We start from the raw sequence: 57,112 nt of genomic DNA on the forward strand, positions 1-57,112 counted from the left end.
GTGGCGTTGATGCCGTGGTGGGAGACGAGGATGCGTCCGGTCAGGTTGTGTGCCTCGGCGAGCGTGTACTGCCACAGCCGTATCGCCTCCGGATCGGCGAGCGGAGTGAACACGTAGAACAGCACGATTTTCGGGACAGTCACGGGAATCGAGGATACTTAGCGCCGTACAACACTCGGTTGCGCCCAAAGCTTCGACAACTCGATCCCGGACAGGCCCTCAAGGCTGTCACGAAATACCCGGCCCGGCGCGGCCGGGACCACGATCTCGCAGGGAACCACCAGAACGATGCATCCTGCGGCTTGCGCGGACGCCACGCCGGTGGGTGAATCCTCGATCGCGAGGCACTGGGAAGGATCCAGTCCCAGCAGTTCGGCACCTCGTAGATACGGGTCGGGGTGCGGTTTACCCGCCGGAACCTCGTCGCCGCACACCGAATGGTCGAAGTGCTCACGACCGAGCGTGTCGAGTGCCCGATCGGTGAGCCGGCGCTCGGTGTTGGTCACCAGCGCGGACTTGAGACCGCCCGACCGGACCGTCCGCAGCGCCTCGCGGGCACCGGGCCGCCACGGAATTCCGTCGCTGAAGAGTTCCTCGACCCGGCCGAACATCCACTCCTTGGCCTCGGCCAGGGCGTGTGGATCCCGGTCGAGCCCGAGGGAGTCGAAAATGCTGCCGAGAGCGTTGACGCTGGACGCGCCGATCGTCGTCAGTCGCGTCTCCTCGGTCATCGGCCCGCCGAGTTGCAGCGATAGCTCCCGCACCGCCACGTCCCACATCTTCTCCGAATCGAGCAGCGTTCCATCCATATCCCACAAGACGCCCCTTGGGCCCATCACTGCATCAGACATTGAAGTAATTCGCCTCCGGGTGGTGCAGCACGAACGCGTCCGTGGACTGCTCGGGGTGCAACTGCAGTTCTTCGGACAGTTTCACCCCGATTCGTTCGGGTTCGAGCAGGGCCACCATCTTCGCGCGGTCGTCGAGATTCGGGCAGGCACCGTAACCGAACGAGAGGCGGGCACCACGGTACTCGAGATCGAAGAAGCCCGATACATCGGACGGATCCTGTTCTGCCACGTTGTGACCACCGGGCAGCACGAGTTCTTCGCGGACCCGTCGATGCCAGTACTCGGCCAGCGACTCCGTCAACTGCACTCCGATACCGTGCACCTCGAGGTAGTCGCGGTAGGAATTGGCGGCGAACAACTCGTTCGCGAAGTCGGCGATCGGCTGCCCCATGGTGACCAACTGCAACGGGAACACATCGACCCGGCCAGTCTCCTTCGCCTGGGTACGCGAGCGGACGAAGTCCGCGACACACAGGAAGCGGTCACGCCGCTGACGCGGAAAGGTGAACCGGAAGCGTTCCTTCGCCTCCGGAGTCGGGTCGGTGAGGACAACGACATCGTCACCCTCGGACACCGCCGGAAAGTACCCGTACACCACGGCGGCATGGGCGAGGATTCCCTCGGTACTCAAACGATCGAGCCAGTATCGCAGACGCGGACGGCCCTCGGTGTCCACCAGTTCCTCGTACGTCGGACCGTCGCCGGCCCGCTGGCCGCGCAGGCCCCACTGGCCGAGGAACAGGGCGCGTTCGTCGAGCAGACCGGAGTAGTCCGACAGCGAGACTCCCTTGACGATCCGGTTGCCCCAGAATGGCGGCGTCGGAACCTCGATGTCGGCGGCAACGTTGGAGCGCTCCGGCATCTCGACTGGGGCCTCGGACGACTTGCGCGTCGCCGCGATCCGCTTGGATCGTTCGTGGCGAGCTTTGCGTTCGGCCGCCTTCTCGCGCTTGGCGATCGCTTCGGGGCTGTCCGGACTTGGGCCGTCTCCGCGTTTGACGGCCATGATCTCGTCCATCCGGTTCAGGCCCTCGAAAGCGTCGCGCGCGTAGCTGACCTCACCCTCGTATACCTCGGCCAGATCGTTCTCCACATAGGACCGCGTCAGGGCCGCACCGCCGAGGAGCACGGGGAACTTCTCGGCCACACCCTTGGAGTTGAGTTCCTCCAGGTTGTCCTTCATCACTACGGTCGACTTCACGAGCAGCCCGGACATGCCGATGACGTCAGCCTTCTGCTCGATCGCTGCGTCGAGGATTTTCGCGATCGACTGCTTGATGCCCAGGTTCACCACGTCGTAGCCGTTGTTGCTCAGAATGATGTCGACGAGGTTCTTGCCAATGTCGTGGACGTCGCCCTTCACCGTCGCAATGACGATGCGGCCCTTGCCATCCTCATCCGTCGCCTCCATGTGCGGCTCCAGGTACGCCACCGCCGCCTTCATCACCTCGGCCGACTGCAGCACGAACGGCAGCTGCATCTGGCCGGACCCGAACAACTCACCGACGGTCTTCATGCCTGAAAGCAGGGTTCCGTTGACGATCTCGAGCGGAGGCTTCTGCTCCATCGCTGCCGTGAGATCCTCGTGGAGCCCGTTCCGCTCGCCATCGACAATGCGACGTTCCAGTCGCTCGAACAACGGAAGTGCGGCCAGTTCCTGGGCGCGGGATTCACGTGCAGAGGCCGCCGACACCCCCTCGAACAATTCCATCAGCTTCTGCAGCGGGTCGTACCCCTCGCGTCGGCGGTCATAGACCAGGTCGAGAGCCGTCTCCCGCTGTTCGTCCGGAATGCGTGCCATCGGAAGGATCTTCGACGCGTGCACGATGGCTGTGTCCAGGCCGGCCTCGGTGCACTCGTGTAGGAACACCGAGTTCAGGACCTGCCGGGCGGCCGGGTTGAGCCCGAACGAGATGTTGGACACGCCGAGTGTGAAGTGCACCCGCGGGTGCCGCTCGTGAAGTTGGCGGATCGCCTCGATGGTCTCGATTCCATCCCGTCGCACCTCCTCCTGACCGGTGGAAATCGGAAACGTCAACGCGTCGATGATGACGTCGGACTCGTCGAGGCCCCAGTTGGCGGTGATGTCCTCGAGGAGGCGCTCGGCAATGCGGACCTTGTGCTCGGCGGTACGGGCCTGCCCTTCCTCGTCGATGGTCAGCGCGACGACGGCCGCGCCGTGTTCCTTCACGAGTCGCATGATCTTCTGGAACCGCGAGTCCGGTCCGTCACCGTCCTCGTAGTTGACGGAGTTCACGGCACACCGGCCGCCGAGGTGCTCGAGACCTGCCTGCAGAACCGCGGGTTCGGTGGAGTCGAGCATGATCGGCAGCGTCGATGCGGTCGCGAAACGACTCGCGAGAGCGGCCATGTCGACGGCACCGTTCCGCCCGACGTAGTCGACATTGAGGTCGAGCATGTGGGCCCCGTCGCGAGTCTGGTCCTTCGCGATGTCGAGGCACTTCTGGTAATCCTCGGCGAGCATTGCTTCGCGAAACGCCTTGGAGCCGTTGGAGTTCGTACGCTCACCGATCATCAGGATGCTGGCGTCCTGTTGGAACGGCACCGCAGTGTAGAGCGAGGACGTCCCCGACTCGTGCACCGGTGTACGCCGCGCCTTCTCGACGAGGCGGACCGCCGCGGCCACCTGCCGGATGTGCTCCGGGGTGGTACCGCAGCATCCACCGACCAAACCGAGACCGAACTCGGAGACGAAGCCGCTGAGCGCTTGGGCGAGTTCCTCCGCGGTCAGCGGGTACTCGGCACCGTTCGCTCCGAGTTGCGGCAGTCCGGCGTTGGGCATGACCGATACCGGGAGCGAAGTGTACTTGGACAGGTGGCGAAGATGCTCGCTCATCTCGGCAGGACCGGTCGCGCAGTTCAGGCCGATCATGTCGATTCCGAGCGGCTCGAGCGCGGTTAGGGCGGCACCGATCTCACTGCCCAGAAGCATTGTGCCGGTGGTCTCGACCGTGACGTGAGTAATGATCGGCAGCCTCGACCCCATCGACTCCATCGCCCGCTGACTACCCAGGATGGCGGCCTTCACCTGCAGCAGGTCCTGGCAGGTCTCGACGAGGATAGCGTCGGCCCCACCGTCGATCATGCCCATGGCGGCCTCGGCGTACGCGTCGCGAAGGCTCGCGAACGGCGCGTGGCCGAGTGTCGGCAACTTTGTGCCCGGTCCCATCGAACCGAGGACGAAGCGAGCCATTCCGTCGCGGCCCGGGCCCATCTCATCGGCCACCTCACGCGCCAGCCGGGTGCCCTTCTCGGCCAACTCGCGAATACGGTCCGAGATGTCGTAGTCAGCGAGGTTGGGAAGGTTGCAGCCGAACGTGTTGGTCTCGACGGCATCGGCCCCGGCCTCGAAGTACGCACGGTGGATGTCTTTCAGCACATCAGGGCGCGTGTCGTTGAGGATCTCGTTGCAGCCTTCGAGCCCTAGGAAATCGTCGAGCGTGAGATCCGCGGCCTGCAACATGGTGCCCATGGCTCCGTCGCCGATTACAACGCGCTGATTCAACGCATCGAGCAAGCCAGAGTGAAATGGTGCAGACATGCCGTCCAGACTAGTGCGCGCGGGAACCGACCCTGGCCGTAGGCTGGGTAGGTGAGTTCCAGTGAGTTCCCTGTCACGCCCGCACCCCGCCACGACAATATCCCCGACCCCACAGAAACGGGTTCCATGGACGGTGGCCTGCCCGCACTTCGTGACCCTGTCCTCGTCGCCGCGTTCGAGGGCTGGAACGACGCCGCAGATGCCAGTAGCGGAGCCGTCGAGCATCTCGAACTGATCTGGGACGCCCAGCCGCTGGCCGAACTCGATTCCGAGGACTACTACGACTACCAGGTCAATCGCCCCTCCGTCCGGCAGGTGGACGGCGTCACCCGCGAGATCGTGTGGCCGGCTACCCGACTGTCCGTGTGCACCCCTCCTGGCAGCGACCGCGACGTCGTTCTACTCCGCGGAATCGAACCGAACATGCGCTGGCGCAGCTTCTGCGACGACCTGCTCGAGTTAGTCGATCGACTCCAGGTCAAAACGGTGGTGATTCTCGGGGCGCTGCTCGCGGACACCCCGCACACACGTCCTGTTCCGGTCACCGGCAGCGCGTACAGCAGCGAAGCCGCCGAGAGGTTCAAACTCGAGCAGACCAGATACGAGGGGCCGACCGGGATCACCGGTGTACTGCAGGACGCGTGCGTCCGGGCAGGCATTCCGGCCGTGTCGTTCTGGGCGGCCGTGCCCCACTACGTCTCCCAGCCACCGAACCCCAAGGCCACGATGGCGTTGCTGCAACGCGTCGAGGACGTCCTCGACATCGAAGTTCCGCTCGGCGAATTGTCGGCCCAGGCCGACGACTGGCAGGAATCCGTCACGGAGATGACAGCGGATGATGAGGAAATCGGCGACTACGTTCGTTCCCTCGAGGAACGCGGCGACGCCGAAACCGATATCTCCGAAGCCATCTCGAAAATCGATGGTGACGCACTGGCGGCCGAGTTCGAGCGGTACCTCCGCAGGCGTGGCGGCCCCGGCACCTTCGGGCTGTGACGGAGAGCTCATCCGGGTTACTTCGTTCCTTTCTCCAGCGCACGGCGCTCTACGCCGGCGGATTCCTGGGGCCGTTCGGGGGTGGCGTCGTCGCTGGTTTGTTTCTTGGCTACGCCGCTGCCGCTGTTTCTCGGCGCCCGCGTGCTCCAGGGCTGCTCCAACTCGTTCACGAGACCGTTACTGCTGTCCGCGCTCGGGATCTTCGGGGCGTTCCAGGCGGCGGGACAATCCGGTGTGCCGAGGTGGACTGGCGGCTGCGATTTCTCGTCATAGCGATGGTCGCAGCCCCACTCGGACTGATCGGTGTTCCCGACGTCGGAAGCGGGGAGATCGGCGGGGCATGGCCACGTCTGCGGGACGCACTCACTCCGACTGTGCTGCGGATCAGTCTGGTGGCGCTCCTGGGCTGGTGTGCGCTGGCTGGGCTTCCTCGTCGCACGCCTGATCGGCGGCGCCGTCGACAGGATCAGGGCTCGATCTGCGGTCCTGATCGGCGCTCTCGGCGGAGCGGCACTCGTCGCCGCGACCGGAACCGTGTCGCTGCTCGCCGTCGCGGCTGTGTAAGCCCAGTCTCTACTTCACCGCCGTCATATATGTCCATCGCGCCGACAGGTCGGCGAGCTCCTCGGGAAGCTCCGGAATCGGCCTGCCGTATCTCGCCGCCAGCTCGAAGGGTTGCGCACCCTGCACAGACCATCCATGCTCGGTCATCCACAACGACGGATCGGCCCGATCATCCTCGTACAACAACTCGGACACATCCAGGTCACCGAACGGGTTCTTGTCGAAGTACTTCTCCCGGATGGCTGCGGAGCGCTCTATGTCACCGCCCTCCGAGATATTTTCTACGGCGAGTTGACTACCCGGAGCGGAGAGCTCGTCGATCCGGGCGAACAACGCATCGTGTGCCGCGCCGGGGAGGTAGGGCAGGAGCCCTTCCGCCGACCATGCGACTGGCTTGTTGCGGTCGAAACCCGCAGCCTCGAGGGCGGCTGGCCAGTCCTCGCGTAGATCGACGGCCACCGAGCGGCGATCCGCCTTCGGCCGCGCACCGTGCTCGGCGAGGACCTCCGCTTTGAATTCGAGCACCTTCGGTTGGTCCACCTCGAATACCGTCGTGCTCGGCGGCCAATCGAGGCGATACGCACGTGCATCCAACCCTGCCGCGAGAATGACCGTCTGCGCCACCCCCGACGCGGCTGCAGACAGGAAGAACTCGTCGAAGAACTTCGTCCGCAGACCCATGAAACCGGCGAACGGAATGTCCCCCACCGACGCAGGGTCGGCCAGCAACGCGACGAAGTGCGGTTCACCCGCCGCTTCGACGAACCACGGCGCGAAGTCGTCCCGGATCAGCGCATCCGGTCCGATCGACTCCAACGCCCGGAACGCGGCGACCCCCAACGCGGTCAACCCCACGCTGTCAACAATGCCCCATGTATCTCCGTCAGACCGCATCCCTGACCAACCTTTCAACCTTGTCGCAGACTTGGACGCAACGACAGACCGGTCAGAACAAACACCGCAGCCTGACCAGGCGGGACTACACAGCAATCCAGGGGGGTTCGGAAAGGCCATCACCGGACTGCTCGGCCAGCCAGTCGAGACGATCCACTGCTTGGAAGTCTACGCTCGCCTGTCCTTGTCCCCTGGTCGCCGCGTGTGTCCTCGGCCAAACCGACGAGCCGGTGCCCCCGGCCGATCACCACCGTCTCGCAGGTCAAACGGACGCCCTGAGCGGTTGCTCTCGACGCTCCCCCGACGCTCTTTCCGTCTACGCAGATCCGGGTCGACATGCCTAGAGCAGCTGGGGGACCGGCGACGTCGAAAGTGGTGTGATGCTGGGAGTGATCGACCGAGGGCAGCGCTTGAAGCACCGAGCTAATTCGGCTATTACCTGTGTTCCGTCGGTGCCCGAGTTCGTGGTGAAGTAGCGTGCCGAATCAGTGGAGGCCAGAGTCTGCTGGTCACGAGGCAAAGGTGCCGTTTCCCAAGCCGGAACGCGACATCGACCTGTACCGCCGGGCGATTTCTACGCTTCAGGCCGCACTCCCCCACGGCTGGACGTTGACATCCGGCAAATCCCGCTCCCTCGCCGATGCGCCGGAACGGCTACTGGTCGGCGCCCCCGGCGGCGAGCCGGATTGGAAGCGACCCCAGCTCCCACCAGGGTCTGCGCACTCAGTCGATGTCGTAGGACAGAACAAGCTCGTAGCCGCTGTCGCTGTGTCCGGCGATGGACACGTCCGCGTTCCCGCGCAAGTCGACCAGACCGCCGGTGCCCATGCCCGGCACTACCTCCATCCGTAGAGACACGGACCCCTGGTCTTGACTACCGATGTGCTGGAACACGCACATCCCTTCGCGTCCGCCGATCGAGCCCTCGAAGTGTTCGAGGCCGAACACCGGCGCAGCATCGGCCTTGTATGCGATCAGGTAGACAAGCGTGCTGGTTCCCTGGACATCCCCGGCGTATGAGTAGTTCACTGTCGCTCGCGTGGCACCACGTGTTGGGTAATAGGCGTCCCCGACGGTCGTACCTTCGCGGTCTATGTCCACGACCAACGATTCCGACCACGATGCGATGGAGAACTTGCAGATTGCAGTTTGTGAATGGCTCATGCTGACAGACTCTAGATACGTGACAGCTTGGTGTTCTTGAATAAACGCGACAGTAGGATCAGGCAATGCCGAGTGCACCCGGACATCCCGAGGCGGTTGTCTACCCGACGGCCGGCGCGAAGGTATTCGAGGTCGAACGGATCGCTCCACGAGAAGCATTGGCTGAATTCGTCGACTACCACTGGCTGGTCAGATGGTCAGTAGAGAAGCCGTATCAACAGCAAGTCGTGCCCCAGCCACGCATTCACATAGCAGCCGAGGGCGGACAGCTGTTGGTACACGGGATCTCCCGGAAGCCGTTCTACCGCACGCTGACAGCAAGCGGCCATGTGCTGGGAGCCGCATTCCACGCAGGAGGATTCCGGCCCCTACTGGGAGGCAGTGTCGGTGCGATTTCGGGAACTGTTCAACCCGCACGGCATCTGCTAGCCGACGACGATCGCCTGATCGCGAGCCAGATCCTTGCCGGCACCGACAGCGCAGGGATGCTCGAAGCGTTCGAGCACTACCTCCTGCGCACCCATCCCGTCCCGGATCCCACAGGACGGGAAGTCACGGCCTTGGTCGACCAGTCCCGGCGTCGCCGGGATATCGTCCGGGCCGATCAGCTTGCCGCACATGCCGGCTGCAGTTCGCGCACCCTGCAACGGCTTTTCGCCGAGTACGTCGGCGTCGGCCCGAAGTGGGTGATCCAGAGGTTCCGCATCCTCGACGCGGCCGCCGCCGCCCACTCGGGCGACCCGATCGATTGGTCGGCGCTTGCCTACGAACTGGGATTCAGCGACCAAGCCCACCTGACGCGTGTCTTCACTCAGGTGGTCGGGACGCCACCGGCCACCTATCAGCGTACGAACGACATACTGTGACCTCAGTCCAGCCGAACCCGCGAAGCCGAACCCACTCCACAGGCTCCTTCTCGCAGATTCAGACCGACTTCGCTCCGCAGCCCGAGCCATAGGTCGTTGCTGCGTGGAACCGGTGACTGACAAGGATGAGTCGAGTTGGAACTGGTCCACTCGGCGGCCGCGGATACGAATGTGATCAATTCTCGTTATTATGCGATTCCGTCGCGGCCCGATTATGTAGACTACCGGCGTGCCGAATCAGGAGAATGCCGAGTTTTCCGGTCACGAGGCAAAGGTGCCGTTTCCCAAGCCGGAACGCGACATCGACCTGTACCGCCGGGCGATTTCTACGCTTCAGGCCGCACTCCCCCACGGCTGGACGTTGACATCCGGCAAATCCCGCTCCCTCGCCGATGCGCCGGAACGGCTACTGGTCGGCGCCCCCGGCGGCGAGGTGGCGTCTTTCGCCGTAATCCCCGCACGTGGTGTGCTCGCGGGGGACGCCGCCCGGTTCGCGGACGGGCTCTCGGCCTCCGATCACGGATTCGTCTGTGCCCGATACCTTTCCGAACCCGTTCGCCGTCAACTCGACGCCAGAGGCGTCTCCTACGCCGATGCGACGGGGAACACTTCGCTGTCCGCTGACCGGCCGGCGATCTGGGTGCGTGACCGTGGTGCGGATGCAGACCCTTGGCGGGGCCCCGGCCGGCCGGCCGCCCAGTTGACCGGCGATCCGGCCGCGCGCGTCGTGCGTGCGCTCGCTGATCATTCCGGTCAACTGACGGTCCCCGAACTCATCCGACTGTCCGGGGCGTCCACCGGCGCGACATATCGGGTCGTCGAAACCCTGGAAGAACGCGATCTCATCGAACGACTCCCCCGCGGCCCCATCATCAGCGTGCGGTGGCAACAGATGTTGCGCGCCTGGAGCAGCGACGCAAACTTCAGGGCCAGCCCCACGGTCGGCTACTTTGCGCCAGAGGGAGTGCAGTCGTTCCTGACAAGACTGGGGAAGCACTCCGACCACCTCTATGCCGTGACGAGCTCACTCGCAGCCGCCGCTTTCGTCGAGTATGCGCCTGTGCATCAGGTACAGATCTACGCCGATCACGGTGAGGCCCTCGCCGGTGCGCTCGAACTACGCCCCGTCGACGAAGGCGCCAACGTCCTCGTCGCCACTCCCCGATCAGCGTCGGTGTTCGAGCGCACCCTCTTTCGCGACAATGTCCGGTTGGTCGCCCCAACTCAGGCCTTCGCTGATCTTCTCGCCGGAACCGGTCGTCACTCTCAGGAAGCGGAGCACCTCCTCGAATGGCTGACCGAGAACGTGAGCGAGTGGAGGACCCCGCTCAGTGCCCCGACATCTCCGTGACCGCTCACGCCCACACACTTTCCGCCCGAATTCGTGCGTCGACACCCACACCACGCCGTGAGAGGGTCGCGCACGAGCACACTCGCGCCGCAGGATGTACATTTCGTAGCCTCACCGAGTGAGTCGGATAGAGCCCGACAGGCGTGGGAGTCCGTTCGCACACGAATAGGAGTATTTGGTTGTCCATCGGAGTTGGGCTCAGGGTCGGCGCTGTCGTATCCAACGCGGTCGTGGCGTCGAACGATCCGGGATCACCGGATCCGATTGTCATCGTCAGAGACACTGTCTTGCATATGTGCCCGGACGGCACTGCGATTCTCGGCGGATCCGCGCCGCGCACGATCGGTGAGACCCACAGCGTTTCAGCATTCCTTCCCAGCGTGGGTGAACCCGCGGGTGTCGAGGTGGGTGACGGGTCGCGTTTCCGTGCCGAGGACCTGGTTGCCGGCGCGATGCGCTGCCTACTCAGGGAATGCGAACCAATTCCCGACCACGGCGGGCGCACCGGCGGCGCTCCCGACATCATTGCTGCATACCCCACCCGGTGGGACTCGACAGCGGTCTCGGCACTGCGCGACGCGCTGGACTACGCCGATATGTCCTATCTGTCCCTCGTCTCGGATGCTGAGGCGGCCGCGGCTTGGTTCGAATCGGAGATCGCCGAGCGTCCCGGTCAGCTTGTCGGCATTTACCACGTCGACGACACCGGTGCCACTGTCGCACTGATCCGCTCGGGCGTCGAGGCGGGCAAAGCGTTCCGATTCTCCTCGGGCGGCTCCCCCACGGCCCAACTCGCTACCGCACTCGGAGCGTTCGGATGGCTACCGAGCAACCTCGATGCCGTAGTCGTCACCGGCGACGGGCTGATAGCGAGAGACCCCGCAGCTGTGCAGGCATTCGCGGACACGGTCAGCGAGAAATTTGACGTACGCTGCGTCGTCGGCCCTGGGCCAGAGCAGACCGCCGCCCTCGGGGCCGCGATCCGCGCCGCCGGATTCAACCCGACCACACACAAGATCACTCCCATCGGACTTCCGCCCTCCTACGACGTCACCGAGGTGATCGAAGCCGTTGTCGATGCCGTTGTCGACGTCGACAACGCGCCCGAGGTCAAACTCGGAGAGGTACCTCACGCACCAGCAACCCCAGTCGGGGCAGCCACACCCGCACGGACTTCCGCCCTCCCGCAGTCCCCCGTATCCACCGTCACGCAGGTCGAGGACGAACCCGTCCTCGACTCGAGCACGCGGGATTCCTGGCTCATCGCCGCCGCGGTCGGGGTGGCACTCGTGCTGGTCGCGATCGTCTTCGTCTGGCTCCTCCTCTGAGCCTCGATCATCGGTGCTGCGCCATCGGTGTTTCAGTGCCCTTGGAAGTTCGAGTCGGGACGGTTCGAAGTGGAGGCGACTCCCGTTGATGGGGTTGTGAGTAGATGCACCGAACTTCGGCTAATTACCCTTTTCCGTCGCGTACTGATGTAGGCGCGAACTGATAGCAGAGGTCTATGCGACCTGCGTCCAGGGGGTAGGGTGCGACACCGCCTAGTCTTTGACTTCCTCCTGGTCGTGGAGGACCGGGATTCCTGCGCGGGAACACATGATGTGTTCCCGCGTTCGGTAGGTTCCTGCTTCATCGCTGACTGCCCCGGCAAGCCGGGGTCTGACATCTGCTCCACATGCATTTAGCGACTGTGCCAGCCCGGCAGCGTCGATGATATTCACCGCGGCGTTGTAATCGCGGTCCAGGAGCGATCAATCTTCACCACCGTCCGCCCATGCATGGCGGCCTTCTCCTGAAGTAGCCGCACCAGGGTGGACCACCCGGCCTCATGCACCGACTTCGCCAACCCGGTGCGGACCAGACCGGCCACCGCAAGATCCTCGACGGCCACCACTTGGTTCTCGTGGATCAGCCGCCTCGCGAGCTTGTGGTGATGATCGAGCCGGGTCTCGCGCACCTTCCGATGCACTACCGCGACCCGGATGCGCGCCTTGGCACGGTTGTGTGAGCCTTTCTCCTTCCGGGCCAGCGCCTTCTGTGCCCGTGCCACACGTTTCTCCGCAGCCCGCAGGTGCCGGGGTGCGGGCACCTTCTCCCTGGTGCCGTCCGAGCGGGCGATGACCGCCAGATCCGTCAACCCCAAATCGATTCCGGCCACGGTCGGTGCCTGCGGTAGCGGCTGTTCGTCTCGTTCCACCACGAACGAGACGAAATAGCGGCCGTCCGCCTCCCGAATCACCGACACCGACGAGGGCTCCGACGGCAATTGTCGGGACCACACCAGTTCGACGTCGCCGATCTTCGCCAACCGCACACACCGAGAGGTGACCGTGAACCCGTTACGGGTCAACCGGAGTGCCTGCCGGTTGCCCTTGCGGGACCGACACCGGGGTGCCCCCACCTTGCGGCCCTTCCGTTTCCCGGGCACCGAGTCGAAAAAGTTGCGGTACGCCCGCCTCGCATCCTGACGCGCCTGCACCAGTGCCACCGAGCCACCTCGGCCAACCATTCCCGCTGCGGGGTGTCTTTGGCGAGGGTCGCGACCCGGCGCTGCACGTCGGTGTCGGAGATCTTCTCCCCCGCGACGCGGGCATCCTGTCGAACCCGGAGTGCATCGTTGAATACCACCCGCACACACCCGAACGAGCGGGCCAGCATTCTTTGCTGGTCCCCCGTCGGATATGCGCGGTACCGGTAGCCGGCGATCACCCACCCAACATGCCCATGACCTACGACACACAATGATGAGTTACCAAGGCGCAGTACAACATGTGTTTTCGGTGTACACGCACACTCACCGGAACCATCTGTGGTCGCCGTCGTACTTCGCCACGTCCTGCGGTGGGGCACCTCTGTCGGTCATTCGGCAGTACGTTGAGCAACAAAGTTGACCCGATTGAGAGATCGGATATCGGTGATCCTGAAGGGCGGAGGCCCTAAATGGCTGGGCTTGCGCCGAAGGCCCTCGGGTCAGCGCAGAGATACGCCGAGGAGCGCATCCACCGCGGCGGCGAACTCGCTAGGCGCGTTCGTGTCGGAACCACCATGGTCGAGAGCACGACGGGCCCAGCCGTCGAGGGCGTCGAGCGCCTTCGGGGTATCGAGGTCGTCCGCCAGGTGCTGGCGCAATCGCGCGATCGTGTCGGTGGCGGACTGCGCCGACCCCAGTGCGGCAGCGTTCCTCCACAGCACCAGTCGGGTTTGCGCATCAGCGAGCACCTGATCGGTCCAGGGGCGGTCCTGGCGGTAGTGCCCCGACAACAGCCCCAACCGGATAGCGACCGGGTCGACACCCTCGCCGCGCAACTTGGACACGAACACGAGGTTGCCACGACTCTTCGACATCTTCTCGCCGCCGAGTCCGATCATTCCGGTGTGCACGTAGTGGCGTGCGAAGCGGCGGGCGCCCGTCGCCGACTCTGCGTGCGCCGCGGAGAACTCGTGGTGCGGGAAGATCAGATCGCTGCCGCCGCCCTGTACGTCGAAACCCGAGCCGATACGGTTGAGCGCGATCGCCGAACACTCGATGTGCCAGCCGGGACGACCCGGTCCGAACGGAGACGGCCAGGACGGCTCCCCCTCGCGGGCTGCCCGCCACACCAGGGCGTCGAGAGGGTTCTGCTTGCCCGCGCGGTCGGGATCGCCGCCGCGCTCGGCGAAGAACTTCTCCATCGTCTCGCGGTCGTAACCGGACTCGTAGCCGAACTGCTCGGTCGCGTTCGCCCGGAAGTACACGTCGGGGAACTCTGGGTCGTCGACGATGTACGCGGCACCGGACGCGACGAACTTCTCGACCATCTCGATCACTTCGCCGATCGACTCGACGGCGCCGATGTAGTCACGCGGTGGCAGGACCCGGAGCGCTTCCATGTCTTCGCGGAACAGCGCCGTCTCACGCATTCCGAGAACGACCCAGTCCTCGCCGTCGCGGTTGGCACGCTCGAAGAGCGGATCGTCGACGTCGGTGACGTTTTGCACATAGTGCACGTCATGCCCGGCGTCACGCCAGATCCGATTGACCAGATCGAACGTGAGGTACGTCGCCGCGTGACCGAGGTGGGTGGCGTCGTAGGGGGTGATACCGCACACGTACATGCTGGCCGTGCGCCCCGGCGTGACCGGACGAACCTGCCGGTCAGCGGTGTCGAACAACCGCAGCGGAGGCCCCTGGCCTACGACGAACGGGACAGGGGTTTCGGACCAAGACTGCATGACAGTGAGCCTAGTGGAACCACGTTCCCGGCCCGACGGGTGTCGCCCCGCTCAGAATGCAGGCCACGGTATGGGCCGGCGGCCGTTCGGGCGGGGCATGACGGGGGCGTCGAGCAGGTCGACGGCGCGCTCGTATAGTGCGACCACTTCGTCCGACGTGATGTACTCACCCAGCTGGGCACCGAAGTCGCCCTCGAGCGACGAGATCAGTCCTGCGATATCGCCGATGAGAACTCCCGGCACCTCCGTCCCGGCCCACCCCCACAGCACGGTCCGCAGCTTGTTCTCGGTGTGCAGGCAGATGCCGTGGTCGACGCCGTAAACGGAGCCGTCCAGACCCTCGAGTGCGTGGCCACCCTTGCGGTCGGCATTGTTGATCAGTATGTCGAGAACTGCCATCCGTTGCAGTCGAGGGTCGTCGGCGTGGATGAGCACGATGGGTTCGCCATCCATATCGATTGCTTGCAGGATCTCGAACCACCCCTCCGGCACAGCGTCGGGCGCGCAGATGTCGACCAGATCGGGGCCGACGGTGCCATCACCACGCCGATCTGCCGTGTCGACCCATCGCTGCACCATTCCCCGACCGAACGGACCCTCACGCAGAACGGTGTGAGGAATCACACTCCAGCCGAGTTGCTCGGACACCAGGTACGACGCGTACTCGCGTCCGGCGAGTGTGCCGTCCGGGAAATCCCACAACGCACGCTCCCCACGGATCGGTTTGTAGACGCAGCGAACGATGCTCTCACCCCAGACCGCGTCGCAGACCAGGGTGGCATTGCTGGCGTCGGTGATCCGGCCGACGAGAGTCAACTCGCCGGACAAGAGGGGATCGGGCTCCTCGGCAGACAACTCTCAATCCTCCACTTCCTCTTCCGGGGTGAGTCCGAAGCTCTGGCCTCGGCGATACCCGTTGGTTCGAATGCAGATGTGCCCCTCCGGCGCGAGCGGTTCGGTGCACAGCGGGCACGGCGCCCGCCCGGCGGCAATGACCCGTTCAGACCGCAGCGAGAAGTCCCGGGCCTGGAGGGGGGAGAGGAAAACGCGAACAGCGTCCGGTCCGTCCTCGGAGTCGTCGAGGACGACTGATTCGTCGAACTCGGTTTCGCTGACGGCGAGCAGTTCGACCACTACGGACTCGGCATCCGCATCCCAGCCCAACCCCATCGTGCCAACCCGGAACTCGACGTCTATCGGGGTCACGAGCGGGCTGACATCGTCGAGTTGGGCTCCCTCCGGCGGTACCTCCGTGCCGAACCGGCGGTGTACTTCCTCGAGGAGGAGCCCCATCCGATCGGCCAGCACCTGAACCTGCTGCTTCTCCATCAAGACGCTGATCACGCGCGCCTCGTGCACAGCCTGGAGATAGAAGGACCTGTCGCCCGGCTCGCCCACCGTCCCTGCAATGAATCGGTCAGGAGTGCGGAATACGTGAATTGCGCGTGACATTGCACCTCCTTCAACTGGAGCCGGGCACTGTTGCGGCACCGCCCACTAATTGTTCCGTCTCAGACTGTTCCTCACAGCGTGCTGCATCCATTATCCGTCAATCGTCATAGCCGGACCTCCCCGCCGGGCACCGATCCGGATACTTCGGCGCCCCCCGACACCCGGGGAGTGTTCACTCCCGCCAGATCCGTGCCCGTGTCGTTCATCTTCAACACATACGGTCGGGTAGAGGTGTATCGGACAACGCAGATCGAGGCCGGCTCGGCAACAATCCTCTGGAATCCGTCGAGATGCGCACCGAGCGCGTCGACGACAATCGACTTGATGACGTCGCCATGCGAGCATGCCACCCACACCACGTCCCGGCCGTGCAGTTCCGCGAGCCTCGCGTCGTGCTCCCGAACCGCGGCCACTGCCCGGGCCTGGACTTGTGCCAGTCCTTCTCCACCAGGAAATACCGCCGCGGACGCATGCTGCTGCACGACCTTCCACAAAGGCTCCTCGAGTAGACCCTTCAGCTCACGCCCGGTCCACTCGCCGTAGTCGACCTCGACGAGCCGTTGTTCCACGACGGGAGTCAACCCACGCGCCTGGGCGAGGGGTTCGACCGTCTGCTCACACCGGACGAGCGGTGAATGCACTATCTCCTCGATTGCCACGTCCGAGAGACGGGACACGACAGCCTGCGCCTGTTCGCGGCCGTGGTCGTCGAGTTCAACTCCAGGTAACCGGCCGGCAAGCGTGTGTACGGTGTTGGACGTCGACCGCCCGTGGCGCAGAAGGACAACTGTCATTGACCCAGCCTAGTGTCGTTCACTCCCCTACCGCCTGATGTCAGGTGGCCGACACGACGCCGGTAGCGAGAAGTGACAGCACGACGACGCCGAGGACGATGCGGTATCCGACAAACCAGTACATGGAATGGTTGACGACGAATCGGAGCAGCCAAGAGATCGATGCGTAACCGATGGCGAACGCGATCACGGTGGCGACGAGCAACTGTGGGCCGCTCGCATCGAGGCCCTCACCAGTCGGCTGAAATGCGTCGGGAAGGCTGAACAGGCCGGACGCTACGACGGCGGGTATCGCGAGGAGGAAGGAATAGCGGGCCGCTGCCTCGCGGGTGAGTCCGAGGAAGAGGCCTGCGCTGATCGTGCCGCCCGACCGCGAGACGCCGGGGATCAGGGCCAGCGCCTGAGCCGAGCCCATGATGATGCCATCCCTGGCGCGCAGGTCCTCGATGGGACGCACCTTCCGCCCGTAGTACTCGGCCGCCGCGATGACCAATGCGAAGACGATCAGCATTGTCGCGATCAACCACAAATTGCGGGCACCGGTGCGGATCTGATCCTTGAACAGGAAGCCGAGTACACCAACCGGAATCGTGCCTATGATCACATACCAGCCCATCCGGTAGTCAAGGTCACCACGGCGCTCGGGGTGCAGCAGTCCCCGAAACCACGCGGCGACGATCCGTCCGATGTCGCGGGCGAAGTAGATGAGCACGGCCGCTTCGGTGCCGAGTTGGGTCACGGCAGTGAAGGACGCGCCCGCGTCGGTTCCGAAGAAGATCTCCGACACAATCCGAAGGTGGCCGGAGGAGGAGATCGGCAGGAACTCGGTCAACCCCTGCAGCGCTCCAAGGAAAATCGCCTGGAGCCAGGTCATCGCCTCCCCCGTCATTCGACGATCCCGTCGAATGTGCCGTGCTGACGCCAATCTCCCGTGTCGCGTTCGTAATTCACCGGCGCCACCGTACCGGGAAAGGAGACCTCCGGCAGAATCCGGCGTGGCAAGGCCGGTGCCACGCGATACCCCACTAGTCTGCTCCTGTGGTAGGCAGTCCCGGGAGCCAACCGTTGCCTCCCGGTCAGTACGAGACGCAGGTGGTTATGGAACAAAGATCGGTCGGAGCAAGTGGTTTACGAGTGTCACGGCTTGGTCTGGGCACGCTCAATTGGGGTCGGGACACCGACGGCGACGAAGCCGCTGCGCAGATCGCGGCTTTCGTGGACGCGGGCGGAACACTCGTCGACACCTCGCCCGCGTACGGCGACGGTGTGGCGCAGCGGATTCTGGCGGAACTCCTCGACGACGTGGTGCCACGAACGGACCTCGTCCTGAGTTCGAGTGCCGGAATCAGCCCCGCCGGCCCCTCGCGAATCGACTGCTCGCGGCGGGGCCTCATCGCTCAACTCGACGCCACCCTGCGCGAACTCGGCACCGACTACCTCGACATGTGGCAGGTAGCCACGTGGGATCGGTTCACCCCCGTCGACGAGGTCGCCGCCACACTCGACTACGCGGTATCGAGTGGCCGGGTGCGCTACGTCGGAGTCCGGGGCTACCTCGGGTGGCAATTGGCCACCGCGGCAGGTGCCTATCGGTCCGCGACACTCGTTGCCACCCAGGTCGAATACTCACTCCTCGCGCGTGGGGTCGAAGAAGAACTCGTCCCGGCTGCCACACATCACGGAATCGGTGTGTTCGCTGCGGTGCCCCTCGCACGCGGGGTCCTGACCGGCAAGTACCGGAGCGGAATTCCCGTCGACTCCCGCGGCGCCGACGACGCGCACGCGCAGGACATCCAGAGTTACCTCACCGATTCGTCGGTCCGCGTCGTGGATGCGGTCGTGACCGCGGCCGACGGTCTCGGTACTTCTCCACTGGCCGTCGCGCTCGCTTGGGCTCGCGACCGTCCCGGCGTCGCGAGCGCCGTGGTCGGGGCCAGGGACATCGCACAGTTGACCGGTGTACTGGTCGCCGAAGAACTCAGGCTGCCGCGCGCGATCGCATCGGCGCTCGACGACGTCAGCGCCTAGGGCTGATCAGGACCGTCGGACTGCAGTTCTCCAGTTTCGTTCGTCGCGTCCGCCTTTCGGGTCTCCCCCCTCTGGGTGTCCGCAGAACGTCCCTCGATCATCGTTCCGAGACGGCTGAGAACCGCACGGACCGTCGTTCCATCCTCTTGCCGGGCAACCGACGAATCGGGATCGGAAACAGCATCTCGCACGACGGCGATGACGCTGCGCTCGTCCGTCAGGTCGATCTCGCGGACCGAACGCCGCGCCGACGCCACGATGTCACCCGTCGTCGGGACTTCGGTCTCGGCGTCCACCCGGTATATCTCGACGTGCATGGTGCTCTTGCGCACGCGGAATGCGTAGGAGTTGCCATCTGCCGTAGTGCCGAAGCCGTGTGCGTACGCTCCGACCGAGATGTCTTCGACGGTGAACGCCGGTTTTTCGGGTATCTCCATGGACTTCTCCTCGATTTCCTCACCCGGCATTCGAGAAGTAGCCGGACGAGGGCGATATTGCTCACGGTATGGCCTCGGGACCCGCTCGGCGCCGACCGAATGGGTGAGCGTTTCGCGGATCAGTAATGCTAGTGGACAGTTGTGCAGGTACAGGTCGACGAGAGAACCTCAAGGAGTAGAACATGGCCGGACTGGGAGCGCGCGCCGTCGCCACCTCTATCGGATTGGCATTCCTCCTGGTAGCGGGCTGTACTTCGAATTCCGACGAGGACGCGGCGGTGACGATCGAACCCGCCAGTGCCGCGCAGTCTCCGACCCAGAACACCGCGCCCGCCGGTATCGTCCACCCTGTCGACCAGCCGATCGTTTCCATCACATTCGACCCCGACACGCGGACAGCCGTGGCCGTGACGGACGTCGGTAACCAAATTCTGCTGTTCCCGGGCGACGACCTCGCCGCGCCCCCGCGCGTGATCCCACTGGCCGAGGGCGTGACCCAGGTCTCGCTCGCACCAGGCGGGGTCGCACTTCTCGCCATGGACAAGCAGATAGGACGCCTGGACCTGCACACTGGGGATCTGACGTTCGTGCCTGCCCAAGGCGATGTGCGGTCGGTAGCCCAATTCCCCGACGGCCGAATCGCAATGGGACTCGGCAATGGTGAGATTCACATCGAAAACCTCGAGACGAACGAGTCACAAGTAATCGACGGCTTGACCTCGGTCGACGCGCTGGCCGTCGTCGGCGACACACTTACCGCACTCGACCGCGGCCAGACATCCGTCACGGCGATCGACGTTCCCGACTCCTCGCTCGGCCTCGCCTTGCGAGCCGGCGAAGGGGCGACACAGCTCACAACCGACCACTTCGGGCGGATCCTCGTCACCGACACCAGAGGCGACGAACTGCTCGCCTACACAACGGATGCCCTGATGCTCCGTCAGCGATTCCCCGCCGGACCCGCCCCGTACGCCGTCGCGTACGACGACCAATCCGACCGAGCCTGGGTCACCCTGACCGAAACCAACGAAGTGGTCGGATTCGACCTTTCGAGCGGTGCCGGGGTCGAGACTGCCCGTTATCCCACCGTCCGGCAGCCGAACTCCGTCGCGGTCGATACGGTGAACGGTGACCTCCTGATCGGTTCCGCGACGGGAGACGGCCTGCAGCAGATCCCGACGAGGAGTCCGTAGATGTCATCACATTCGCGTCACGTCCCCTCCGGATGGGAAGTCGAATCCGAAGAATTCGAGTACGTGCCGCTTCGGCTGCCACCCGACGTCACGCGTATCAGCGCGTCGATGAGATTGGCGATCCAGGCGGAGTTCGGGGGCTGGGAACTCTCGCGGGTCCGCCTGTACTCCGACGGAAGCCGCCGAGTATTGCTCAAACGAAGGAAGACCGCCCACCATGTCCCCGACCCCGCAATCTAGGAAGGCCTCCTTGTACCACCTGCTCCTGCGGCTGATGTTCCTCGTTCCCCCGGAAACGATTCATCACCTGGCCTTCGCTGCGATGCGTCTCGTCACCCGGTTCGCACCCCTGCGTCAACTGGTCCGCAAGGTTCTCGTCGTAGACGATCCGGTACTGCGGAACACGGTGTTAGGGCTCGACTTCCGGGGCCCGCTCGGACTCGCCGCCGGATTCGACAAGGATGCGACGGGCGTCGACGCGTGGGAATCCCTCGGTTTCGGCTTCGCGGAAGTGGGCACCGTCACCGCCGAAGCACAGCCCGGCAATGCGGCGCCCCGCCTGTTCCGGCTACCCGCCGACCGCGCCCTGATCAACCGGATGGGTTTCAACAACCACGGCGCGGGCAGTGCCGCCAACCATCTTCGCCGGCGCCGAGTCGGTGTTCCGATCGGCGCGAATATCGGCAAGACCAAACTCGTCGACGCCGCAGATGCACCCGCCGACTACACGGCGAGCGCGCAACTCCTCGGCCCGTTGGCAGACTTCATGGTGGTCAATGTCAGCTCACCCAACACGCCCGGCCTGCGAGACCTCCAGGCCGTTGAGTCACTACGACCTCTGCTGCGTGCGGTCCTCGACTCCGTGAAGATCCCGGTTCTAGTCAAGATCGCTCCTGACCTGTCGGACGAGGATGTCGACGCAGTCGCCGACCTCGTCGTGGACCTCGGTCTCGCCGGAATCGTGGCCACCAACACCACAATTCGCAGGGACGGACTGAAGACCCTCGAAACGGAGGTCAGGGCCATCGGTGCGGGTGGATTGTCTGGCGCTCCGGTCGCCGAGCGGTCTCTCGAGGTGCTCCGCCGCCTGCACGAGCGAGTCGGCGGGCGCATGGTGCTGATCTCCGTCGGCGGTATCGAGACCGCCGACCAGGCGTGGGAACGCATCCTGGCGGGCGCCTCCCTCGTGCAGGGATACACCGGCTTCATCTACGGGGGCCCATTCTGGGCACGTCGTATCCACAAGGGACTGGCCCGCAAGGTGCGCGCGGCCGGCTACCGAAGCATCGCCGACGCGATCGGCGCGGGCGCCGTCCGCTGACCGATTCCGACCGCAACAAGGCCCGGCAGATCCTCGCGGTTCGCCGGGCCCCGTTGGAGTCGGGCTATTGCTCGTGCGTCCCTGTGATCGTGGCCCGTGCAAGTGCATGCCCGAAGAGATTGAATCCCAGGAAAGCGGGAGTCGAATCTTCCGTCACGCCCTCGAGGGTGTCCACGTCGACCGCATGAACCGCGACGATGTATCGGTGCGGTCCGTGACCCGGTGGCGGCGCCGCGCCGAGGAAGCGGCGCAGACTGCCGTCGTTCTTCAGTGTGATCGCGCCGTGTGGGAGCCCTGTTCCGGCGTCGTCACCCGCGCCGGTCACCAGGGTGGTCGTCTCGGCCGGGATGTTGGCCACGGCCCAGTGCCAGAAGCCGGAGGCAGTCGGCGCGTCGGGATCGTACACCGTCACCACGAAACTCTTGGTCTCGGCCGGAAAACCCGACCACGACAACTGCGGTGAACTGTCCTGGCCGCCTGCACCGAAGATTCCGCTGACCTGGCCGTTATTCAGCGGCCGCCCGTCGGTGACATCGGTGGAAGTCAGCTTGAAGCCGGGCAGGTCGGGGAGTGCCTCGTACGGGTTCGACATGCGGTTCCTCTCTTCTCGCGTATGGGTGTTCGGATCAGCTGTGGAGCAGGAACCGTTCCAGCACACGGGTGCCGAACAGTAGTGCGTCGACGGGAACTCGCTCGTCGACGCCGTGGAACAGCGCGGTGAAATCGAGGTCGGGCGGCAACTGCAACGGAGAGAATCCGAAGCATCGAATACCGAGCTTCGCAAACGCCTTTGCGTCGGTTCCTCCCGACAACATGTACGGCACGGTCCGGGCTCCCGGATCGTGCGCGAGGATCGCCTCGTTCATGGCGTCCACAAGGTGTCCGTCGAACGTTGTCTCGTAGGAGTCGAGATCCGTGATCCATTCGCGCTGAACATCCGGTCCGATGAGATCGTCGACGGTCGCCTCGAACTCTGTCAGCCGGCCTGGCAGGATTCGGCAGTCGACTACTGCCTCCGCAGTCTGTGGAATGACATTGGCCTTGTATCCGGCCGACAGCATCGTCGGATTGGCGGTGTCACGCAGGGTAGCCCCGATAAGATTGGCAATCGTCCCGAGTTTCGCGAGCGTGCCATCGAGGTCCGGTGACGTCGGGTCCAAGTCCAGTCCCGTCTCCTCGCCCGCCGCGTCCAGGAATTCGGCCACCGAATCGGAGACGACCAACGGGAACGTGTGCGCCCCCAGCCGGGCGACCGCCTGCGCGAGGGTGGTGACGGCGTTGTCGGTGTGCAGGAACGAGCCGTGCCCGGCCCTGCCCTTGGCTGTCAGGCGCATCCATTTGAGACTCTTCTCGGCGGTCTGCACGAGGTAGAGCCGTCGGTCGGTGCCGTCCGGACGTGGGACGGTCAGGGAGAAACCCCCGACCTCGCCAATAGCTTCCGTGACCCCCTCGAACAGGTCGTGTCGATTCGCGACCAGCCACTGGCACCCGTATGCACCGCCGGCCTCCTCATCGGCGACGAACGCGAACACGAGATCGCGGGGCGGCACGATTCCCTCAGCCTTGAACTTGCGGGCGACCGCCAAGATCATGCCGACCATGTCCTTCATGTCGACAGCTCCGCGGCCCCACACGTAGCCGTTCTCGACGGCACCCGAGAAGGGGTGGACACGCCAGTCTGCCGGCTCTGCGGGCACCACGTCGAGGTGGCCGTGCAGCATCAGGGCGCCACGGTTGGGGTCCGAGCCCTTCAGCCGCGCGAATACGTTGCCGCGGCCCGGCGCCCCGGACTCCACGTACTCGGTCTCGTAGCCCACTTCCTTGAGCTGGGTCGCCACCCACTGCGCACACTCGCGCTCGCCCTTCGTTGTGGCGAGCTCTCCGGTATTGGACGTGTCGAAACGGATCAAGGCGCTGACAAGCTCTACGACCTCGGCTTCGGCGCGACCCTGGCCTGGGGTTTTCTGTTTGGTTGGCACCCCACTTTCCTACCACCCGAACAGCAGAAATGCTGCGGTGTGAGGAGCGATTTGGGCCGCGGCGCTTCATCAGTTAATCTTTTGCAGCACCCAGGAAATGGGAGCAGGCAGGTCCGAGTGGCGGAATGGCAGACGCGCTAGCTTGAGGTGCTAGTGTCCTATTAACGGACGTGGGGGTTCAAGTCCCCCCTCGGACACTCTGAGTTGAGACAGACGAGAAGACCCCGGTTCATCGAACCGGGGTCTTCTTCGTGAGAGGGCGAAGTTCGATGGGTGAAGCAACAACGACGATCGATCCAGCGGATCTCGAGGTCTGTCTGAGGGTTCTCGATCAGGCGGCGGAACTCGACGATTCGGATCCCGACTCCGTCACCGTCCAACGCGCCGTGGGCCACCTCTTCAAGAAGTTGAAGAAACGTCGGCGGATCACGGCCCGCAACACCGTCTCAGAGGCCGACCGCTCGGTGGTGGCCACGACCGCGACCGGATCACCCGATCGTATCGACGACGAGACCGCTGGCATCCCACTGACGTCGAATACCGATGGTGCCACCGCCGGCACGTTGATCCGGCCCCGCCCCTGCTACATCTGCAAGCAGCGCTACACCCGCGTCGACGCCTTCTACCACCAACTCTGCCCCGACTGCGCGGCCAAGGGTCGCGCCAAGAGGGACGCGCGGACGGACCTCACCGGACGCCGCGCGCTGCTGACTGGTGGTCGCGCCAAGATCGGCATGTACATCGCGCTGCGCCTACTCCGCGACGGCGCGCACACGACGATCACCACCCGTTTCCCCAACGACGCTATCCGGCGGTTCAGGGCTATGGCGGACAGCAGCGAGTGGATTCATCGGTTGCGGGTCGTGGGCATCGACCTGCGCGACCCGGCGCAGGTCGTAGCGCTTGCCGATTCCGTTGCGGCGCAGGGTCCGCTGGACATTCTGATCAACAACGCGGCGCAGACGGTGCGCCGCTCCCCCGGCGCCTACAGTGCGCTGGCGGACGCCGAGTCCGGCGCCCTTCCCGCCGGTGATCTTCCCGATGTCCTGACGTTCGGCAAGACGAGTGACGCTCACCCGGCCGCTCTGGCCGGTTCTTTGTCCGACGTGTCCGCGACGGCGGGCGCCGCGCTGTCTCCCGATGCGATCAGCTCACTCGCACTCGTCGCCAAGTCGGCGTCTCCGGATCGGATAGATCGGGGCCTCGCGATCGACGCCGGCGGACTGCTCCCCGACCTGGCACACACGAACAGTTGGGTCCAAACGGTGGAGGCGGTCGACCCGATCGAACTCCTCGAGGTGCAGCTGTGCAACTCGGTGGCCCCGTTCATCCTGGTTTCCCGGCTTCGTCCCGCTATGGCGGCGGCCGGTGCTCGCCGCAAGTACGTGGTGAACGTGTCCGCGATGGAGGGACAATTCAACCGTGCCTACAAGGGGCCCGGACATCCGCACACCAATATGGCGAAGGCTGCGCTCAACATGCTGACCCGTACCAGCGCCAAGGAGATGTTGGAAGACGGCGTCCTCATGACGGCGGTGGACACTGGCTGGATCACGGACGAGCGGCCGCACTACACCAAGATGCGCCTGGCCGAGGAGGGCTTCCACGCCCCGCTCGACCTGGTCGACGGCGCCGCCCGCGTGTACGACCCGATCGTCCAGGGCGAGCAGGGCGTCGATCTGCACGGCTGCTTCCTGAAGGATTACCAACCGTCCCCATGGTGATCGTGCACGGCCTCGAGTATCCGGCGAGTATGTCCGGCGAGAGCATCGACACAGCCGGCTCATTCGCCACACGGTGATAATGGGGGCGTACATCCTCGAAACGGAGGCACCTCATGGCGATAGCCGTTGTCCACCGAGACAGCCCCGAAGGCCGGGCGGCCATCGTCTACGCTGCCCGTGTAGCCGTTCGGCGACGCGAACAGCTACACGTCCTGCACGTGCTCGACGAGGCACTCGGCCGCGATGCCGAGTCCGACCGCTCCGCTCTACGCGCCGAGGTTCAGGCCACTCTCGAAAACGGCGAGGTCGGTGAGTCGCCTTGGGAACTGCGCATCAACGGGCACGCCGGCGATCAGTTGAGCGCGCTGCGGGCACTCGTTGACAGCAGCGGCGCCGATCTACTGGTCGTGGGCATGCGGCGCCAGTCCCCAATCGGCAAGTTCCTCCTCGAACGCTGGCTGCAACGCCTCCTCCTCGAGGTCGAAGTTCCGATCTTGGTGGTCAAAGAAGGAGCGCACGGCACCGCGTGAACTGAAGCCCCGCGAACTGCGCCTACGATGGGGGGACGCTTCGACACCAGGGGGTGCATCGATGGGCAGCGCAGCATTTTACGGGGCACTCGCCGATGCGACGGCCGTTTCGCACCTGGCCTTCGTCCTGTATGTCGCGCTCGGCGGGTTCCTCGCGTGGCACTGGCCGCGCACCATCGCACTGCACCTTACGGCCGTCGTGTGGGGATTCACTGGTCTCCTCGTCGGCATCGACTGTCCGCTGACGCACCTGGAAAGTTGGGCCCGGGTCCACGCCGGGCAGAGCCCACTCCCCTCCTCCGGTTTCATCGCCCACTACCTCACCGGGGTCGTCTACCCGGAATCTGCTGCGGGAACAGTCCAGACCCTGGTCGCCCTCGGTGTACTCGCCTCCTGGGTCGGGTACGTAACCCTCCGGGTCCGTGGGTCACTCGTCCCCTCGCGTCCGCGCGGCGCAGGCCCCTGACCTCACACCGCCGGCTACCCGTCGGAGGTGCCCAACGAAGCGTTGACGGCAGCTTCGACATGCAGACGTGTGGTGGGGAAAACCGGGACCGCGCAATCCGTCGCGGAAACGAGGAGTTCGATCTCGGTACAGCCGAGCACCACGCCCTCGGAACCAGCGTCTACGAGACGGGTGATGACGTCGCGATAAATCTGCCGAGACTCTTCGCGTACTACACCCAGACACAGCTCGTCATAGATGATCCGATGCACCTCAGCCCGGTCCTACGCGGGTGGAATGAGCACGTCCAGACCATGACCGGCGAGCGGATCGCGGTAGAAGTCCTGCTCCATGGTGAAGGCGGTGCTGAGAAGCCCAACCATGTTCAGCCCCTCGCGGGTCACGGCCTGCGCGGTGGCATCGGCTAGGTGTAGCACAGGAATGTCGATTGCAGCCTTAACTTCTTCGGCGACCTTGTGCATCGTGTTGGTGCAGATCAGAAGGAGGTCGGCGCCGGCAACCTGAAGGGCCTTGGCGCCCTCGGCGAGCATTTCGCCCGCAGCGTCCCATCGTCCGGCAACCTGTAGTTCCTCGATGTCCGCAAAGTCCAACGACGCCAGCAACACACGCGCCGAGTGCAACCCGCCGAGCCGCTCCCGTACCAACTCAGCGGCCAGCCGGTAGTACTGCGCTGGACTCCCAGCTCATTCCACCGAGCATGCCGATCACCCGCGGGACATTCGTCGTCATGCCCCCAGTGTGTCAGCACCGCGTGTGGAGTCACTACCCTCATGAACGACAACAGCTGTCGCCGACATCCACGATGACGACCTTCCTGCTTTGGGTCAGCTGCCGGTTGAACATTCGAGGTCGGCGACCATCCTGGTCGACGACGACGATGCCGATGCGCTCATCAGCTTGACCTGCGCAGCGCCGCACAGACCTTCCCTGGTTGCTGCACACCGCCCGGACGAGGCATGTCGACCTCGGGCGCGGCACCGATTTCCTGTATCAGTATGGTCGTGCCATGACAGACAGAGAACGCGAACTGGATCTCGTCGTGTACGGGGCAACCGGCTTCGTCGGCAAACTTCTCGCCGACTATCTCGCAAGACATGCCCCGGACGGCGTCCGCATCGGACTCGCCGGGCGATCGGCTGCCAAACTCGAGTCGGTACGGTCGTCACTGGGTCCAAGGGCGGCCGAGTGGCCCGTGGTGGTCGCGAATTCCGATGACGCCGAGTCGCTTTCCGCCCTTGCAGGACTCACCCGCGTCGTCGCTACGACTGTGGGCCCGTACGCGAAGTACGGGCACGGTCTTGCCGCGGCGTGCGCGGAGAAGGGCACCGACTACGTGGACTTGACCGGTGAGGTGCTGTTCGTCCGCGATAGCATCGACGCCAACCATGAACGGGCTCGCGAGACCGGCGCCCGGATCGTGCACTCCTGCGGTTTCGACTCCATACCTTCCGACCTCGGCGTGCATGTGCTGCACGAAGCCGTGCAGGCCGACGGCGCAGGCGAACTCACCGACACGACGCTCGTCGTCACGTCCATGCGCGGTGGACTGAGCGGCGGGACGATCGATTCGATGCGCACGCAGGTCGACGTGTCCAAGAAGTATCCGGCGTTGCGGCGTCTCGCGGCCTCTCCGTACTCGCTGAGCCCCGACCGCTCGCAGGAACCGGACCTCGGCAAGCAGTCCGACATGAGCCTGGTCAACGGCAAGGACATCGCACCCGAGGTGAAGGGATGGAAGGCTCCCTTCGTCATGGCGTCCTACAACACCCGGATCGTGCGGCGCAGCAACGCGCTCCGGGATTGGGCCTACGGCCGTAAGTTCAAGTACCGCGAGGTCATGAGCGTCGGAACTTCGCCCGTCACACCGGTGGTTGCGGGTGCGGTCGCGGCCGGACTCGGGGGAATGCTCCTCGGCATGGCCATTGCGCCCACCCGATATGTTCTCGATCGTGTCCTACCCTCGCCAGGTGAAGGTCCCAGCGAAGAGAGTCAACGCAAGGGCCACTTCACCATGGATCTGTACACGACCACCACGACCGGCGCCCGCTACACCTCACGGGTGAAGGCGAAGGGCGACCCCGGATACAGCGCCACCGCGGTGATGCTCGGGGAATCCGCACTGAGCCTCGTCCTCGGCGGTGACTCATTGCCAGACGCTGCCGGGGTTCTCACTCCCGCATCGGCATTGGGGGACGTACTGGTGAACCGTCTGCGCGACTCAGATTTCGAGATCTCTGCACGAAAGCTGTGAGCAGGGGGCGCGTGTCGATAGACACGCGCCCAACCCCCTCTCGTCTCCCGCTCCTCCCGCCCACTCCGAGACGAGCCGATACCGCCGACCCAGGAGCGAAAAGCACTGATTTGCGTTTCCCTCACATCATCACCTGCCCTTTACCCTGCGATGACACTGAACTGACGAATCTCGGCATCCACCGAGCACCTCACTACACTGCAAGGGTCAACGTCGAACTCGAACAGGAGCAGGAGAAAAGCAGGTGGGGCAGCATCGCGGCGAATCGGGCGCCAGAGGTATCAGCAAGGGGCCTTTGATCGCGCTCGGTCTGGTCGCCGTGATCGTCCTGGGTGTAGTTTTCTGGTTCCAACTGCGAGACCGGATTGCCGACCAGGGAATGGCTGCCGCCGGCGCATGTGTCGAAGGTGATTCCGTGCTCGCGATCGCCGCTGATCCCGACATTGCACCCCAGATCCAGACGCTTGCCGACCGCTACACCGCTACGGAGCCGGTGATCCGCGACCAATGTGTGACGGTGATGGTCACGTCCGTCGCCTCCGACACGGTCCGCGACGCCCTGTCTGCAGGCGCGGACAGCCCCTGGGACACAGAGTTGCTGGGTCCTGCCCCGGCACTGTGGATTCCGTCAAGTTCGCATTCGGTGAGTCAGATTCCGGTAGACGGGTTGGTCAACGGCGAGGCACGCCCCCTGGCGACAAGCCCGGTGGTTCTCGCGGTGGGGCCGGACTTCGAAGGTGCTCTCACGGACGCGGCCGTCGACTGGGGGGATCTGCCGTCGCTGCAGATGGGCCGCGATTCCGTCCCGCCCCTCGGCATGGCACTCCCCGAAGGACCGGGCGCGGAGAGCACGGAGATGGCGGTCGAGTCGATTGCCGCCACGGTCACGGGCAGCGCGTCCGGCCCGGTGACGGAGGAGCAGGCGCGCTCCACACCGGTCATGTCTGCACTGAGCGGACTGGTGCTCGGCTACGAGGCCGTTCCTGGCACGAAGCCGGCGACAACACGGGACGCGCTCGCCGCACTGGCCGCGCAGGGCGACCCGACCACCGCGGGAATCCACGCGGTCGCGGCCACCGAGCAGCAGGTCTACCAGACGCTGCGCGAGACGCCCGGGACCGACCTCACCGCGTACGTGCCGAAGGGTCCGACACCCGTGGCAGATCACCCGGCGGCCATCCTGGCCGGTCAAGCCGTCGACGAGACGCAGAGTCGCGCCGCGGCACAATTCGCGGAGTTCGTCCGTCAACCCGAGCAGGCGCGGGTTCTGGCCGACGCCGGATTTAGGGTCGATGGACTGGACCATCCCGGCGACACCGCGCTGACCTTCCCTGGTTTCGAATCCGCCCTGGTTCCGGCGGATGCCGCTGCCGCGACCGAATTGATGCAGGTGGTTCAGAATCCGATCACCGAACGCTCCTCGACGGTCTTGCTCGATGTGTCCAGTTCAATGGGTGACGTCGATGGATCGGCGACGCGTCTGGAGAACACCACCGCGGCTCTGGCCGCCCGGCTCGATCAATCCCCCGACACGTTGAACCTCGGGCTGTGGGAGTACAGCACGAACCTCAACGAGTCCCGGCCCTACAATATCCTCGTTGCCACCGGACCTGTTTCCGCAGGCGGATACATCGAGGGCACCCGAAGAGAAGCCCTCAACAACCGATTGGCGAGAGTGGAATCCGCCACCGGTTCCGCGACTTACGTTTCGCTCGAAGCCGTCTACAAGAGCGCGGTCGACCGGTACACGCCGGACCGCATCAATTCGGTCCTGCTCATCACCGACAGCGGCAATGACGACAATTCCGTCACCAGTGCGGATCTGCTCGCGTCGATTGCCGAGACCTTCACACCGTCTGCGCCCGTACGCGTCGACGTCGTGTCGATCGGCCAGAACCCAGACCTCGACACACTGCAGGCGGTGGCCGATCGCACCGGTGGCTCACTCGAGCAGGTCGCGTCCTCGGACGGCCCTGAGTTGCCGACCGCACTCGACAAGCTCATGTCGTGACGACACTGCTGGCTTTCGCTGTCTTCCTGGCGCTCATGACGTGGTGGCTGCATCGCCGACTCGTCCGGGCCACTCGGCTGCCCCGCCCGTGGTCGGTCATCGTCGACGTCATTCTCGTAGTTCTGTGGGCTCTCGCCGCCATCGGCGTCGGGAGCGGCGACGCCTTCGACCCGGCATGGGCGCGCGCCCCGGGCTACCTGGGTTGGGTGTGGCTCGGCGTAGGGTTCTACCTGGCACTAGGGCTTCTTCTGGTGGCACTGGTGTCGCCGGGCGCGCGGCTCGTGAGGCGCCTGCGCCACGCCGACAGTGACGAACGAGTCGATCTGTCCCGTCGTCGAACTCTGCGCCTCGCCACCGCTTTCGTAGTGGTAGGTGCCGTCGGCGCCACTGGTTACGGGGTGTCGGAGGCCGCCCGCCCACGGATCGTGCGGGTACGGGTGCCGCTGCGACGCCTCCCAGTCGAGTTCGACGGTGTGCGCGTGGCCCTTGTTTCGGACCTCCACGTCGGGCCGACGCGCGGAGTCGAGTTCACCCGCCGGGTCGTCGACCTGGTGAACTCTGAGAACCCGGATGTCGTCGCCATCGTGGGTGATCTGGTGGATGGGACAGTCGCCAAGGTCTCGCCCGACCTGGCGCCACTCGCAAACCTCGAGGCCCCGCTGGGGGTGTTCGGTGTCAGCGGCAATCACGAGTTCTACGCCGACGACGGTGGCCGGTGGCTGGATGTGTGGGACAGTCTCGGAATCCGCACCCTACGCAACGAGCACACGACCCTCACCCGTGTAGGCGCGATCATCGACATCGCGGGAGTCCACGACTACTCGACCCCGGCCCCCTACGAACCCGATCTTCCCGCCGCTCTTGCCGGACACGATCCATCGACGTTCGTCATGCTGCTCGCCCACGAACCGCGCCAGGCAGTGGAAGCCTCCGACCTCGGCGTCGACCTGCAATTGTCTGGCCACACGCACGGTGGTCAGATGTGGCCCGTGGGCTATCTGGTTCCGTTGCAGCAGCCCTCGGTGTCGGGTCTCGACCGGATCGGCGACACCGTCCTGTACACCACGCGCGGCGTCGGCGCGTGGGGTCCGCCTGTACGGGTGGGGGCCCCACCGGAGATTACGATCCTCGAATTGGTCCGCGAGGCCTGACCTTCGGCGGGGCCCATCGCTGTCAGGCTCCTTCGAACGCCGAGATCGGCGGGCAGGAGCACACCAGATTGCGGTCGCCGTGTGCGCCGTCAATACGCCGCACCGCCGGCCACACCTTCGGCCTGGACTTGCCGCGGGGGAACACCGCCGTCTCGCGGGTGTACGGGTGGTTCCACTCGGCTGCGAGGCAACCGGCTGTATGCGGGGCGCCGCGCAGCGGGTTGTCTTCCACCGGCCACTCCCCCGAGCCCACGCGGTCGATCTCTGCGCGGATCGCGATCATCGCTTCGCAGAACGCGTCGATCTCTTCGAGGTTCTCGCTTTCGGTGGGTTCCACCATCAGTGTGCCCGCCACCGGGAAGCTCATCGTCGGTGCGTGGAACCCGTAATCGGCGAGGCGTTTCGCGACATCGTCGACGGTCACACCAGTGTCCTTGGTGATCTGACGGAGGTCGAGAATGCACTCGTGCGCCACCATTCCGCCATCGCCGGTGTAGAGGACGGGAAAATACTCGTCCAGGCGCCGTGCGATGTAGTTGGCGGAGGCGATGGCAGTCAGGCTGGCCCGGCGCAGGCCCACGGCACCCATCATGCGGATATACGCCCAGGTGATGGGCAGGATCGACGCGCTTCCGTAGGGGGCTGCGGAAATGGGTCCCGCGGTGCCTAGTTCGGGGGCGAAGGGGTGGCCGGGCAGGAACGGTGTGAGGTGCGACCGAACACCGATCGGACCGACACCGGGGCCGCCACCGCCGTGCGGGATGCAGAAGGTCTTGTGCAGGTTGAGATGGCTCACGTCTCCGCCGAACCGGCCGGGACGGGCGAGTCCGACGAGAGCGTTGAGGTTGGCACCGTCGACGTAGACCTGCCCGCCTGCATCGTGGACGGCGGCGCAGATGTCCGCGATCTCGTGCTCGTACACCCCGTGCGTCGACGGGTAGGTGATCATGATCGCCGCCAGGCGCTCGGCATGGTCTGCGATCTTCGCCCGCAGATCCGCGACGTCCACATCCCCGTTGGGGCGGCACGCGACGACCTCGACGCGCATGCCGGCCATCACCGCGGATGCGGCGTTGGTGCCGTGAGCACTCGACGGGATGAGGCAGGTGTCGCGATGGTCGTCGTCGCGGCTCAGGTGGTAGTTGCGGATTGCGAGCAGGCCGGCGTATTCCCCCTGGCTCCCGGCGTTCGGTTGCAGACTGACGGCGTCGTAGCCGGTGACTGCCACAAGCCAGTGTTCGAGGTCCTTGATGATACGGAGGATTCCTGGGGTGTCCGCGGTGGGCGCAAACGGGTGCAATCCGGCGAACGCCGGCCAAGTGATCGCCTCCATTTCCGCGGTGGCGTTGAGTTTCATCGTGCACGAGCCGAGTGGAATCATGCTGCGGTCGAGCGCGATGTCCTTGTCGGACAGTGCCCGCAGATAACGCAGCATCGCGGTCTCGGTCCGATAGCGGGTGAACGCTTCGTGCTGAAGGTAGTTGGAGCCGCGGAGTTGCGCGTCGGGAACCGAGGTGCCGGACTCCGAGATACCAGACTCCGAGGTGCCAGACTGCGAGAGCACGGCACCTTCGCCACCGAACGCAGCCAGCACATTCTCGGTGTCGACCTCAGTGGTGGCCTCGTCGCACGAGATCCCAACGTGATCGGCGTCGACGTACCGCAGGTTGATGCCGGACTCCTTCGCCCGGGCCACAACGTCTGCTGCGTGGCCTTGGACAAGCACGAGAACTGTGTCGAAGAACTGCTCATGAACCACGGTGGCACCCGCGTTCCGCAGGGCGGCCGCGAGAGAATGTGCCGTGTTTGCAACGCGCACAGCGATGGCCTTCAGCCCCTCGGCACCGTGGTAACTGGCGTACATAGCCGCGAGGATCGCGAGCAGTACCTGCGCAGTGCAGATGTTGGAAGTCGCCTTCTCACGGCGAATGTGCTGCTCACGGGTCTGGAGGGCCAGGCGGTAGGCCCTGTCACCGTCCGCGTCGACCGAGACTCCCACCAACCGTCCCGGCAACTGACGGGCGTGTTTGGCATGGACCGCCAGGTAGCCGGCATGCGGGCCGCCGAAGCCCATCGGAACACCGAAGCGCTGAGTGGTGCCGAAGCAGACGTCCGCACCGATCTCGCCGGGGGGCGTGACGAGTGTCAGGGCCAGCAGGTCGGCTCCGACAGCGACGAGGGCGCCGCGCTCGTGGGCCGCAGCGATCGTGCCGGTGTAGTCGACGATGCGACCGGATGCACCCGGTAGTTGTCCGAGTACACCGAAAAAGTCACCCTCGGGCAGTCCGTCGGACAGGTCGGCCACCACGACCTCGATGCCGAGCGGCTCCGCTCGCGTCTCGATCACCGCGAGGGTCTGTGGGAAGACGTCTGCGTCCACCACGAACCGCGGGGACTTGCTCCTGCTTGCGCGTCGCAGCAACGTCATCGCCTCGGCGGCGGCGGTCGCCTCGTCGAGCATGGAGGAGTTTGCGACCTCCATGCCGGTGAGGTCGCCGACCATCGTCTGGAAGTTGAGCAGGGCCTCGAGGCGGCCCTGACTGATCTCGGGCTGGTACGGCGTATAGGCCGTGTACCAGGCCGGGTTCTCGATGATGTTCCGGATCAAGACCGGCGGGGTCAGGGTGTCGTAGTAACCGAGTCCGATCATTGACGTTGCCACCGTGTTCTGTGCGGCGAGCGCAGACAGTTCGGCCAGCGCCTCGTGTTCGGACACCGGCGTTGGCAATGCGTCGAGACCGTCGGCGATACCATCCGAGACCCCGTCCAGAATGATGGCGGGAACGGCCTTCGACGCAAGATCGTCGAGCGAATCGGCTCCGATCAGTTCGAGAATATGCCCGAGTTCCGCAGCGTTCGGGCCCACATGACGATCTGCGAATGTACGACTTCCAGCGTCGATCACGACAACTCCCAGGCTGTTCAGAGGATCAGGACACGCACCGCCTAGCGATACGTTCCTCCCCCTCTGTCGCATGCTCGGGTCGAGCGCCTGAGAGATTCGGTGCCGTCGTTCGTGGTGAAGACGGCCCTTTCCCCGTCGGCGGGTGGGTACTCCCACCGCTTTCCAGAGGCGTCGGAGCCCGCACGGTCCTGTCTGCCTGAGAGATTGACGGGGAGGTGTTGCTCCTTCGGCGCCCGGACTCCCCCACACACTGTTCGCTGTGTATGCGGTGCCCGGAACTCTCCCGCACGGCGTCGACGCAGCGTCAGTCTATGCCACGACCGCTGATGCCGGTTGCGCGCGGCTCATGCTGCTGGGGATGTGTCGTCTAGCCCGTCTTGCGACTCGCGCGGTTCTTCCGCCGCGACGCCAACTCGTCCTCGGGACTCTGCTCGTTCTCGCCGCCGTCAGCGCGCTCTGCCGGAAAATCGGCGATGGTACCGGTCAGTTCGCGCATCGCACCGCTCACTGCGATACCGAACACGCCCTGTCCTCCTTGAAGAAGGTCGACAACCTCTTCCGGGGAGGTGCACTCGTAGACGGTGGTCCCATCCGAGAAGAGCGTGATCTTGGCGAGGTCCCGCACGCCACGCTTGCGAAGATGATCGACTGCCACACGAATGTTCTGTAAGGAAATTCCGGTGTTGAGCAGTCGCTTGACGATCTTGAGGACGAGGATGTCCTTGAACGAATACAGCCGTTGGCTGCCGGAACCCGCCGCGCCACGAATGGACGGCACCACCAGCGACGTGCGAGCCCAGTAATCAAGTTGGCGATAGGTGATTCCCGCGATCTGGCAGGCGATGGGGACGCGATATCCGACGAGGTCGTCAGGTACGGAATCGTCCGGAAAGAGACCCGGCTGGATCTCTTCGGAGCTGAATTGCGGCTCGGCAACAATGTCGCCGGGCGCAAGATTCAGCGCATTCTCCTGCGGCCGATCTCCCACTGACTACTCCCTCTCGCACATTGCACTGAACCCGACGATCAGCGCATCTCTGACGCGTATCGCCAGTGTCCGTGGCGCATACGCCACAGTCACCAGGCGCGAGCGCCACCAGTGACATCGAGCAAGTCCGTACCCTGAACCTACTCAGCGTACGCCCGACACAATCTGCACGGCAGAAAATCACTACACAGAACGCTATGACTCCGGCTAGCCGGGGTCAACGCAACGCGCCGAGGGAACCTCAACCGTTACTCCTCGCCCGAGATTCTCCCTCAAGGTCGGCCTAGCCGTCCGTGGCCTTGAAGTCGTCCGGCGACACTGACTCGAGGAATTCTTTGAACTTCTCGACCTCGTCCTCGCGCTCGTCCGGCATGACCAGACCAGCCTCAGTGAGCACTGCTTCGTCGGCGAAGATCGGAACTCCGATCCGGAGTGCGATGGCGATGGAATCCGAGGGCCGAGCCGAGACACGGATGTTCTCGTCGAACACGAGGTCGGCGTAGAACGTGCCCTCGCGGAGGTCGACGATGCGGACTTCCTTGAGGGTACGTCCGAAGGCTTCGATCAGGTTCTTGATCAGGTCGTGGGTGAGCGGACGTGCCGGCTCGACTCCCTGCCGTTCGAGGGCGATCGCCGTGGCCTCGGTTTGGCCGATCCAAATGGGCAGATACCGTTCGCCATCGGATTCGCGCAACAACAGGACGGGTTGATTTTGGGGCTGCTCGACACGAACGCCGATCACGTGCATTTCGCTCATCGCGTCTGCCTCCACCCTGCAATCATCCGTACGCGGCACACCATGCCATATCAGGATTCTATTCGATTCCAGCCCACGCTTCGACCGTACAGCCGCTCGAGCACAGCACTGTTCGGAAATACCGATATGGGATGGTCTCCGAACTCACGTCAGCGGTCGAGCGCACCCCGAACTGCGGACTTCACCAGACAGGTGTGCAATGTCAGAGACAGCGCGGCCAACTCACGCACCATCTCCTCGGCCCGGTCGCGTGCTCCCTCGTCACGGCCTTTCGCCACGGGGCCAGCGATCTGCGCAACCAATCCGGCCTCGCGGTCGGCTGCGAGCTTGAACGCCCTCAGGTGCCGCACCTCCAGCCCGAACTCGGACATCGCCCTCGCCGTCCGCACGAGCGTCACGGCGTCCTCGTCGAAGAAGCCCGCAGGCCCCGGCACGACCAGGCCCCCACGCGTCAATTCGCCGAGGAACTTCTCGTCGATCCCGGCGCGCGAGATGAGGTCGGCTCGAGTGATCCGAACCTCACGGTCGGTGAGGAACTCCTCGGGCGATACCTCCCCCGGGGCCACGGCGAGGGATCGCGGACGGCGCGGCGAAGAATCGCCGGCGCCGACCGTGGCCGCACCAATGTCGATGGCTTCGAGCTGTTCCTTGATGACCTTCAGCGGCAGATATTGATCTCGCTGCGCCGTGAGCACATAGCGCAGCCGTTCGCAGTCCGCGATCGAGAAACGCCGATACCCCGAGGGGGTGCGTTGCGGACTGACGAGACCCTCGGCTTCGAGGAATCGGATCTTCGAGATCGTTACATCAGGAAACTCGGAACGCAGCCGATCCAGCACGGAGCCGATCGACATTCCCGATTGCGCCTGCTGCCGCGCCGCTGTCACTGGCTACCCGCACCAGCTGACGTCTCACCGATCTGCGAACCACCGGCGGTAGCCCGAGGCCCGGTCAGGAAGACCAGTCGGAACTTTCCGATTTGAACCTCGTCACCGTTGGCCAGCACGGCCGAATCGACCGGCTCTCGGTTGACGTACGTGCCGTTGAGGCTTCCGACGTCGACCACCTGAAACTCGTCGTCCTCCTGACGGAACTCCGCATGACGACGGCTGACCGTCACGTCGTCGAGGAAGATGTCGCTGTCTGGATGCCGTCCGGCCGACGTCGTCGGCTGGTCGAGCAAAAAACGCGACCCCGCATTCGGTCCGCGCTTGACAACGAGCAGAGCAGAGCCTGCCGGCAGTCCCTCCACACCCGACACCGGAGCCTCCGGAGCCTGGCTCGTCGAGGAGTTGTCGAGCTCATTGAGAAAGTCCGCGCGGAAGACCGACGTCGTTTCCGCCGGCGTCTCCCCAAATACCGCGTCGTTGCCGTTCTCGCTCACCGTTTCTCCTCCTAGTTCGATCATCCAGCAAGATTCGCCGGACTACGCAATGCCACTGGGTACTTCATAATTCGATTCTTGTGCACAGCCACTTCTGTGCACACTGCCACGACCACACTCAAACTAAGGACCTGCGCCCCGACCCGGCACATGCGTTCACTTCGACCGTACCCTGCACACGCCCGTGCGTGTAGCGGGACGGGCCGCCCGAACGCTACCAACCGGTATTCCGACAGCACCTTCTCCGGCAGTCGAGTTTGCGGGCTGTCGATGCCTTCCGAATCTGTCCGAAAACCGATCCGCCCATCCGCCGTAGACTATCCGGCCGCGATATCTGCGTAGCTGACGGCGTCCAGCATCTCCGCCAGGGCCGAGTCGAGGGTTGCCTCGTCTTCGACTTCGAGGTCGACCAGCCATCCTTGCGCATAGGGCGAGGAGTTCACGAATTCCGGATTGTCATCCAGATCAACATTGGCCGCAACAACTTTCGCGGTCAGTGGTGAGAAAATGTCAGACACGCTCTTGGTGGATTCCACCTCGCCCAAAGCATCGCCTGCCGTCACCTCCTCGGCGATCGCCGGAAGCTGCACGAACACGACGTCGCCGAGTTGGGACTGTGCGAAATCGGTGATGCCGACTCGCACCGTATTCGGGCCCGTCCGCTCGACCCACTCATGTTCGGGGGTGTAACGACGATCACCGGGAATTTCGAGCTCACTCACTGAGGCTTCCTTTCGATGGCAATCCGCGAGCGGATGCGCAGATCAATTTTCTGACCGAGCGTATTGGTGTGGTTTCGCCTCCCGCAAGGCGGAGATCATGACCTGCTGTGATTGTTCGATCTTCAGCTGTCCACTGCGACGCGCGACGGTGTCGACCACGCCGCCCGGAATGTTGAGGGCCGCCGCCAGAGTCGGCGGGTCGCCAATGGCGACCACTCCGTAGGGGGCGTTCACCTTCCGGCCGTCGATCGAGATGTCACCGGCCGATCCCGACACCCACGAGTCCACGCCGATGCGGATCGGTGGGCTCCCCGCGCCTTGAATCTGGATGGCCTCGACTCCTGCCGCACGCAGTTCCTGCACAAGGTCGAGGAGCACCTCGGAGCCGACCCCCTTGTGGGGGTCGGTAATACTCATCGTCACGCCGGGCCCGGTGGCCGACGCGCTGCCGACTTGAATCGACAGTGCCGTCAACCTCGCCTCCGCCTCATCGAGCGCGGCCTCCGAATCCCCACTGTGTTGCAACGTTGTCAAGGTTTGCTCGAGCGAGGCAATCTCCTGTCGCAGAACCGCCTCGCGCTGATTCAGCGTGTCCAAAACGACCAGAAGATCCGCGGGACTCGCCGTATCGAGGCTGTCTCCAGACTCGGTGCTTTTTACCTGCGTCACGATTGCGACTCCCAACGCGACGATCAGGATCGCAGCAAGCAACGCAAAGACGACGTGCGAGCGGTTCGACGATGTGTGTTGGTTTCCGTGAAGTTCGTGTCTGCCCTCATGTCCGCTCACTGTCCGATCACGCCCCGAACAGGCGACGCCGCAGCGCCGCCGCGTTGCCGAAGATACGGATGCCGAGAACCACCACGATCGCAGTCGACAGTTGGGTTCCGACGCCTAGTTGATCGCCGAGCCACACAATGAGCGCCGCCACCAGTACGTTGAACGCGAAAGAGACGACGAATACTTTCGAGTCGAAGATCTCGTCCAGATATGCTCGTAACCCACCGAACACGGCGTCAAGCGCGGCAACCACGGCGATCGGCAGGTAAGGCTGCACCGCGTCCGGCACCTGTGGGCTGAAGACCACCCCCAGCGCGATTCCCACCACTAACGCGACCGCCCCATAGATCGCGGGACCGGCCTTCACCAAAGTCTTCATTCGTGCATTCCCTCCATCCAACCGCACCGTGTCATGGTGTTTCCGCGGGCTGGGCTGCCCTCAATTCGCGCACGGGCGCGCCGGGCAGATGGAGATCGTCGGCCTCTTTCACAGAGAAACCGATACCGTACAACTGCGCCACGCCTGACATCCGCAGATACGCATCGCTGACCACGAAACCGGTCTGTAGGGGGCCCGGCGGACCTATCGCCGACACCATGTAGGGCGAAAACACCGGCTGATTGTCCACCAACATCGCACCACCCGCCTGCCTGATCGTCACCGCGGGTCCGATCCGCACGTCCCCGACCGCGATGGCCTCGGCGCCGCTCGCCCAAAGCGAATTGACCACGGCCTGGAGGTCGCGATCGAGTACTACAGCCTTCCCACCGACGCTCCGCTGAGACGAATCGGAGAGGTTGGGTCGAGCTGGAGGATCTGCAAGCGTCACGGTCAACCCCGGACCGTGGACGGCCTCGACGGCGGCATCACCCTCGAGTCCGCGAAGCCGGTCGAGCAGCGCCGCTCCTCGGGTGTCGCCTTCCAGCGCCGCGTCGCGAGAATCGTCGACCCGCAACGTCAACCCGTCGCGAGTACCCGCGAGGGCGCCGGCACTGTCCTCGACCTGGTGTACCTTCCGCAGAATCTCCGTCTGCACCTGCTCTGTCGCGGGAAGTCGTTCGACGGCCTGCCGATACGCCACCGACAGCACCAGGCCGACCAGCAACGCGCCAATTCCGATCCACAACTGTCGACCGACCCGCGACGGACGAGAATGGCCTTGCTCCCTGTCCTTTGCGGCCGCCTCGTACCCAGGGTCCAGATGATCATTCATCAGAGATTTGAGCAGGGACGGCACAGGATTTCTACGGACGCCGGAGTCCGTCGGTTTCATCAGCGGGCCTCTCGTTCATTGCCCGCTGAGCCGCGCGCCGGAACCGTTCGCACCACACTGACGGCGTTCATCGCGTAGAGCAAGCCGGTCCAGACATACAACACCGTGCCCCAGATGAGGAGTGCCGAGCCGAGCGGCCACGCCACGGTCGCGATGCTCCAGTCGCCGTGCGCGGCGAGGATCATCGGCAGGGCGAACATGAGAAGGAACGTCGCACCCTTGCCGAGGTACATCACCTCAGGGGGTGGTAGACCGCGTCGGCGGTATACGACGAGGGTGAGAGCCAGAACGGCGTCGCGGCCGATCAGGATCGCTGCCACCCACCACGGAATGAATCCACGCACGACGAAGGCCACAAGCGTCGTGACGACGTAGAGGCGATCGACGAAGGGGTCGAGCAGAGCACCCAATTTCGACGACTGGTCGAGTACCCGCGCCAACTTGCCGTCCAGCCAGTCGGTGAATCCACTGATGATCAGGATCGCGAGCGCCCAGCCATCGGAGTGGGTCACCAGCAGCAGGTAGACAAACAGCGGGACGCCGAGCAGTCGAACCACGCTCAGGAAGTTCGGAACGGTCATGATCCGACCCGACAGCGCAGTGCCCCCGTCCACCGAACTCACCAAAACCTCCCCAGCTTCGATTGCCGAATCCGTCCGCGGACGATCGTCGCACCGCTGTCGCCACTCTTCCACAGCGGATAGTGCGCCAGTCGATCACGCAGGCCCGCTCACTCCGCATCGCCGGGCGGGGTCGATGACTCTCAGCGCGGGATCGGGACGCGCGCGATGGAATCCGCGGTCAAACTTCCCAGGTAAAGCCACCCGTCGTGCTCACGGACGCCGGTGACCGGCGAATAGCTGCCCTTGCCACCCCGGAGGCTATGCACGATCTCGCCGTTCGCGTCGAGCGCAATCACCCAGCCGGCGTGTTCGGGCTCGGGTTGAACGGCGTCCGGCAGGTTCGCGGCCACGATCCGCAACGTCGGGTAGGGCGCGATCATGTCCAGCAACCTCATCCGCGGGCTGTAGAGCGCGACCCAGAACAGCCCGTCCGGTGTCTGGGACGTCATGTTGTCGGGGATACCGGGGAGATTCCCGGCCCACACCGAACGATGACCTTGGGACGGCCCGGTGAGGTCGACGCGGGAAATCTGGTATGAGCCGGTCTCCGCGACGAGGACGAAGGACTCGTCCGAGGCCAGTCCGACACCGTTGGCGAATTGGAGCCCCTCGGCAAGGAGATCGGTCTCTCCCGTGCGCGGGTCGAGGCGGAGCAGGCGGCCGGTCCCCTGGTGTTCGAGGAGGTCGTAGCGGTGGTCGGCAATCGTGAAGCGGGCCGAGGAGTCGGTGAAGTACACGACGCCGTCTCGGCCCACAGCCGAGTTGTTACACGCCACGACAGGATGTCCCGCAGCTGATTCCGCCAGCACGTCGACGCGACCGGTCTCGTCGACCCTCAGCACCCCGCGCTCGGCGTCGCAAACCAGAAACCTTCCGTCGTCGAGCACCTCCACGCCGAGGGGCCTCCCGCCGGTATCGGCGAGTTTGGTCGCCCTGCCCTGATGGTCGAACCGCCAAATCCGTCCGTCGTTGCCGCCTGTGATCACCCGGCCGTCGTGGTCAACGGCGACATCTTCGGGGCCCTCGCCGGACGGGAGCGCCCACCGATGCGCCTCGTCGAGTGCCCCGTTTGGCGCGAGTACCCCGGTGAGCGGTGGCGCCGTGGGTGCATGCCAGGCAGCGGGATCGACGCCGGTGCGGTCGAGCTTGCGGGCCAGAGACCCGAAGATGTTCATGAGCTGTGAGTTTAGTCGCACAGCTCAGCCGAATGTGACTTTGCCAGTGCCACGGCTAACGCCACGCGAAGACCGGTTGATCGAAACGGTCGATCCGCGTGTGCCTACCGTGCATCGCGACCTCCCGGAACTGATAGACAACCGCACCGGTCGGCGCATGCACGAGATGCCGACGAAAAGGCCACTGGATCACCGGTTTCGACGACTCGGGGATCTCCACGAAACGCGGCTCCACGTCGATCTCGGACACCGTCACGGCGAAGACCTCCGTGACCTCGTCACGGTTGGGCACCAACGCGGTGATCGGCGCGTCCGCCCACACGACGTAGGGCGTGATGACATAACCCGACCGGGTGACGTAGTCGTCGAGCCGGCCCAGCACCGCCGAGGGCGGCACGTCGAGTCCGAGCTCCTCATGCAACTCTCGACGGGCCGCGTCTTCTCCGGTCTCGCCCGGATCGACGGCGCCGCCCGGCAGCGCGAACTGTCCTGGATGGGCGCGCATCCGGCTCGACCGCATCGTCAGGGGCACGGCCTGCCCACCCGACCCGTCGGGCATCACCGCGATTACAACCGAGGCGGAACGCCGGTTCGATGCGTCCGCGATGTGCGGATCGAGCCGCGCGAGGGAGTCGGTGAGGTGGTCTCTGTCGAGTTCGTGCCCAGTCACCATCACCCGACAGTAACGCCCGATCGGCGCGAACCCCCACACTTCGACGCCTGGGTTTGCCGCGGACGTCGACCGGACAGACCGACCGGTCCGCTCGCACTTCCGCAGACCGAGGGCGCCGTGCTTAACTGAATGGAAGCTCACCGCGTCATCTGAAGGGCTGGACGGCCATGACGAAAGCGCAGCAGGTCAGACATCTCTTTCTCGTGTCGATTCTCGCCGCGCTGGCCGTGTGCCTAGTGAGCACGACGGCATCGGCTGCGACCCCGAACACCACCGCGAAGATCCTCGCGCCGTCCTTCCTCCCCGCCAACGGCCAGGTCGTCGGCATCGCCCATCCGGTCGTCATCCGATTTCCCGCGCCGGTCCGTGATCGCGCACTCGCCGAACGCGGGGTCGCAATCAGGCCTTCGCAACCCACGACCGGGCAATTTTCCTGGATCGACGACCGGTCGGTACATTGGGCTCCCGATCATTTCTGGCCCGCAAACACACGCGTGACCGTCGCGGCGGTGGGTGTCCGATCGCAATTCCAGGTGGGTGATGCGCGGGTCGCCGTGGCCAATAGGACGACGCACCAGTTCACGGTCAGCATCAACGACCAAGTCGTGAGGACAATGCCGGCATCGATGGGCAAACCCGGGTACGAGACATCTGTCGGCACGTTCCCAGTCATCGAGCAATTCCGCGACATGATCATGGACTCGTCAACGTATGGCGTCCCCATCGACTCGGCAGAGGGCTACCGGCTATACGTCGAGTACGCGACCCGCATCACTTGGGGCGGGATCTTCGTGCATGCCGCGCCGTGGTCGGTCGACTCGCAGGGCTTTGAGAACGTCAGCCACGGCTGTATCAACCTCAGCACCGAGAACGCGCGGTGGTTCTACGAGAATTTCAAGATCGGCGACCCAGTCATCGTCAGGGGATGATCTGGCCGCGAACACAAACCGTTGTTGCAGTACTAGACCCAGACGGGATGTCAGATGGTGAAGGCCATGTTCGACAAGACCCGTCGGCCAAGCTCATCGTCACCGCGGATGGTGATCTGATCCCGGTGATCGACGGCTCGGGTACGACCGCCGCACAACCGGGTGAAGACAGTGGAGGGTAGCCGCCGACCACGTGTCCCAACCCGCCGTCCTCGCAAATGCCAGGCCCCGAGGGCTCGAGAAGTTCCGCGAGGGCGTATTCGGCCGCCGGGCCGGTCTCATTGCCGGCGATTCCGACGGCATCCCGAATGTCTTGTTCATGGAACCAGCAGTCGAAGAGGCGCACGCGCATGAACCGACCGTAGGAGACTGGCCCGCTCAAGGTCTCGGTGGGCGTGTCGAATTCCAACTGCGTCATCGCCTTGAGAACGCTTGCTCGATGCGCCGTAATCTCCCGATACATCTCGAGGATCTGTGGCGAGGTAGACCCGCGATATGCCTCGACCCAACGCTCGACGTACAACCCAACCGGGTTACGCACGTGCTCGAGCTGTGTTAAACCGTCCACGGAGACTGGAGGGACGATCCCGCTGAGCATCTGCTCGATGCCCGCGAGATGGGAGACAATGTCATGTACTCGCCATCCCGGTAGCGGGGTCGCTGACGCCCACTGGGTGTCCGTGAGCTCTGTCAGCAAGGTACCGATAGCCTGCCATTGTTCGACTAGCGCCGCGGTCAGCGGTTCTTTCGCTATCACCTTCGATGCTCCTGCGCCGTTCACCCCAGCCAGCGTACATCTCGACCGTCCTCATGGATCTGCGAGCGGGAACCGTCCACTCAACACCGTGTTGTCGGCCGAGAAACGGGGTTCTACGCTACCTGAAGCGCCCCTAGATTCTCTGCGGCTCCTATTCGGGATGCACCCTCGGGTGTGAGGCAGCAATAGTGGGCGGTCTCGTACTCACCCGCACCACCAGTCGAGGCCCAGATCGCGACCAACGCAGGGTGTTCGGCGAGTCTGAGCGACGCCCATTGCGATTCGGTAAATGTAACCCTTTCTGCTAATCCATGTTTCGGCGTTGCCGGGTATTCGGTGGGATGGCCTGTCTTCCGAAGTTGAGGAGGTACCAGCCTCACGTACGGTATCGCTGCACGCATCCGATGTCGGTTCGGGCTTGACATCAGGCATTGGAATCTGCGAGGCGACGAACGAGCGGATGGGTCGAGCAGCGTATCGATCCACCGTCCTCGGTGTGGTTCCCAAACGGGATTGCATGCACCGTGATTCCCCGGGCTTCGAGTTCACCTCTCACCATCGAACCTTCCTCGTCGTCGTTACATCCGAGGATGTAGTGGTCAGGGTCGGAGGATGTAGTTGTCCGGGTCGATTGGCAATCCGTTGCACGCCAGCAGCTGCGACTGCCGGGTTGTCACCTCGATCAAGTCCCACCCGGTCAGCGTCGGCGGGAGACCGTCGATTCGTCGGTCAACGGTATCTCGGGTCACCGCCCCCGATCTGCGGAAACGCAGGATTCAGACAAGGGCGGTGAGCGGCCTGTCATTCCTCGTGGGCGTCCAAGTCGCGCTCGAATGCCGCACCTCGAGTGCGGAATACAGACATCACAAACCGATCGCCTCAGCGAGCGCAATGTGTGGGCTCCATAGATCGTCGAAACACAGGGGTCGTCGAAACACTGACAATGTTCGACGCACTATAGTGCAATGCCGAAACCGTTCTTGGTGGCGGCGCAGCGTCCTGGGTTCGACAGGGCAGAATCGACCGTATGAAGGTAGAGATTTTGTATTTCGACGGGTGCCCGAACTGGCAGCAGGCGGGTGACCGCGTCCGTGCAGCGTCGGTTGCAGCGGGATTGCCCGATGTCGAGATCGGGTACCGGCGGATCGGAACCGACGCCGAGGCCGCAGCCTCGCCGTTCGCTGGATCGCCCACGATTCTCCTCGACGGCACCGATGCCTTCGACGACGCGATGCCTGTGTCCGACTTCGCGTGCCGCGTATACCCGACCGAGGCCGGCCTAGCGGGGCTGCCGACCATCGAGCAACTGGCCGAGGCGCTCCGGGGCAGAAGCTAGGCGGCGCGAGAGTGGAACGCTGGCCCGGCGCTCGGCAGGGCGACCCGTCCGAGCGCCTTGCGGGACTTCGCGGAACCACGCAGTTCAGTAAGTGCCCGTCACCATCCGTCAAGAACTAGGTCAATTGATCCGTCCGGACCTTCACGCGGGCCTCGCGGGCCTCTTCCCGCTTGCTCATGAACTGAGCGACAAATCAACGAGAACGTGCCGCCCCACACAGTCGCAACAACCAAACCTGCCGTGGACCGACATGCGACCACGGAGTCTGCGCGAGGCGATGGCGGCGGACGCGAGTTAAACCGCATGTGGCCGTGAGGGTCCGGCGGATTCTGCGTCGAGATCAGAATCCGGTTGTTAACCTCCGATGGGCTGATGGTCGGATCCGACCACCGGTTGTGCAACTGCACGGTTGATCCGTTTTGTTTCTCTGAGACAGGAGAAAAATGTGAATCACCCCACTGGTTTTCACGGTCATCCCACGGTCAGGGGACGCGCCCGACGTCTAGTGCTCGGGTTGACAACCATTTTCGTGATGGTGCTGGGTGCGGCCGGTATGGGGGCGGCGACCGCGGCAGCGGATACCGTCACCGTCGGGAACGCCCCGTTCGGGGTGGCGGTCACCCCGGACGGGTCCTTCGCCTACGTCACCAACAATGTCGGCAATTCGGTGTCGGTGATCGATACCGACACGGTCGTGGGCGCGCCCATCCCGGTCGGGACCAACCCGCTCGGGGTGGCGATCACCCCGGACGGAACCCGCACCTACGTCACCAACACTGGCGACAACACGGTGTCGGTGATCGACACCGGCACCAACACCGTGATCGAGACCGTCCCGGTCGGAATCGGCCCGTCCGGGGTGGCGATCACCCCGGACGGAACCCGCACCTACGTCACCAACACTGGCGACGGTACGGTGTCGGTGATCGGCATCGACCAGTGCACCGGATCGCTGTGCATCGACTTCGGCTCGTTGACCGGCAGCGGCTCGGGCGCGGGCAGCACCGGCAGCTGACACCCGCACCGTAGAGACGAAGGATGCCGCCACCCAGACCGTGTGGGTGGCGGCATCATCCGGTTTGTCGACGGGAGTCGGCGGTAGAACAAGGCGCCATGAACGCCGAGACCGGGTGGCATCGCGAGTTCGAGCTATCGGTGCCTATGGCCGCGAATGGTATCGGCCCAAGCCGTGGTTGATGGAGCACATCGAGAAGTTCGCCCAGAGCGGTAGCCACCCCCGGTGGGATGAGCGGGGATGGCGGCGGAAAGAGACGCGGCCGAAAGCGAAACCTGAACCGCGATACTGACAGTGAGATCTGCTGGAGTCGGTTCTGCGCCACACGTGTCCCTCGGACCGTGTGGCTCAGTCGTCTCACCGGCAACCCTGTTCGGTGCCGCCGGTGAGACCCCCCATCCAGGGGCGCGCCTGGATTCCCGATGCAACCCCGCCAGCTTGCCGCCGACGCACCCTCAGGGGAGCGTCCGCCGCGAGCGCGACACATCGGTAACAACGCGCATTGACTTCCACCGCGCCCAACCCGGAGGAGACGCCGATGCCCGCACCAACTCATACCCAGGCAGGCGGCTACACCCTCACCCCCGAAGCACTCCGCGATGCCGGACTCCTCGGCGTCAGCATCGAAGACGTCAGGCACGCTCTGCTCACACCCACCAAATCTGTGTGCCAACCGCGGGCCGACGGGCGATGCCTCACACGCGGCACCGACACCCAAGGCCACGGACTAGCGGGAGGGGCCCGCGCGGGGTGACGATCACCCCGGACGGCGCCCGCGCCTACATCACCAACTATTCCGCCAACTCCGTGTCGGTGATCGACACCGCCACCAACACGGTCACCGCCACGATCCCGGCCGGCGACCTACCGGTCGGGGTGGCCATCACCCCGGACGGGTCCCGCGCCTACATCACCAACTTGGGGTACGACTCGGTGTCGGTGATCGGGATCGACACCAACACCGTCATCGAGACCGTCCCGGTTGGCGACGCACCGGTCAGGGTGGCGATCACCCCGGACGGCGCCCGCGCCTACATCACCAACTTGGCGGACGACTCGGTGTCGGTGATCGGGATCGACACGCCGCCCGCCCCTTGGGGAAGCTTCGCCGGAAGCTGACGAGATCCCGTTCACGCTGGGCGGCTGATCCAAAGCTAGTTACCACGATGCTGTGGCGCACCAAACCATGAGTCCCGCTCTGACGCACGACAACGCCCCCATTCCTCTTCCGTGGGAAATGGGGGCGTTTCGTCGTCCGGTGGTGCGTCAGCCCGCGACGGCCCGGGTGCGGAGTCGACGCACCGTCGCCTCAGATTTCCCGATGCGCTCGCCGATGACGTAGTTGGACAGGCCCTCGCCAGCCAGCTCGGTGACGCGACGTCGCAGTGCTTCACGATCCTTCGGCGCAGGCTTTGCTGGTGTCGTGGTGCGCTTCGGTGTCGCGTCACCGAGTGATGCGACGGCGTGCAGACGGGGGTGCGTCACCTCTCCTGCCTCGGGTGACGCATGCGTCGTGTCGCGCGGCGCGTCATCCCTCGCACGCGCTTCGTTGCGTTGGGTGCTTACCGGCTGGCGCGTCACGTCACCCTTCACGGGCGTTGCGTCGCGTCGGGCAGGTGTCGTGGCCGACGTGTCATCCTCGACTGCGACACCCTTCGGTGACGCGCCCGGTGCGACAGTCTTGGGTGACGCGACGGTCTTAGGTGACGCGACGGGGGCCGGCGCGACGCTCTCGACCGACGCGTCATCGTCCACGCCCTGCGAAGCCTCGGCTGCGAGTTCGCGTTGCAGCTTCACCGCGAGGTGAGGGATGGCGAGTAGAAACAGCGGCGGCACCACCGACACCGCGGCGGAAGCGAGAGGCGGCAACGCCCCCACAGGCGGCTGCTCACCCGGAAGCAAGGCAGTCGCAACAGCCGCAATGACCGAGACCCCGGTGCCGGCCAGGAGGAGACACCAGGCATACCCACGTGAGCGCATCCGCATCACACCAACCGTGGCCGCGACCGCGAGACCGTCCACGATCAGCGGCCAAAGCAACGCCATGACTGGGCTGTAGCCGCCACGGCCGCAAGCTCGGTCAACTTCGAGTAGGAGAGCACGAACGCCAAAGCGGCGAGCGCGTAGGTCAGGCCGACCATCACGACAGCATCGAAACCGAGGCGGGACACCGGGGCGCTCATGCTGCGACCCACTGCCGGGCGACGTTCGGGCGGCAGGTGGGGCAGGGGGTTTCGTCGGCGAGCCAGCCGTTATCGCACTGGTGCGCGGTCGGTGAGCCTTCCTCGGCCTCACGCTCGGCGGCCCGGGCGGCAGTGGCATCGGCCAGGGCGACCTCGGCGAGATGCTGCGAGAAGCCGGACGCGAGCCACCAGCCGAACGCTTTGTCCCAGTCGCTGCGCTTCGACCGGATGTGCTTGGCCCGGAATGCCTCGATAGCGGCCCCGAGGTCGATGCCGCGCTGATCCGCGACGACCCTGTTCTGCGGGCTAGGCTCCCACGACCGCGCCAGCGGTTCGGGGGTGGCCGTTGCCTCGACTGTGGATGAATCGACGAGAAGAGATCTTTCTCGTGGTGCAAATTTTGCACCGGGTTCAGATGACTGCTCACACCCGGATTCGACGTTATCCACAGGTTGCGCCAGATGTTCCGGGATCGTCACCGAATACACGTTCTGCTGTTGGTACGCACCGAACCGGCCGATCCACCCAGTCGCCTCGAGGGCCTTGAGAGCGTCAACGAGTGCGCGTCTGCTGACCCACGCGGCCTTGCATAGCTCGTCGTAGCTCATCGGCTCGGTCATCGAGGTCTCGGGATCGGCGAGGCCGAAGAGGGTCCAGGCGACGTGTGCGGCACCGTGGGTGAGCGTGTCTCGGTCCTGGTGCCCGTGGGCGGTGAAGACCGCACGCCACTGCGCGCTCATCGGGTCACCGCCGCGCTGCCAAAGGTGTCCCACTCGTGGGCATCGAAGAACAGGTTCGCTTCGAGTTGCTGCCGGATCAAGCCGCAGACAGCGACGATCGGATCGGCATCGAAAGTGATGGTGTCGAGGTATTCAATAGCGTCCTCGAAACGCTGGCCCATCGGGTGTGGGCGGGTGGGCATACACGTATGCTGATGCACGTTCGACTCCTTGTTAAGTCGGACCACGCCCCGGGCCTGTTAGTAGCAGGTGCCGGGGTCTCTTTGTTTAGTTGACGAATGTCACCGTACACCGTCAGTCGAGTGATGCGGCGCTCCACGCCGAAATCCTGCTGTCCCTGTACTGCCTGATAGCTGTCCCTCAGTCACGATTACCTGCGGTTATCCTCGGCTATCTGAGACGACCACAAACGCAAGAAAGCCCTGGTAGAAAGTATCTCTACCAGGGCTTTCCTTGGTCGGGCTGACAGGATTTGAACCTGCGACCACTTGACCCCCAGTCAAGTGCGCTACCAAGCTGCGCCACAGCCCGTCCACACCCTCGTTCAGGTGCTCGATGAGATTACATCAGCGGCACTCGGTAACGCTAATCGACTGGTCAGAGCAAAATCCGTCGCTTCAGCGACTTCGTCGCTCGCGCTTTTCCCTCACACGCACCGAGATGCGAACGGGGCTTCCGTCGAAGTTGAACTCCTCACGCAGGCGCCGCTCGAGGAATCGGCGGTAACCGGCCTCGAGGAACCCCGTGGTGAACAGCACGAACGTCGGCGGACGCGTGCCGGCCTGCGTGGCGAACATCACGCGGGGAAGTCGTCCACCACGCATCGGCGGCGGAGTTGCAGCTACGACTTCCTTGAGCCAGGTGTTGAGCCTGCCCGTGGGGATTCGCTTGTCCCAGGATTCCAGCGCGGTGTCGAGTGCCGGCACCAACTTCTGCACCGCACGCCCCGTCTGCGCCGAGATGTTGACGCGTTGCGCCCACGGCACCCGCACAAGATCACGGTCCACTTCACGATCGAGTTGCAGCCGACGGTCCTCGTCGACGAGATCCCACTTGTTGAACGCGATCACGAGGGACCGTCCGGTGTCAGCCACCATGCTGAGCACGCGGAGGTCCTGCTCGGAGATCGGGTCTGACGCGTCGATCAAGAGAATCGCGACCTCAGCCGCCTCGATGGCGCTCTTCGTCCGCAGTGACGCATAGAACTCGGCGCCGCTGGCGTGGCTGACTCGCTTCCGCAGACCTGCGGTGTCGACGAAACGCCACGGCCTACCACCGAGTTCCACGATGGAGTCGACGGGGTCGACCGTGGTGCCCGCGATGTCGTGCACCACCGAACGCTCATCGCCCGACAACTTGTTCAGCAGGCTTGACTTGCCGACGTTCGGCTTTCCAACCAGGGCCACTCGTCGCGGTCCCCCACCGGGAATGCCTTCGCGCGGCGTCTCTGGGAGCGCTGCGAGGACCTCATCGAGGAGATCGCCGGTGCCGCGACCGTGCGTCGCACTCACCGAGTGCGGCTGCCCCAGACCCAGCGACCACAGCGCGGCCACCTCAGATTCGGTGCGGCCGTCGTCGACCTTGTTGGCCACCAACAGAACCGGGGTCTTGGACCGGCGCAGCACCTTGGCAACAGCCTCGTCCGTGGCCGTGGCACCAACCACTGCATCGACGACCAGGAGAATCGCATCCGCAGTCTGCATCGCGAGTTCCGCCTGACGGGCCACCGACTGCTGCAAGCCCTTGGCATCTGGTTCCCAACCGCCGGTGTCCTGTACGAGGAATCGGCGCCCACTCCAGTTCGCCTCGTAGGAGACACGGTCTCGGGTGACCCCGGGAATGTCCTCGACCACGGCTTCGCGGCGGCCGATGATCCGATTGACGAGAGTGGACTTACCGACATTCGGGCGGCCGACCACGGCGAGCGTGGGAACGGCGACATGCGAATCTCCGTCACCACCGTCCTCGAGGTCCAAGACCTCCCAATCAGATTCCTCACTCCAGGTTCCGTCGCCTACGAATTCGGTTGTGAATTGTTCGGTCACTGCCCTGCTCCAGTTCTCTCACTTACCACCAGCAGCAACCTGCCGATCACGTCGTCGATTCCGAGTTCGCTGGTGTCGACCAGCGTGGAGTCGTCGGCCGGCCGCAGCGGCGACACGGCTCGCGTGGAATCCAGGTGGTCCCGACGTCGCACGTCGGCCAGTACGGCTGGATAGTCGTCGCCGCGTCCCTCCGCGCGATTCTGCATATTCCTGCGCTGAGCCCGAGCCTCCGCCGATGCGGTCAGGTAGATCTTCACGTCGGCATCCGGCAGCACGACGGTGCCGATGTCCCGACCCTCGACCACGATCCGCTCGGCCTCCCCCACGAGACGACGTTGCGCCTCGACGAGCAGTTCACGCACAGCCGAAACGGCGGAGACAGCCGAAACGGCGCCGGTCACCGCCTCACCACGGATCTCTTGCCCCACGTCCTCACCATCGAGCAACACCTGCTCACCCGCCGGATCCGTGGCGATCGACCACGGAAGACCGGCAGTCGCGTCGGCGATCGCGGCAGGATCGGCGAGATCCACGCCCTTGCGGAGCACGTGCAATGTCGCGACCCGGTACATCGCTCCGGTGTCCAGATAGCGAGCATCGAGTCGCTTCGCCAGTTGACGCGACACGCTCGACTTTCCGGTTCCGGACGGACCGTCCATCGCCACGACCAACGAAGGCGAACTCACAGCCCCACCGCCCCATACAGCCCGCCGACCTCGCCTCGACCGAGTACTCGGAGGGTGCCGGGACGCTGATCGCCGAGGGCGACCGCGCCGATGTCCGTCCGGACGAGCCGGATCACCGGATGTCCCACTGCGTCGAACAGACGCCTCACGATGTGCTTGCGCCCCTCGTGGAGCGTCACACGAACGAGCGATTTGCCTTCGTTGATGTCGAGCAGCGTGAAGGTGTCGACCTTCGCTGGACCGTCGTCGAGATCCACACCCTCTTTGAGTTTCTTGCCGACCCCACGTTCGAGGGCGCCCGACACGGTGGCCAGGTACGTCTTCGACACCTCGAATGACGGGTGCATAAGCCGGTGCGCCAGATCACCGTCGTTGGTGAGTAGCAAAAGCCCTTCGGTGTCGGCGTCCAGACGACCGACATGGAACAAGCGCTGCCCTGCAGAGACCCGCTCGGAGACGATGTCACCGACGCACGGACGACCCAGATCGTCCGACATCGTCGACTGCCAGCCCCTGGGCTTGTTCAGTGCCAGGTGCACCAGATCCTTCTGGACGACGACCCGAACGCCGTCCACACGGACCACCGCGTTCTCGGGATCGATGCGCAACCCCTGCTCGAGGACGATGCGCCCGTCGACCTCGACCCGGCCCTGGGAAATCAGCTCCTCGCCGGCACGACGCGAAGCGACTCCGGCCTGGGCCAGAACCTTCTGCAACCGCATTCCGTCGCCTTGAGGGGGACCTGAGGGCCGATCCGCGTCGGCATACTGATGGCGGGCCGGTTTGGCGTTGCTGATCTTCGGCGCCTGGGCCTGGGCGCGCTGCGGCTTGGCCGACTTGGGCTTGCCACGCTTGTTCTTGGCGGCCGCCGCGTCGGGCCTGCCGGGCTTGTTCTTGGTGGCCGCCGCGTCGGGCTTGCTCCGCGCGATGTCCGACCGGGTCGACCGCTCAGCGGGTTCCGACCGGTCGGTACGCCTAGCGGGTTCCGACCGATCCGTGCGATTGGCGGTCTTCGACTTGATCGGGCGCTGCTTCATGTTTTTGCGATCCGGTGTGCCATCTCGGCGAGCGGGTTTCTTCACTTTTTTTACAATCCCTGTCAGTCTTCGATGTCCAGCCCGGTGTCCAACTCTGCTGTGGATGCCGTAGCTCTATTCATTCTCGCAAATCGTGGATCAGATTCCACACTGTCGCTGATGTCATCTATCAAATCCACGTCCGGCAACAACGGAGCCAGGGCCGGCAGATCGGCGTGAGACGCCAAACCAAGCCGTTCCAGGAAGAGTTCCGTCGTCGAATACTGCGTGGCGTTGGTATCGGGGTCGATGCCTGCTTCGGCGATCAATCCGCGAGCGAGAAGTGTGCGCACCACACCATCCACGTTGACGCCGCGCACCGCACTGATCCGTGCACGGGTCAATGGTTGACGGTATGCCACCACCGCCAGAGTCTCCAAAGCAGCTCTCGTCAGTTTCGAGCGCGCGCCGTCGAGCAGGAGTCGCTCGACATAGGGCGCGTAAGCGGTCCGTGTGTAGAGACGCCAACCGTCACCGGCATATCGGAGATCGATCCCACTCCCGCGGGCGGTGAGACCCGAGGACATGCGGTTCAGTGATTCGGTGATGCGCTTCACAGGGGCGCCGGTCGCGGAGGCGAGTTGCTCGACCCCTGCCGGGGAGTCGACGATCAACAGCAGCGACTCGAGAATTGCTTCGAGTTCGGTGTCCGAGAGTTCGGCTTCGAAATCACAGCCATCCTCCTCCGACTCATCGAACGCGGCCGAACTCATCCGTAATCCTCCTCGGTCACCGGAGCGTTCGCACCCTCTCCGGTCCAGCTCACCAACAACTCTCCCAGAGGCTCGGGCTGCTCGAACAGCACGAACTGATCTCGATACAGCTCGAGCAATGCCAGGAATCTTGCCACGATTTCGACGGTCACCTCGCATTCCGAGACGAGGTCACCGAAGCTGGCCCAGTCGCCCACGCCACGCTCTCGCAGTAGTTCCATCATCCGCGCCGCCTGCTCAGGGACCGACACGGCCTGCACGTGCAGGTGATCCAAACTCACAGACGGCTTCGACCGGGGTGTGAACACCGTTGCGGCGATCTCGGAGAACCGCTGCGGGTCGACCCCGAGTAGCACTTCCGGCAGTAGCTGCGTGAACTCGTCCTCCAAGGCCACCGAACGCGGATACCGGCGCAACGCGGCAGCCTCGAGTTCGCCGAACAGTTGTGCTACCTGTTTGTATGCGCGGTACTGGAGCAGCCGGGCGAACAGCAGGTCGCGTGCCTCGAGCAGGGCGAGATCCTCCGCGTCCTCCACTTGCCCTGACGGGAGCAGACGAGCGGCCTTCAGGTCTAGCAGTGTCGCTGCAACCACCAGGAACTCAGTGGTCTGGTCCAGCCCCATTTCGGTGCCGAGCGTCCGGGTGTAGGAGATGAAATCGTCCGTCACCTGGTGCAGCGCGATCTCCGTGACGTCCAGCTTCCGCTGGTTGATCAGTGTGAGGAGCAGGTCGAACGGTCCCTCGAAGTTCAGCAGGGCGACTCGGAACCCGCGCTTGGCAGGAGACTCCTGCTGATCGGGCGGGTCCACAATATCAACGGGCATGAGCGGGTCGTCGGTCTGCGGTGGTGCCGGAATGTCCTGCGTGTACACCACTTACCGGCCGGACCGATGGATGACCTCGCGAGCCAGCGCACGATACGCCTCGGCACCGGTCGATTTCGGTGCCCAAGTGGTGATCGGTTCTCCTGCGACGGAAGTCTCCGGGAACCGGACCGTTCGGTTGATCACCGTGTCGTAGACGGTATCGCCGAACACCTCTACCACGCGCTCCATCACCTCGCGGGCGTGCAGGGTCCGTGAGTCGAACATCGTCACGACGATGCCGGCGAGTTCGAGTCGGGGGTTCAATCGGTCGTGGACCTTCTCGACCGTGTCGTTGAGCAACGCGAGGCCTCGCAAGCTGAAGTACTCGCATTCCATCGGGATGATCACCGAGTCCGCGCAGGCCAGCGCATTGACCGTGAGCAAACCGAGGGACGGCTGACAATCGATCAGGACGTAATCGTATCGATCGAGTACGGAGTGCAGCACCCGCCCGAGTGTCTGCTCCCGACCGACCTCGGTAACCAGTTGGATCTCTGCCGCCGACAGGTCGATGTTGCTGGGCAGAAGGTCCAGTCCTTCGACCCTCGTCCTCATCAGCACATCGTCGATCGACACGCGCGGTTCGACGAGGAGGTTGTGGACGGTCAACTCGAGGTCGTGGTGTGCCACCCCGAGACCTGCGGACAGTGCGCCCTGCGGATCGAGGTCGACCAGCAACACTCGACGACCGCATTCGGCGAGTGCGGCACCTAGGTTGATGGTCGACGTCGTCTTCCCCACGCCACCCTTCTGGTTGCACATTGCGATAATCTTGGCCGGTCCGTGAGAAAGCAACGGGGTCGGTTCCGGCACCTCACGCGTTGGTCGACCCGTAGGCCCCAGGGCAGTGGGTTCTACCGCCACGCGTTCTACCGTCACGTCTTCATCGAGCAAGGCAGCGGTGCCGACTTGCTGCACGCCGAACATGTCGCACCCCGATTGCGGATGCCCGGACTCCGCCGCTGGCGGCTGCGGTGTCACCACGGTCCGATAGTCTCCTGTTCTTTCGATGTTCGCTGCCGATCTCACATCGTTATACGAACGCTACCGCCTCGTGCCGTGAATCTCCCCCCGACACGCCCCCTCTCACCGCGCGCGAGGATGCGCCTGTGCCCAGACTTCGCGGAGCGCACCGACCGTCACCAGCGTATATATCTGGGTGGTCGTAACAGAGGCATGTCCCAACAACTCCTGGACGACCCGCACGTCAGCTCCCCCGTCCAGCAGGTGAGTCGCAAACGAGTGTCGGAGCGTGTGCGGCGACACTGCGGCGGTGATCCCCGCCGCAACGGCAGCGTCCTGCAGCACCTTCCATCCACTCTGCCTGGACAGTCGTCCACCACGGACGTTGAGGAACAGTGCCGGCGTTCCTCGTGACATCAAGGCGGGACGGCCCCGGATCAGGTAGGCGTCCAGAGATTCGATGGCGGGCCGCCCCACAGGCACTACTCGTTGTTTGCCGCCCTTCCCGCGCAGCAGCACCGACCGAGCCTCGGTGTCGACATCGTCGACGTCGAGTCCGACGGCCTCGGAGATGCGAGCGCCCGTCGAGTACAGCAACTCCAAGAGGGCGCGATCGCGGACGGCGCGGGGGCCGTCCGCCGGCCCCCCACCACCGACTGCCTGCAGCAGCGACAGCACCTCGCCCACAGGCAGTGATGAGGGAAGCCGCTTGGCCGGCGCGGGCG

At 64.6% G+C, this 57,112-nt stretch carries 56 protein-coding genes, 2 tRNA genes, 4 pseudogenes and 1 riboswitch (2 of these 63 only partly in view); of the genes and pseudogenes, 22 read left to right on the plus strand and 40 right to left on the minus strand.

What is annotated here, in order from left to right; translation table 11 throughout:
• The 3 genes in view from trhO to metH are tightly spaced (at most 15 nt apart) and all read right to left on the minus strand, a layout consistent with a single transcriptional unit that may run on beyond the window.
• Positions 1 to 143, minus strand: partial view of an oxygen-dependent tRNA uridine(34) hydroxylase TrhO gene (trhO, locus tag RM2_RS13475; protein WP_072690012.1) — the 5' end (the start) only. 718 nt of this gene lie to the left of the window's left edge; 143 of the gene's 861 nt are visible here — the first part of the coding sequence; its start codon is at positions 141 to 143; the stop codon falls past the left edge of the window.
• Between the two features lie 15 nt (positions 144 to 158).
• On the minus strand, positions 159 to 851 hold the full coding sequence (locus tag RM2_RS13480) for an HAD family hydrolase (protein ID WP_072690014.1): 693 nt from the start codon (positions 849 to 851) through the stop codon (positions 159 to 161).
• Entirely contained in the window at positions 844 to 4,413 is a 3,570-nt protein-coding gene (gene metH, locus RM2_RS13485; protein ID WP_072690016.1) for a methionine synthase, read from the minus strand. The genes RM2_RS13480 and metH overlap by 8 nt, the downstream gene beginning before the upstream one ends.
• 51 nt (positions 4,414 to 4,464) lie before the next feature.
• Here metH and RM2_RS13490 point away from each other — a divergent pair, with 51 nt between their 5' ends.
• Together RM2_RS13490 and RM2_RS25765 are read left to right on the plus strand one after the other, a co-directional pair.
• The gene (locus RM2_RS13490) at positions 4,465 to 5,409 is read left to right on the plus strand and encodes a PAC2 family protein (RefSeq protein WP_072690017.1); all 945 of its coding nucleotides are present in this window, start codon (positions 4,465 to 4,467) and stop codon (positions 5,407 to 5,409) included.
• A pseudogene (locus RM2_RS25765) lies at positions 5,406 to 5,970 on the plus strand (hypothetical protein); the annotation flags it as partial. The gene RM2_RS13490 and the pseudogene RM2_RS25765, both read left to right, overlap by 4 nt.
• A 12-nt stretch (positions 5,971 to 5,982) precedes the next feature.
• On the opposite strand, the gene RM2_RS13495 reads toward RM2_RS25765, so the two are convergent.
• Positions 5,983 to 6,867: a class I SAM-dependent methyltransferase gene (locus tag RM2_RS13495; RefSeq protein WP_072690019.1), complete on the minus strand. Its 885-nt coding sequence runs from the start codon at positions 6,865 to 6,867 to the stop codon at positions 5,983 to 5,985.
• 723 nt (positions 6,868 to 7,590) lie between these two features.
• Positions 7,591 to 8,031, minus strand: coding sequence for a DUF3224 domain-containing protein (locus tag RM2_RS13500; protein ID WP_072690021.1), 441 nt, complete (start codon positions 8,029 to 8,031; stop codon positions 7,591 to 7,593).
• Positions 8,032 to 8,096: 65 nt separating this feature from the next.
• On the opposite strand from RM2_RS13500, the gene RM2_RS13505 reads away from it, so the two are divergent.
• The 3 genes from RM2_RS13505 to RM2_RS13515 all read left to right on the plus strand — a co-directional run bounded on the left by RM2_RS13505 (position 8,097) and on the right by RM2_RS13515 (position 11,576).
• Positions 8,097 to 8,897: a helix-turn-helix domain-containing protein gene (locus RM2_RS13505; protein WP_072690023.1), complete on the plus strand. Its 801-nt coding sequence runs from the start codon at positions 8,097 to 8,099 to the stop codon at positions 8,895 to 8,897.
• Positions 8,898 to 9,126: 229 nt separating this feature from the next.
• A complete protein-coding gene (locus tag RM2_RS13510) occupies positions 9,127 to 10,248 on the plus strand; it encodes a helix-turn-helix domain-containing protein (RefSeq protein ID WP_072690025.1) in 1,122 nt (373 codons plus the stop codon).
• A 179-nt stretch (positions 10,249 to 10,427) separates the two neighbouring features.
• Positions 10,428 to 11,576, plus strand: a complete 1,149-nt coding sequence (locus tag RM2_RS13515; RefSeq protein ID WP_072690027.1) for a hypothetical protein — start codon at positions 10,428 to 10,430, stop codon at positions 11,574 to 11,576.
• A 389-nt stretch (positions 11,577 to 11,965) separates the two neighbouring features.
• Here the strand turns inward: RM2_RS13515 and RM2_RS13520 are convergent, their stop codons facing one another.
• Positions 11,966 to 12,736, minus strand: a complete 771-nt coding sequence (locus tag RM2_RS13520) for an RNA-guided endonuclease InsQ/TnpB family protein (protein WP_245813922.1) — start codon at positions 12,734 to 12,736, stop codon at positions 11,966 to 11,968.
• A gap of 307 nt (positions 12,737 to 13,043) precedes the next feature.
• Between RM2_RS13520 and RM2_RS13525 the strand changes: the two are divergent.
• Positions 13,044 to 13,139, plus strand: a pseudogene (locus tag RM2_RS13525) (transposase); the annotation flags it as partial.
• Positions 13,140 to 13,218: 79 nt separating this feature from the next.
• Here RM2_RS13525 and mshC read toward each other — a convergent pair.
• From mshC to RM2_RS13550, 5 genes are all read right to left on the minus strand, one after another.
• On the minus strand, positions 13,219 to 14,460 hold the full coding sequence (mshC, locus tag RM2_RS13530; RefSeq protein ID WP_072690030.1) for a cysteine--1-D-myo-inosityl 2-amino-2-deoxy-alpha-D-glucopyranoside ligase: 1,242 nt from the start codon (positions 14,458 to 14,460) through the stop codon (positions 13,219 to 13,221).
• Positions 14,461 to 14,511: 51 nt separating this feature from the next.
• The gene (locus RM2_RS13535) at positions 14,512 to 15,315 is read right to left on the minus strand and encodes an SCO1664 family protein (RefSeq protein WP_072690031.1); all 804 of its coding nucleotides are present in this window, start codon (positions 15,313 to 15,315) and stop codon (positions 14,512 to 14,514) included.
• A gap of 3 nt (positions 15,316 to 15,318) precedes the next feature.
• Positions 15,319 to 15,912 (minus strand): DUF3090 domain-containing protein, encoded by a 594-nt coding sequence (locus RM2_RS13540; RefSeq protein ID WP_072690032.1) that lies wholly within the window; start codon positions 15,910 to 15,912, stop codon positions 15,319 to 15,321.
• Between the two features lie 104 nt (positions 15,913 to 16,016).
• A complete protein-coding gene (locus RM2_RS13545; protein ID WP_072690033.1) occupies positions 16,017 to 16,706 on the minus strand; it encodes a histidine phosphatase family protein in 690 nt (229 codons plus the stop codon).
• Positions 16,707 to 16,746: 40 nt separating this feature from the next.
• The gene (locus RM2_RS13550; RefSeq protein WP_072690034.1) at positions 16,747 to 17,595 is read right to left on the minus strand and encodes an undecaprenyl-diphosphate phosphatase; all 849 of its coding nucleotides are present in this window, start codon (positions 17,593 to 17,595) and stop codon (positions 16,747 to 16,749) included.
• 209 nt (positions 17,596 to 17,804) lie between these two features.
• On the opposite strand from RM2_RS13550, the gene RM2_RS13555 reads away from it, so the two are divergent.
• Positions 17,805 to 18,734, plus strand: a complete 930-nt coding sequence (locus RM2_RS13555) for an aldo/keto reductase (RefSeq protein ID WP_072690035.1) — start codon at positions 17,805 to 17,807, stop codon at positions 18,732 to 18,734.
• Positions 18,735 to 18,823: 89 nt separating this feature from the next.
• Here the strand turns inward: RM2_RS13555 and RM2_RS13560 are convergent.
• Positions 18,824 to 19,171, minus strand: a pseudogene (locus tag RM2_RS13560) (hypothetical protein); the annotation flags it as partial.
• Positions 19,172 to 19,353: 182 nt separating this feature from the next.
• Between RM2_RS13560 and RM2_RS13565 the strand changes: the two are divergent.
• Genes RM2_RS13565 through RM2_RS13575 form a run of 3 tightly spaced genes read left to right on the plus strand, consistent with a single transcriptional unit; the run spans position 19,354 to position 21,685 of the window.
• Positions 19,354 to 20,364 (plus strand): hypothetical protein, encoded by a 1,011-nt coding sequence (locus tag RM2_RS13565; protein ID WP_072690036.1) that lies wholly within the window; start codon positions 19,354 to 19,356, stop codon positions 20,362 to 20,364.
• The gene (locus RM2_RS13570; RefSeq protein WP_072690037.1) at positions 20,365 to 20,604 is read left to right on the plus strand and encodes a DUF5703 family protein; all 240 of its coding nucleotides are present in this window, start codon (positions 20,365 to 20,367) and stop codon (positions 20,602 to 20,604) included.
• 10 nt (positions 20,605 to 20,614) lie between these two features.
• Positions 20,615 to 21,685: a quinone-dependent dihydroorotate dehydrogenase gene (locus tag RM2_RS13575; RefSeq protein ID WP_072690038.1), complete on the plus strand. Its 1,071-nt coding sequence runs from the start codon at positions 20,615 to 20,617 to the stop codon at positions 21,683 to 21,685.
• A 64-nt stretch (positions 21,686 to 21,749) separates the two neighbouring features.
• On the opposite strand, the gene RM2_RS13580 is transcribed toward RM2_RS13575, so the two are convergent.
• Together RM2_RS13580 and RM2_RS13585 are read right to left on the minus strand one after the other, a co-directional pair.
• On the minus strand, positions 21,750 to 22,277 hold the full coding sequence (locus RM2_RS13580; protein ID WP_072690039.1) for a YbhB/YbcL family Raf kinase inhibitor-like protein: 528 nt from the start codon (positions 22,275 to 22,277) through the stop codon (positions 21,750 to 21,752).
• Positions 22,278 to 22,311: 34 nt separating this feature from the next.
• Complete coding sequence (locus tag RM2_RS13585) at positions 22,312 to 23,664, minus strand: M20/M25/M40 family metallo-hydrolase (RefSeq protein ID WP_072690041.1); 1,353 nt, start codon at positions 23,662 to 23,664, stop codon at positions 22,312 to 22,314.
• Positions 23,665 to 23,775: 111 nt separating this feature from the next.
• Here RM2_RS13585 and RM2_RS13590 point away from each other — a divergent pair.
• From RM2_RS13590 to RM2_RS13605, 4 genes are all read left to right on the plus strand, one after another.
• Positions 23,776 to 23,861, plus strand: a tRNA-Leu gene (locus RM2_RS13590).
• Between the two features lie 72 nt (positions 23,862 to 23,933).
• Entirely contained in the window at positions 23,934 to 25,388 is a 1,455-nt protein-coding gene (locus RM2_RS13595; RefSeq protein WP_072690043.1) for an SDR family NAD(P)-dependent oxidoreductase, read from the plus strand.
• Positions 25,389 to 25,501: 113 nt separating this feature from the next.
• A complete protein-coding gene (locus RM2_RS13600) occupies positions 25,502 to 25,918 on the plus strand; it encodes a universal stress protein (protein ID WP_072690045.1) in 417 nt (138 codons plus the stop codon).
• A gap of 61 nt (positions 25,919 to 25,979) precedes the next feature.
• Complete coding sequence (locus RM2_RS13605; RefSeq protein WP_072690047.1) at positions 25,980 to 26,384, plus strand: DUF2784 domain-containing protein; 405 nt, start codon at positions 25,980 to 25,982, stop codon at positions 26,382 to 26,384.
• Positions 26,385 to 26,398: 14 nt separating this feature from the next.
• Here the strand turns inward: RM2_RS13605 and RM2_RS13610 are convergent.
• Positions 26,399 to 27,043, minus strand: a pseudogene (locus RM2_RS13610) (aspartate/glutamate racemase family protein); the annotation flags it as partial.
• A 347-nt stretch (positions 27,044 to 27,390) separates the two neighbouring features.
• Here RM2_RS13610 and RM2_RS13615 point away from each other — a divergent pair.
• From RM2_RS13615 to RM2_RS13625, 3 genes are all read left to right on the plus strand, one after another.
• Positions 27,391 to 28,635: a saccharopine dehydrogenase family protein gene (locus RM2_RS13615; RefSeq protein WP_072690120.1), complete on the plus strand. Its 1,245-nt coding sequence runs from the start codon at positions 27,391 to 27,393 to the stop codon at positions 28,633 to 28,635.
• 244 nt (positions 28,636 to 28,879) lie between these two features.
• Entirely contained in the window at positions 28,880 to 30,646 is a 1,767-nt protein-coding gene (locus RM2_RS13620) for a substrate-binding domain-containing protein (protein WP_072690049.1), read from the plus strand.
• On the plus strand, positions 30,643 to 31,797 hold the full coding sequence (locus RM2_RS13625) for a metallophosphoesterase (RefSeq protein WP_072690051.1): 1,155 nt from the start codon (positions 30,643 to 30,645) through the stop codon (positions 31,795 to 31,797). The genes RM2_RS13620 and RM2_RS13625 overlap by 4 nt, the downstream gene beginning before the upstream one ends.
• A 22-nt stretch (positions 31,798 to 31,819) precedes the next feature.
• Here the strand turns inward: RM2_RS13625 and gcvP are convergent, their stop codons facing one another.
• From gcvP to RM2_RS13685, 12 genes are all read right to left on the minus strand, one after another.
• The gene (gene gcvP / locus RM2_RS13630; RefSeq protein ID WP_072690053.1) at positions 31,820 to 34,702 is read right to left on the minus strand and encodes an aminomethyl-transferring glycine dehydrogenase; all 2,883 of its coding nucleotides are present in this window, start codon (positions 34,700 to 34,702) and stop codon (positions 31,820 to 31,822) included.
• Between the two features lie 173 nt (positions 34,703 to 34,875).
• Positions 34,876 to 34,998, minus strand: a riboswitch (glycine riboswitch).
• 71 nt (positions 34,999 to 35,069) lie between these two features.
• Positions 35,070 to 35,690 (minus strand): MerR family transcriptional regulator, encoded by a 621-nt coding sequence (locus tag RM2_RS13635; protein WP_072690055.1) that lies wholly within the window; start codon positions 35,688 to 35,690, stop codon positions 35,070 to 35,072.
• Positions 35,691 to 35,973: 283 nt separating this feature from the next.
• Positions 35,974 to 36,447 (minus strand): bifunctional nuclease family protein, encoded by a 474-nt coding sequence (locus RM2_RS13640; protein WP_072690122.1) that lies wholly within the window; start codon positions 36,445 to 36,447, stop codon positions 35,974 to 35,976.
• A gap of 149 nt (positions 36,448 to 36,596) precedes the next feature.
• Complete coding sequence (gene ftsR, locus RM2_RS13645; protein WP_072690058.1) at positions 36,597 to 37,334, minus strand: transcriptional regulator FtsR; 738 nt, start codon at positions 37,332 to 37,334, stop codon at positions 36,597 to 36,599.
• Entirely contained in the window at positions 37,331 to 37,831 is a 501-nt protein-coding gene (gene odhI, locus RM2_RS13650) for an oxoglutarate dehydrogenase inhibitor Odhl (RefSeq protein WP_072690060.1), read from the minus strand. The genes ftsR and odhI overlap by 4 nt, the downstream gene beginning before the upstream one ends.
• A 317-nt stretch (positions 37,832 to 38,148) precedes the next feature.
• Entirely contained in the window at positions 38,149 to 38,553 is a 405-nt protein-coding gene (gene gcvH / locus RM2_RS13655) for a glycine cleavage system protein GcvH (RefSeq protein ID WP_072690062.1), read from the minus strand.
• A gap of 42 nt (positions 38,554 to 38,595) precedes the next feature.
• Positions 38,596 to 39,342 carry a DUF881 domain-containing protein gene (locus RM2_RS13660; protein WP_072690064.1) on the minus strand — a complete coding sequence of 249 codons (747 nt, stop codon included), beginning with the start codon at positions 39,340 to 39,342 and terminating at the stop codon, positions 38,596 to 38,598.
• 7 nt (positions 39,343 to 39,349) lie between these two features.
• Positions 39,350 to 39,712 carry a small basic family protein gene (locus RM2_RS13665; RefSeq protein ID WP_072690066.1) on the minus strand — a complete coding sequence of 121 codons (363 nt, stop codon included), beginning with the start codon at positions 39,710 to 39,712 and terminating at the stop codon, positions 39,350 to 39,352.
• A gap of 31 nt (positions 39,713 to 39,743) precedes the next feature.
• A complete protein-coding gene (locus RM2_RS13670; protein ID WP_072690068.1) occupies positions 39,744 to 40,607 on the minus strand; it encodes a DUF881 domain-containing protein in 864 nt (287 codons plus the stop codon).
• Entirely contained in the window at positions 40,607 to 41,230 is a 624-nt protein-coding gene (locus RM2_RS13675) for a CDP-alcohol phosphatidyltransferase family protein (protein ID WP_072690124.1), read from the minus strand. Before RM2_RS13675 ends, RM2_RS13670 begins: the two co-directional genes overlap by 1 nt.
• A gap of 140 nt (positions 41,231 to 41,370) precedes the next feature.
• The gene (locus RM2_RS13680) at positions 41,371 to 42,405 is read right to left on the minus strand and encodes an SMP-30/gluconolactonase/LRE family protein (protein WP_072690070.1); all 1,035 of its coding nucleotides are present in this window, start codon (positions 42,403 to 42,405) and stop codon (positions 41,371 to 41,373) included.
• Between the two features lie 55 nt (positions 42,406 to 42,460).
• On the minus strand, positions 42,461 to 43,078 hold the full coding sequence (locus RM2_RS13685) for an NUDIX hydrolase (RefSeq protein ID WP_072690072.1): 618 nt from the start codon (positions 43,076 to 43,078) through the stop codon (positions 42,461 to 42,463).
• A 167-nt stretch (positions 43,079 to 43,245) separates the two neighbouring features.
• Here RM2_RS13685 and RM2_RS13690 point away from each other — a divergent pair, with 167 nt between their 5' ends.
• On the plus strand, positions 43,246 to 44,007 hold the full coding sequence (locus RM2_RS13690) for a L,D-transpeptidase (RefSeq protein WP_072690074.1): 762 nt from the start codon (positions 43,246 to 43,248) through the stop codon (positions 44,005 to 44,007).
• On the opposite strand, the gene RM2_RS13695 is transcribed toward RM2_RS13690, so the two are convergent.
• On the minus strand, positions 43,997 to 44,788 hold the full coding sequence (locus tag RM2_RS13695) for a maleylpyruvate isomerase family mycothiol-dependent enzyme (protein WP_169846729.1): 792 nt from the start codon (positions 44,786 to 44,788) through the stop codon (positions 43,997 to 43,999). The genes RM2_RS13690 and RM2_RS13695 overlap by 11 nt on opposite strands.
• A gap of 1,003 nt (positions 44,789 to 45,791) precedes the next feature.
• Here RM2_RS13695 and RM2_RS13700 point away from each other — a divergent pair.
• From RM2_RS13700 to RM2_RS13710, 4 genes are all read left to right on the plus strand, one after another.
• A complete protein-coding gene (locus RM2_RS13700; protein ID WP_072690076.1) occupies positions 45,792 to 46,100 on the plus strand; it encodes an alkylmercury lyase in 309 nt (102 codons plus the stop codon).
• Between the two features lie 445 nt (positions 46,101 to 46,545).
• Positions 46,546 to 47,115: a YncE family protein gene (locus RM2_RS13705; protein ID WP_245813926.1), complete on the plus strand. Its 570-nt coding sequence runs from the start codon at positions 46,546 to 46,548 to the stop codon at positions 47,113 to 47,115.
• Between the two features lie 538 nt (positions 47,116 to 47,653).
• On the plus strand, positions 47,654 to 47,869 hold the full coding sequence (locus RM2_RS23950; protein WP_139277767.1) for a hypothetical protein: 216 nt from the start codon (positions 47,654 to 47,656) through the stop codon (positions 47,867 to 47,869).
• A complete protein-coding gene (locus RM2_RS13710) occupies positions 47,866 to 48,234 on the plus strand; it encodes a YncE family protein (RefSeq protein WP_245813927.1) in 369 nt (122 codons plus the stop codon). The genes RM2_RS23950 and RM2_RS13710 overlap by 4 nt, the downstream gene beginning before the upstream one ends.
• A gap of 147 nt (positions 48,235 to 48,381) precedes the next feature.
• Here the strand turns inward: RM2_RS13710 and RM2_RS13715 are convergent, their stop codons facing one another.
• The 12 genes from RM2_RS13715 to RM2_RS13765 form a co-directional block, all read right to left on the minus strand.
• The gene (locus tag RM2_RS13715) at positions 48,382 to 49,161 is read right to left on the minus strand and encodes a sigma-70 RNA polymerase sigma factor region 4 domain-containing protein (protein ID WP_072690081.1); all 780 of its coding nucleotides are present in this window, start codon (positions 49,159 to 49,161) and stop codon (positions 48,382 to 48,384) included.
• Complete coding sequence (locus RM2_RS24545) at positions 49,140 to 49,298, minus strand: hypothetical protein (protein WP_169846730.1); 159 nt, start codon at positions 49,296 to 49,298, stop codon at positions 49,140 to 49,142. Before RM2_RS24545 ends, RM2_RS13715 begins: the two co-directional genes overlap by 22 nt.
• Positions 49,295 to 50,038, minus strand: a complete 744-nt coding sequence (locus RM2_RS13720) for a hypothetical protein (protein WP_072690082.1) — start codon at positions 50,036 to 50,038, stop codon at positions 49,295 to 49,297. The genes RM2_RS24545 and RM2_RS13720 overlap by 4 nt, the downstream gene beginning before the upstream one ends.
• Positions 50,035 to 50,220: a hypothetical protein gene (locus RM2_RS13725; protein WP_072690084.1), complete on the minus strand. Its 186-nt coding sequence runs from the start codon at positions 50,218 to 50,220 to the stop codon at positions 50,035 to 50,037. Before RM2_RS13725 ends, RM2_RS13720 begins: the two co-directional genes overlap by 4 nt.
• Positions 50,221 to 50,492: 272 nt before the next feature.
• Positions 50,493 to 50,569: transfer RNA gene (locus RM2_RS13730), tRNA-Pro, on the minus strand.
• Positions 50,570 to 50,655: 86 nt separating this feature from the next.
• Positions 50,656 to 52,083, minus strand: a complete 1,428-nt coding sequence (gene der / locus RM2_RS13735) for a ribosome biogenesis GTPase Der (protein ID WP_072690086.1) — start codon at positions 52,081 to 52,083, stop codon at positions 50,656 to 50,658.
• A complete protein-coding gene (gene cmk, locus RM2_RS13740; protein WP_084721791.1) occupies positions 52,080 to 52,769 on the minus strand; it encodes a (d)CMP kinase in 690 nt (229 codons plus the stop codon). The genes der and cmk overlap by 4 nt, the downstream gene beginning before the upstream one ends.
• Positions 52,766 to 53,851, minus strand: coding sequence for a pseudouridine synthase (locus RM2_RS13745; protein WP_072690088.1), 1,086 nt, complete (start codon positions 53,849 to 53,851; stop codon positions 52,766 to 52,768). The genes cmk and RM2_RS13745 overlap by 4 nt, the downstream gene beginning before the upstream one ends.
• A gap of 17 nt (positions 53,852 to 53,868) precedes the next feature.
• On the minus strand, positions 53,869 to 54,558 hold the full coding sequence (gene scpB / locus RM2_RS13750) for an SMC-Scp complex subunit ScpB (protein ID WP_072690090.1): 690 nt from the start codon (positions 54,556 to 54,558) through the stop codon (positions 53,869 to 53,871).
• A complete protein-coding gene (locus RM2_RS13755; RefSeq protein ID WP_072690128.1) occupies positions 54,555 to 55,382 on the minus strand; it encodes a segregation and condensation protein A in 828 nt (275 codons plus the stop codon). Before RM2_RS13755 ends, scpB begins: the two co-directional genes overlap by 4 nt.
• Positions 55,383 to 55,433: 51 nt before the next feature.
• Complete coding sequence (locus RM2_RS13760) at positions 55,434 to 56,453, minus strand: ParA family protein (protein WP_072690092.1); 1,020 nt, start codon at positions 56,451 to 56,453, stop codon at positions 55,434 to 55,436.
• 57 nt (positions 56,454 to 56,510) lie between these two features.
• Positions 56,511 to 57,112: the 3' portion of a site-specific tyrosine recombinase XerD gene (locus RM2_RS13765; protein ID WP_072690094.1), read on the minus strand. 346 nt of this gene lie beyond the right edge of the window; 602 of the gene's 948 nt are visible here — the last part of the coding sequence; its start codon lies beyond the right edge, outside the window; it ends in the stop codon at positions 56,511 to 56,513.

It is taken from the genome of Rhodococcus marinonascens NBRC 14363 (assembly GCF_001894885.1).
Classification (GTDB): Bacteria; Actinomycetota; Actinomycetes; order Mycobacteriales; family Mycobacteriaceae; genus Rhodococcus_F; species Rhodococcus_F marinonascens.

Excerpts from the sequence above, each read along its gene's own strand:
- RM2_RS13715 (WP_072690081.1), bottom strand. The coding sequence starts at position 49,161 with ATGGCGTTGCTTTGGCCGCTGATCGTGGACGGTCTCGCGGTCGCGGCC.
- RM2_RS13580 (WP_072690039.1), bottom strand. The coding sequence starts at position 22,277 with ATGTCGAACCCGTACGAGGCACTCCCCGACCTGCCCGGCTTCAAGCTG.
- RM2_RS13720 (WP_072690082.1), bottom strand. The coding sequence starts at position 50,038 with ATGAGCGCGCAGTGGCGTGCGGTCTTCACCGCCCACGGGCACCAGGAC.
- RM2_RS13755 (WP_072690128.1), bottom strand. The coding sequence starts at position 55,382 with ATGCCCGTTGATATTGTGGACCCGCCCGATCAGCAGGAGTCTCCTGCC.
- RM2_RS13605 (WP_072690047.1), top strand. The coding sequence starts at position 25,980 with ATGGGCAGCGCAGCATTTTACGGGGCACTCGCCGATGCGACGGCCGTT.
- RM2_RS13615 (WP_072690120.1), top strand. The coding sequence starts at position 27,391 with ATGACAGACAGAGAACGCGAACTGGATCTCGTCGTGTACGGGGCAACC.
- RM2_RS13725 (WP_072690084.1), bottom strand. The coding sequence starts at position 50,220 with ATGCCCACCCGCCCACACCCGATGGGCCAGCGTTTCGAGGACGCTATT.
- RM2_RS13700 (WP_072690076.1), top strand. The coding sequence starts at position 45,792 with ATGAAGGTAGAGATTTTGTATTTCGACGGGTGCCCGAACTGGCAGCAG.
- RM2_RS13680 (WP_072690070.1), bottom strand. The coding sequence starts at position 42,405 with ATGAACATCTTCGGGTCTCTGGCCCGCAAGCTCGACCGCACCGGCGTC.
- RM2_RS13565 (WP_072690036.1), top strand. The coding sequence starts at position 19,354 with ATGGCCGGACTGGGAGCGCGCGCCGTCGCCACCTCTATCGGATTGGCA.
- RM2_RS13495 (WP_072690019.1), bottom strand. The coding sequence starts at position 6,867 with ATGCGGTCTGACGGAGATACATGGGGCATTGTTGACAGCGTGGGGTTG.
- RM2_RS13665 (WP_072690066.1), bottom strand. The coding sequence starts at position 39,712 with ATGAAGACTTTGGTGAAGGCCGGTCCCGCGATCTATGGGGCGGTCGCG.
- RM2_RS13540 (WP_072690032.1), bottom strand. The coding sequence starts at position 15,912 with ATGTCACGCGCAATTCACGTATTCCGCACTCCTGACCGATTCATTGCA.
- RM2_RS13685 (WP_072690072.1), bottom strand. The coding sequence starts at position 43,078 with ATGGTGACTGGGCACGAACTCGACAGAGACCACCTCACCGACTCCCTC.
- metH (WP_072690016.1), bottom strand. The coding sequence starts at position 4,413 with ATGTCTGCACCATTTCACTCTGGCTTGCTCGATGCGTTGAATCAGCGC.
- RM2_RS13570 (WP_072690037.1), top strand. The coding sequence starts at position 20,365 with ATGTCATCACATTCGCGTCACGTCCCCTCCGGATGGGAAGTCGAATCC.
- RM2_RS13670 (WP_072690068.1), bottom strand. The coding sequence starts at position 40,607 with ATGAAACCGACGGACTCCGGCGTCCGTAGAAATCCTGTGCCGTCCCTG.
- RM2_RS13480 (WP_072690014.1), bottom strand. The coding sequence starts at position 851 with ATGTCTGATGCAGTGATGGGCCCAAGGGGCGTCTTGTGGGATATGGAT.
- RM2_RS23950 (WP_139277767.1), top strand. The coding sequence starts at position 47,654 with ATGCCCGCACCAACTCATACCCAGGCAGGCGGCTACACCCTCACCCCC.
- RM2_RS13600 (WP_072690045.1), top strand. The coding sequence starts at position 25,502 with ATGGCGATAGCCGTTGTCCACCGAGACAGCCCCGAAGGCCGGGCGGCC.
- RM2_RS13640 (WP_072690122.1), bottom strand. The coding sequence starts at position 36,447 with ATGAGCGAAATGCACGTGATCGGCGTTCGTGTCGAGCAGCCCCAAAAT.
- mshC (WP_072690030.1), bottom strand. The coding sequence starts at position 14,460 with ATGCAGTCTTGGTCCGAAACCCCTGTCCCGTTCGTCGTAGGCCAGGGG.
- RM2_RS13690 (WP_072690074.1), top strand. The coding sequence starts at position 43,246 with ATGACGAAAGCGCAGCAGGTCAGACATCTCTTTCTCGTGTCGATTCTC.
- RM2_RS13500 (WP_072690021.1), bottom strand. The coding sequence starts at position 8,031 with ATGAGCCATTCACAAACTGCAATCTGCAAGTTCTCCATCGCATCGTGG.
- scpB (WP_072690090.1), bottom strand. The coding sequence starts at position 54,558 with ATGAGTTCGGCCGCGTTCGATGAGTCGGAGGAGGATGGCTGTGATTTC.
- RM2_RS13505 (WP_072690023.1), top strand. The coding sequence starts at position 8,097 with ATGCCGAGTGCACCCGGACATCCCGAGGCGGTTGTCTACCCGACGGCC.
- RM2_RS13550 (WP_072690034.1), bottom strand. The coding sequence starts at position 17,595 with ATGACGGGGGAGGCGATGACCTGGCTCCAGGCGATTTTCCTTGGAGCG.
- RM2_RS13595 (WP_072690043.1), top strand. The coding sequence starts at position 23,934 with ATGGGTGAAGCAACAACGACGATCGATCCAGCGGATCTCGAGGTCTGT.
- RM2_RS24545 (WP_169846730.1), bottom strand. The coding sequence starts at position 49,298 with ATGAGCGCCCCGGTGTCCCGCCTCGGTTTCGATGCTGTCGTGATGGTC.
- RM2_RS13545 (WP_072690033.1), bottom strand. The coding sequence starts at position 16,706 with ATGACAGTTGTCCTTCTGCGCCACGGGCGGTCGACGTCCAACACCGTA.
- RM2_RS13555 (WP_072690035.1), top strand. The coding sequence starts at position 17,805 with ATGGAACAAAGATCGGTCGGAGCAAGTGGTTTACGAGTGTCACGGCTT.